The organism is Collinsella sp. AM41-2BH (assembly GCF_003468085.1).
Lineage (GTDB): Bacteria > Actinomycetota > Coriobacteriia > Coriobacteriales > Coriobacteriaceae > Collinsella.
Window position 1 is genome coordinate 57,401 of sequence record NZ_QSGH01000003.1, and the last position, 57,671, is coordinate 115,071.

Below are 57,671 nucleotides of genomic sequence, written 5' to 3' on the forward strand. Positions count from 1 at the left end.
GCATCCTGTTTGCGATTGACGAGGCACAATCTGCGTCTATCGAGGAACTGGCGGCTCTTGCCGTTCTCTATCAGCAGGTGCTCGGAGATCAGGATGCCACGGGCTTGTCCGATAGCGACCAGCGCGGTCTTGCGCTGGTGTTCGCCGGCTTACCCAGTATGGTAGACGATTTGCTCGAAGAGCCGAGCGTGACGTTTTTGCGGCGTGCCCAGCAGCGTACGCTGGGGGCGATATCTTTGCCCAAGGTGCGCGATTCATATATCCAGACGGTTAAAGACGCTGGCCTTTGCGTTGACGCGGAGACGGCGGACCTTGCGGCACACAAGAGCATGGGGCATCCCTATATGGTTCAGCTGGTGGGATATTACATGTGGCGCTCTGCTGTCCGGCGCAACTCGCGAGTCATTGAAAGACGCGATGTCGAGGATGGCCATGCGGATGCCGTCTCCGAGTTCTACGAAGCGGTCGATGCGCCCCTGTATTACGGGCTGCGCAGTCCACAGCGCCTTTTTATCGAGGCCATGGCTACTGACGAGGGTAAGCCGACGCGCATGGCGGATATCATTGAGCGCTGCGATCGCACTCAGAGCTGGGCGAGTAAATATCGCGCAAGCCTGATTCGCGAGCGCGTCATCGAGGCCGCCGGATACGGCCTTGTGCGGTTTACCGTGCCCATGCTGGGCGAGTATATCCGCGACCGCGTTTTATGGCATGAGTAGGGTGATAAAGGTGACGGAACAGAAGATGAGCCCGCAGGCTATCGAGGTGCGCGGTGCGCGCGTCCATAACCTTAAGGACATCGATATCGATATTCCGCTGGGAAGGCTCGTGGGTATTGCTGGCGTGTCGGGGTCGGGCAAGAGCTCGCTGGCGCTGGGAGTTCTTTATGCCGAGGGCTCGCGCCGTTACCTGGAGGCGCTCAGCACCTATACTCGACGTCGCCTGACGCAGGCCGAGCACGCCCAGGTGGACGAGGTATTGCACGTACCGGCGGCACTCGCGTTGCATCAGCGTCCTAGTGTGCCAGGCGTGCGCTCGACCTTTGGTACCATGACCGAGCTCAACAATAGCCTGCGTCTGCTCTTTAGCCGTTGCGCCCATCACGTGTGCCCACATTGCGGTGCGCGCGTGGAGCCGAGCCTCAACGTGGCCGCAGGCCTGTCGCTCACGTGCCCCGCATGCAGCCGCGAGTTCTACGCGCCGAGTGCCGAGGATTTGGCTTTCAATAGCGGCGGTGCATGCCCCACCTGTGGCGGTACCGGTGTCATGCGCGAGGTGGACGAAGCGAGTCTGGTGCCCGACGAGTCCAAGACCATCAACGAAGGCGCGGTGTTTCCCTGGGGCACGCTCATGTGGGACTTGATGAAGCAGGTGGCAGGTGAGATGGGCGTACGTACCGACGTGCCGTTTAACCAGCTCACGCCTCAAGAGCGCGACATCGTGTTCCATGGTCCGGCGGTTAAGAAGCACATTCTTTACGTTCCCAAAAACGGCGAGGGCGCCACGCCGCTCGACTTTACCTATTACAACGCCGTCTATACCGTTGAGAATGCGCTCGCCAAGGTTAAGGACGACAAGGGCCTCAAACGCGTTGCACGCTTTTTGCGCGAGGGGCCATGCCGTGGCTGCGGCGGCACGCGTCTTTCCGAGGCTGCGCGTCAGCCCCAGGTGCGCGGTATCAATCTAGCGCAGGCGGCTGCCATGACGCTGGGCGAGGCGATTGAGTGGGTGCGCGGCGTGCCCGCATCCTTGCCGACCGAGATGCGGCCCATGGCGACGGATATCTGCGATTCGTTTTTGGGCGCGGCCCGTCGCCTGGTTGACCTGGGTCTCGATTACCTCTCGCTCGACCGCGCCGGTGCCACGCTCTCCACGGGTGAGCGCCAGCGCGTGCAGCTTGCCCGCGTGGTACGCAACCGCTCGACGGGCGTGCTCTATGTGCTCGATGAGCCTTCGATCGGCCTGCATCCTGCTAACGTTGACGGCCTGGTAGGCGTGATGCGCGATCTGGTGGATGACGGCAACACCGTGGTTGTCGTCGATCACGACACGCGCGTGCTGGCGGAAGCCGACTATCTGGTCGAGATGGGCCCCGTTGCCGGAGCGGGCGGCGGTAATGTGATCGCTGCTGGCACGGTGGGCGAGGTCGAACAATCGCAGGGCAGCCGCATCGCGCCGTTTTTGCGCTCGGACCCCGGGCGCTTGCGCCCGCAGGTGGTTGACGACGAAATGTTCGACCAGGGTCATATCCGCATGGCGACCGATGCCATCCATACCGTCAAGCCGCTCGAAGCCGATATCCCGCGCGGTCGCCTTGTTGCGGTGACGGGCGTCTCGGGTTCGGGCAAGACGACGCTGGTGCTCGAGACGCTCATTCCGGCACTCAAGGCGCAGGCGGCCGGCGAGCGCCTGCCAAGGCACGTGCGCTGGGTTGATGCCGAGGGCATCGCGCGCGCCAACCTGATTGACGCTACGCCCATCGGCGCCAACGTGCGCTCGACGGTGGCGACTTATGCCGACATCCATGACGAGCTGCGTCGCGCCTTCGCCCGCACGCCCGAGGCCAAGGCAGCCGGCTACAAGGCGGGCGCATTTAGCTACAACACTGGCGCCTTGCGCTGCCCTACGTGCGATGGCACGGGTTCGATATCGCTCGACGTGCAGTTTTTGCCCGATGTCGAGATCGTCTGCCCGTCATGTCGCGGCTCACGTTATGCAGACGCGGCTTCGCATATCCATCGCGAGGGCAAGGACGGGAGCTTACTGACGTTGCCGCAGCTCATGGACATGAGTGTGGACGAGGCCCTCGACGCCACGCTGGGACTCAAAAAGGTACAGGCGCGCTTGCAGACCTTGCACGACCTGGGATTGGGTTATCTCACGCTCGGTGAGCCGACGCCGGCGCTTTCGGGCGGCGAGGCGCAGCGTCTTAAGCTTGCGAGCGAGATGGGCCGCGTGCAGGACGATGCCGTATTCGTATTTGACGAGCCCACGATCGGCCTGCATCCGCTCGATGTTCAGGTGTTGCTGAGTGTGTTTGACGGCCTCGTCGCCAAGGGCGCCACAGTTGTCGTGATCGAACACGACCTCGACCTTATCCGCAACGCCGACTATGTGATCGACATGGGCCCGGGCGGCGGTGACGCGGGCGGGCAAATCGTCTGCGCCGGCACGCCGGGCGACATCGTGGCCTGCCCCGCAAGCATCACCGGCCGCTACCTATAACCGAATGTGACAAAGGGACAGTTCCTTTGTCACATTCCCGGAAAGCCTGTTTGGCGCAGGGCCTCGTAGAGGACGATGGCGGCGCTGTTGGAGAGGTTGAGGGCGCTGATGCGGTAGTCGTCCGGGTCGACGAAGTTGCCGCAGATATCCTGCTGAAGGATGGCTTCGTGGCTGTCCTCGGTATGCCCGAGCGATTCCTCGTGGGCTTCCCAGGCCTCGGCGTTATCGAGCGAGTCACAATCGCGCAGCATGGGGATGCGCTCGCAGCGCGCGGGCGCCGCGGCAAGCAGTGGCTCGGGAATCCCCGAGCTCTCACTGCCAAAGACCAAAAAGTCGCCGTCGCGGTAGGTGCTTTGCGCATAGGTGCGGCGCGCCTTTTTGGTCAGCAGGTGCAGGCGCTCGTCGGCGGGAGAGAGACCGTTGCGCGCAAGGAAGTCCTCCCAGCCGGCATAGGTCGTCACGTCCAAGTTTTGCCAGTAGCCCAGGCCGGCGCGACGCACTGTCTTGTCGTCGAGCGAAAACCCCAGCGGCTCCACCAGATGCAGGCGTGCGCCGGTGACCACGCAGGTGCGGCCGATATTGCCCGTATTGGCCGGAATCTCGGGCGCGTACAGCACGATGTTGAACATGAATCTCCTTGGCTCAGAACGAAAAACCACCACGAAGGGCACCTTCGTGGTGGTTTGGCGGTTACGTAGGCGGAAAAATGCCCGCTTGGATAAATCTAGGCGCGGTGCCAGTCGGTCAGGCAGGCATCGAGGGAGGCGATGAGCGCATCCTTGTCCATGTGACGGCCGATGATGCACAGGCTCGTCATGCGGTCGCCCGTCTCGTCGTCCCAAATCTGCATGATCTCGGGGTTCTCGTCGATGATCTTCTGCTTCTCGCCCTCGGGCGCGGAGTCAACGAACAGACCGTTCTCCATCAGGCGCATTTGGTGGCCGGCCTGCTCGAACATGTAGCACATGTCCGGATCGCCGGTCTGCCACAGCGGACCCTTGACGCGGATGACCTCGTCGGGCCACTCCTGCTCAACAAAATCGGTGAACTTCTGCAGGTCAAACGGCTTGCGGCGCGAGTACACAAAGGTCTCGATGTCGTACTCGAGCACCTCGGGGTCGTCGTGCTCCTCGGGATGCTCCATGGCCTCGATCCAGGCGGCGGAGTTGTAGGCGCGCATAAAGTCGAAGCGGTCGGTGTCGAGCAGCTCCTCCATGGGGACCTCGCCGTTTTGGGCCTCGATAATCACGGCGTCCTTCTGCAGGCTGCGCACAATGGCCTTAAGCTCTGCGATTTGCTCGGGGGTGACGGTGTCAGTCTTATTAAGAATCAGCGTGGAGCAAAACTCGATCTGCTGGATGAGCAGGCTCTCGATGTCGTCCTCGTCGATATCCTCGGCCAGCAGGTCGCGGCCGCCGTTGAACTCGTCGTACATGCGGGCGCAGTCGACCACGGCCACGATGTTGTCGAGCGCGAGCTTGGGCTCGCCGCCCACCTTGGCCTCGTCGCAGAAGCTCGAGATGGTGTAGGCGATGGGGATAGGCTCGCAAATACCCGAGGCCTCGATGATGATGTAGTCGAACTTGCCCGAATCGGCGATGCCCTGCAGCTGGTTGGCCAGGTCGTCCGAAAGCGTGCAGCAGATGCAGCCGTTGGTGAGCGGGATGAGGTCGTCGGTCTCGGAAAGGCCGCCGTCGGCGATAAGGCTGGCGTCGACGTTGATCTCGCCGATATCGTTGACGATCACGGCGGCGCGGATGCCGCCGTCGTTGGCGAGGATGTGGTTGAGCAGCGTGGTCTTGCCGGCACCGAGGTAGCCGGTAAGCATGATGATCTTCACGGGTTTGTTGGGCATGTGCCCTCCTTTGTTAGACATGGCTTACAGTTGAATCTTATGCCAAACGCCAGCTCTTATACCCACGCGCCGACAAATAACACAGGCTACTCCCAGGCTCCCCACACATCGGGACAATAGCCGACGGTGGCCTTTTTGCCGTTGCGCACGATGGGCTCGGCCAGAACCTGCTGGTTCTCGAGCAGCTTGTCGAAGCGCTGGCTGGGGGTAAGGTGCTGGATGAGCGCGAGTGTCTCCTCGTCCTTGGCTTTGGGGTTGAGCAGCTTGTCGATGCCGCCGACCGCCTGCATCACGCTCGTGAGCTCGCCCTTGCTCATCTCTTTTTCCTTAAGGTCAATAAACTGCACCTTAATGCGGCGCTCCTTAAAATAACGCTGGGCCTTCTTGGTATCGAAGGACTTCTTAGTCCCGAAAATTTGCACGTTCATATTTATGTTCCGCCGTTCTACCGAATAAAGTTGGTTCGCTCGCGATCGGCCTCGGGGGCTTCGATGCCGGCAGCCTTGCCCGCCTCGATGCAACGCAGGAGCCAGACCATGTTTTTGCCGATGTTTCGCATGGTGGCCAGACCCTCGGCATCTCCATCGGCCTCGCCGGGCACGCAGCCAAACACGTTGTTCCAGTACGTGGACGCTACCACAGGCATCTGGTTGATGGTGAAGTACTTATTGAGCACGTCGAAGGTCGTCGACGTACCGCCGCGACGGGCGACGGCGACGGCAGCGCCCGGCTTGTGTGCAAAAGCTTTGCTACCGGCATAGAATACGCGATCGAGTGCCGAGAGAATGCGGCCGCTGGGGTGCGCGTAGTAGACAGGCGAGCCAAAGACAAAGCCGTCGGCCTGTTCGGCGGCAGCGATCAGCTCGTTGACCACGTCGTCGTCAAAGGTGCAGCGACCGCCCAGCTTGCCACACTGGCCGCAACCGATGCAATCGCGAATAGGCTTGGCGCCCAGCTGAAACATCTCGGTATCGATGCCCTCGACGTTGAGCTGCTCGGCGACCTCGGCGAGTGCGCGGGCCGTGTTGCCGTTTGCCTTGGGGCTGCCATTGACCAAAAGAACCTTCATCACAAACTCCCTCTGCTGTCGGTGACTTCTGCAGAGGATTATCGCACGAGCGGGCAGATGGCGTGGGGCACGATGCCGGCCCCGAGGGCCCACGGCAGGCACGCTCACCAGGTACGAGCGGGATACGGTCCAGAGGATGTTGGAGTGCGGGGCCTCGTGCGAGCAGATTGTAAGGGGTCTGGGCGGGTCGCCCTCGATGGCGAGCTTTGAGGCCTTGGAAGGCGGGCTGCTGCGGCGGCTATGGTTTATACTAAGGCGGTTGCTATCGAGTAATTCATACTTGGTTTGATTCGATTGTGAATGCGTAACTAGGATGGAAAGCAAAGGAAACTCTATGGAAACAGAGGATGCTGTTTGCTTGATGACTTCGATTGCCTTGATTGTCCTTTCAATCCAATACCGAAGAGGAAGATGGCTCTGCTCAATTGCTGGATATGATGTCACAAAAAGGGAGAGCGAGATTGATATACGCCCTTACGCAAAGCTGATTTCTTCTGTGACGTTATGGATGGGGCTGCTGTTTTTCTTGTGGGCGGTAGAGGACTGGGTACGCGATTGGAATACCAGCGTTTTTGAAGTTTTGGTTCTACTTCTGTTCAGCTTGGCCTCTTTGTCGTTCGTGCGGCTCGTTAGGTTTGTGTTTATGAGGCGATAGCCAGCGGAAGTGGCTGGACGACAAAATGGACCAATGCAGCCAATTGTCAATAGAATTTGATAGGCTTGGCTTAACAGATTTACTCGAGGGCATATCCGTGGCGAGGGATAGGTTCTATCTTGTTGAGCACTTATTTGCATCAGGCAAAGTAAACCAAGAGTATCGAAACGGTGCCCCCGGGCCCCGGGAGGGACTGCGGGGACGTTCGGCTAACTGCGGGTACGACCTATTTGCCCAATGTGTTCGGTTGAGATCGGAAATTAACCATCATGCGCCCCATAACGCTAGTCCAGCTTGGTGCCCGGTACTTGTGGTGCCTCTTCAAGTAGCGCTTTGAGCTCGTTCAAAATGGAAACGGGCTGTCGGTCGACGGCATCTAGATGAAGTGTGGCCACACGAATGGGCGGCTGATATTCAAATGAGCCAAAGAGTACGGGCGACCCCAAGAACCGCTCGATTTCTTCTGCGACCGCGTCGGTCTCTTCGGGATCGAGCTCGTCAAAGAGCGCCACGAACATCGGTCCGGTCGAGCGGAACAGACGGCCCTTGCCGCGCGAACAGTCCATGAGGCAGGCGGCACTTTCTGCCAAAACGCGGTCGCCCGCATCAAAGCCAAAGCGGGCATTGACCTTGGCGATGTCGTCGATTTTGATGGCGACCAGGCCTGCCTTGCGCGCCACGCGACGCATTTCGCCAATGGCGTTGACCAGGGCGTGGATATCGCCCAGGCCGGTCACGGAATCGGTCGTATCCGCCAAGCTTCGGTTGATGATAATGCCCACATACATGTTGGGCTCGGTTTCGGTGCTATCCAAGCGGTAGCCCGTACACTCGCACAGCGCATATTTACCAGCGGTATTCATGACGCGATACTGCATGTAATGGAAGTGCCACGCGCCGTTTACCACCATATCGAGCTCGCTGCGCACGTTGTCGCGGTCCTCGGGGTGAACGCGGGCGAGCCACATATCGAGCGAGTTATAGGGATGCTGGGAGGGCAGGTCAAAATCGCGCACGGCATTAATCGACCATTGCGATTCGCCGGTATCGAGGTTAAGGATAAACGGATAGCGCGTCTCGGAGCTCATGGAGATCGCTTGGAACACCCGGTCGTTGCAGGGAGGCTGATCGGCGATCGGGCGCATGGATGCGTCGTTTTCCTTCGGCTGCTGCACACGGTACATGAGCTTGTAGCGATACATTTTGCGGTCGGCGTCCTTTGTCATCTGGCGACGCGTATCGCCTGCAAGCGGGTCGACGCGCGAGCAGCCAAAACTAAAGCTGGCGATCATGGGCGCCTTGCCGTCCGATGTTGCCTCGATAAGATTGGCACGCGTCCGCTCCAGGCGCTGCTCGAGCTCGGCTTCGTCTGTCGTGGGGGATATAAGTACAAATTCGTCTCCACCGATACGGAACAGCAACTCATCGGGCTCCATTGTCTCGGTGAGTGCACGGCAGATGTTCAGGATGTAGCGATTACCCTCGGTGTGGCCAAACTTATCGTTGCAATGCTTAAGGCGGTCGATATCGATATAGGCGCAGGTGAAGGGGGTGCCTTTGCGCCAGAGCTGATCGACGTGGCGGTCGAGTCCGCCACGGTTGCCAAGATTGGTGAGCGAGTCGATATAGGCGCCGCGCTCAAGCAGCTCGCGTTCTTGCTGCAGGATGGCAAATGTCTTCTGTAGCTGCTCGCCGATGGCGCACAGCTCCGGGGGCAGCGCGGCAACATCGAGCTCGGTGGTTGAGGCCCCGTTCGCAAGCCGCTGAAGATGAGCGATGATTGATTGCTCGCCCAGGCGATACGACTCGTTCATGATGGATGACCTCCTTGAATGGAACAATGGTTTGTATCTTACTCCCAATTCGGTTTAGATTGGGGTATTAGTTAGCTCATGGGAACAAACGCTCCCTCGACGGTGGCGTTTGCGCACGAGCGTATTAGTTGTTGTCGCCACCATCGAGTAACGCCTCAAAATCCTTTGCCGGCATGGGGCGGTAGTAGAGAAAGCCCTGAGCGTAGCGGGCGCCCATTTGGCGCAGCACGTTCGCCTGCTCATCGGTCTCGACGCCTTCGATCACAACGGGCAGATGGAGCGACTGCGCCATCTCGAGCATTGATGAAACGATTTGCGCGCTACGGCCTTGATCGCCGTCGGCGGGTACAAACGTGCGATCGAGCTTGATGACGTCGACGTTGACGTTCTTGAGCATCGCGAGCGTGGACTGGCCGGTGCCAAAATCGTCCATATAGGTCGAGAAGCCGCGGGTGTGCAGGTCGGCCGTTAGTTTATTCACGGCCTCGGACTCTCCCGTATAAGCTGTCTCGGTAATCTCGATGCGCATGAGCTCGGGCGGCAGGTTGTATTGGGCGGCGAGCGCCCCCATATGCTCGGCAACGTCGCAGGCAAGGATATCCACGCGCGACACATTAAGCGAGATCGGAACTACGCGCAGCCCTCGATCGATGCACTCACGCAGCCACAAGGCAACGCCCTGCCAAACGTATTTGTCGAGCGTCACCACAAAACCGCTTTCCTCGAGAGTGGGGATAAAGGTGGCGGGCGAAATGAGGGAGCCATCCTTGTCGATCCAGCGCGTGAGCGCTTCGGCGCCAATGATCTCGCCGGTTTCCATGTCGACCTGGGGCTGCAGGTAGTAGGTAATACGGCCGTTGGAGAGCGCATATTGGAATTCGGTCAGCATGCGGTGGAACGCGATTTCGCGCTCGTACTCCTCGGGGCGGAAAATGGCAATACGCTCCTTAAAGTCGTTTTTTGCGCGCCGATTGGTAAACATGGCCTTGGCCTGCGCATCGATGGTGATTTTCTCGTTGGAGTCGATGGGGTAGACGCCCATGGACGGCCAGAATCCCACGCCGTCATCATACTTGGCCACGGCCTGGCGAACGCGGCTATAGATCTGATGGACGGTGTCGTGTTCAAAGGGGATGAGTATGCAAAAGTCGTCTTGGCCCCAGTACCCTGCGACGCCCATGTCGGCATTCTCGATGTCTTTGAGGACCGTGCCCACATCGGCGAGCATGCGGTCGCCCTCGGCCTGTCCGTGCCATTCGTTGAACAGTCGCATGTGTCCCATATCGACGGTGGCGATACACCAGGCGCTGTTGCGCCTTGTCTCGAGAAATTCGTTGGCGCGGCGCATAAACTCGCTGGGTCGATAGAGACCCGTGAGCGGATCGATGCGTTCGGCGATGGCGCTTTTGCGCTCCACCTCGGGTATGGGGAGGCTGTCGTTGGGAACAAGCCCGCCGGCCGTGCGAATGCGACGGTCGAGTTCGCCTAAAACGGCGGCCGTTTGATTGGTCAGGTGCTCGTAAAAGGCCGGAACGACAAGACAGACGGGGGTAATGGTGTCGTCCGCGATTCGAACGGGAGCGAAAACGGCCTCTTTGAGATGTTGGATCAGTTGCTCGAATGCTTCGTGATCCAAATTGTTGCTAAGCACGACGAACTGGGCGTTGCGTGAGCGGAAGACGCGACTCCTGCCGCGAGTAATCGACAGCATGCGGCCTGCGTATTCGGCGAGCATGTTGTCGACGGCCTCGGCCCCGTAGAGCTCGTTGAGCTTGGCCGTGCCGCGAACGCGCACTGCTATAAGCCCCGTCTCGCAACGGTCGCGACGGCAGGCATCGATAGCGTTGATCAGCGTGCGCTGCGTTCCGAGACCCGTGGCGGCGTCGACGGTCTCGGCAAGCGAGTGGTTGACGAGCTCGCCGACATAGAGCGAGGGGACATTTCCGTCGCCGTCGATACGAAACCCGCGAGCACGGCCGAGGATGTAGTCGCCGGCGGCATTGCGCACGCGGTACTGCATGACGTGGCGATGTTTGGAGCCGTCATAGATTTGGTCGATGTCGTTGGTATAGGCCTCAAGGTCATCGGGATGGACACGCGTTTTCCAGTAATCGTGGCAGTTGTCTATATGCTCCGAAGGAAGGCCAAGATCGCGCAAGGCGCCTTGTGACCAAAGGGTTCGATGTTTGTCCAAGTTCTCGATAAAGAAATATCGGCCTTCGTTGAGCATCGAAAGGGCGTCGAAAATGCGATCGCTTATTTCGAAGTCGTCGGTGTGGGCTTGTGCGATATTGCGTCGATCAAGGTGCACGGCATGACGTAGCTTGTAGTCGTACATGCGATGGTCGGCATCGTTCGTCAAGCGATTGGGGGCTTCGCCCAGGGCGGGGTCGGCGTGTGCCACTCCGTAGCTAAACGAGTGAGGCATCTTGGAAGCGTTGTTTTCGAGCAGTACCGTTCGGCAGTGTTCCAGACGTTCGGCAAGGTCGTCCTCGGTCGCAATCGTAGATAGGATGGCGAACTCGTCGCCCCCCAGACGAAATGCCGCCTCGTCCACCTTCATATACAGTTTGAGATAGAGGCTCACCTGCAAGATATAGCGGTTACCCTCGTCATGTCCAAAGATGTCGTTGCAGTGCTTAAGGTTATCGATGTCGATAAACGCCATGGTCACGGGCAGTTCCTGCTCCCAGAGTTCCTCTAAGGAACGGGTAAAGCCGCCGCGGTTGCCAAGTCCGGTGAGCTCGTCGGTAAAGGCGGTCCTGATCAGATCGTCCTGACGCTCCAGAAGGCCACGGATGGTCTTTTCGAGCGTTTCGGTATTATTGCTGGCGTTATCCATACTGTAAGCGGCTTTCTGAGGTCGGGGCGGATTGCGTCGGGCGAGCTCGTTGTGCACATGCGTTGCTGCTCAACGCCTTGCGTGTTTCCAAGCCCCCGCCTTGCTGCGTCGTTGGGTTTATTTGTCGGTTCGTGCTCTCGGCTGATAACTACTGAGTAGTATAAACAAGTGTATGGAATTATGTAGGGGTGCCCATGTTGCGGGCGGCCATTATTCGCCAAACGGTAACGCGACGATGTTCGATGAAAATGCGACTGAGACGATATTTGTTGATGGGTATACTTGTTCCGTTTTAAAACGCAGGAACGGAGATGGTCGCATGGCACAGCCAGATACGACGCGCACGGTGGGGCTCGCGCTCGAGGGAGGCGGCTACCGCGGTATGTATACGGCGGGCGTGCTCGACGTATGGATGGAGCACGGCTTGACCTGCGACCATATGGTGGGCGTCTCGGCGGGCGCGGCGTTTGGCTACAACTTTAAATCGCGCCAAATCGGCCGTGCCATTCGCTACAACAAGGCCTATTGCGCTGACAAGCGCTATGCGAGCGTGACGAGCTGGCTGCGAACCGGTGACATGTTCAATGCCGAGTTTGCCTATCACGAGGTGCCCATCGAGCGCGATCCCATCGACCTGGAGGCTTATCGTGCCTGCCCCATGCGGTTTACCTGCGTGTGCACCGATCTTAAGACGGGGCGGGCCGTCTACCATGACCTGCCTTACGGTGATGAGCATGATATCGAGTGGATCCGGGCGTCGTCGGCGATTCCCGTGGCAACACGACCCGTTGCCATTGAGGGGCACAAGTACCTGGATGGCGGCGTTGCCGATTCCATTCCCAGCGCATGGCTGTTTGCGCAGGGCTATGACCGCAACGTGGTGGTGCTGACGCAGCCGGCGGGCTTTGTAAAGCAGCCCAATAGCGTGATGCCTATGCTGCGTCGCGTGTATCGTCACTATCCGGAGTTTGTTGCGGCGCTTGAGCACCGGCACGAGGTATATAACGCCACGCTCGACGACCTGGCGCGTCGCGAGGCCGCTGGCGAGATCTTTGTGGTGCGGCCGAGCGAATCGGTGAAGGTGCCGTCGCTGTGCCGCGAGCCCGAGGAACTCGAACGCATCTATCAGATCGGCCGTCGCGATGCGGAGGCGACGCTGCCCGCGCTGGAAGCGTATCTGGCGGGGTAGGGCAAGCTGCCGTGGACTCGGCGGAAAGCGCGTCCCAGAATGAGCGCTCAGAACGGGTTACAGTTTCCCAAACGGTGGGGTTTCGGAAAGTACGTCCCGGAATATGCGTTCAGACTGGGATGCGGTTTCCCGTTGAGCCTCTATATGGAAAGCGCATCCCAGAATGGAGGTCCAAACTGGGATGCGCTTTCCATTGCTGAAGATATGAGGCTGCGGAGCGGGTGCTCAGCCTATGCCTATGCCTGCTGCCAGGTGTCGACGAGCTCCTTGGCGGCGGCGTAGGGGTCGTCGGCGCTGCAGACGGCGCTCACCACAAAGAAGCCGTCGACGCCGGTGGACTTGAGTTGCGGCAGATCGGCCGTCTTGACGCCGCCGCCCACCACAATGGGGACGGGGCTTGCCGCATGGAGGGCGGCCAGGTCCTCAAAGCTCTTGGTGATGATGGAGCCGTCGGCCGCACGTCCGCAGTCGCGCTTGGTTTCGGTCTCGTGGAGCGGGCCTACGCCCAGGTAATCGACCAGGCTCATGTCGGCGGTCTTGACGTACTCGAGCATCTCCTCGCAGCGGGCCGAAAGACCCACGATGGCATCGGGGCCCAAAAGTTTGCGGCAGACCTCGACGGGGATGTCGCTCTGGCCAACATGCACGCCGTCGACGGCAATACCCTGCTCGCGTGCGGCAAGTACGCAGTCAAGGCGGTCGTCGATCAGCAGCGCGACCTGCCCGGTTTTGCCGGCCTGAGCGATGGCCTGCGCGGCATCGCCCGTCAGTGCGATGATCTCGCGGGCGCTTGCCACCTTGGAACGCACCTGAATGCAGGTAAAGCCGGCGTCGAGCGCCTGGGCCACCACATCGCCCACGGGGCGTCCGAGGGTGTTTTCGGGGCCGAGTACCAGATAGGCCGAGATATCAAGGTTGTCGCGGATGCTCACTGTGCTTCCTCCTGCTTTTTGATCTGCGCTTCCATGCGCTCGAGCTTGCCAGTCATGGTGTCGGTAAATCCGGGTCGAATATCGGCCTTGAGCACGACTTCGGTGCGGATGTCCTTGCTCGCCAACACAAAGGTTGCGTCGCGCACGACCTGCATGACTTCGTCCCAGTCACCCTCGATCTCGGTGAACATCGAGGTGGTGCGGTTGGGAAGGCCGCTCTCGCGAATGACGCGTACGACCTCGGCGACCTCGGCGGACAGCTCGTCGCCGGTGCCGCACGGGGCGATGGCTACGGCGACGAGTGTGTTCATGCCGGCATCGGTTGCGGGCTCGGACATGGCTTATGCCTCCTCGAGCTCGAGTCGGTTATCGGCAATGTCCTGGGCGGTCGCGCGGTAGAGCTCGTCGATAAAGGTGACCTTAAAGCTTGCCGGGGCATCGGCGACAGCGGCGGCACGCGTGCCGGCAACGTTGTAGACGGCGGCACCGCAGACGGCTGCCGTAAACGGATCGGCGGCGCAGGCATACACGGCCAGCACGCCGCCCTGCGAGCAGCCGCAACCGGTGATCTTGGACATGAGCGGGCTGCCGCCGTGGGACTTGGCCACGGTTGTGCCGTCGGTAATCAGGTCGACTTCGCCCGAGACCACAACGGCGCCGCCGGTGTAGCGGGCGAGCGCCACGGCGGCATCGCGGGCAGCGTCTACCGTGTCGGTGGTATCGACACCGCGTACGCGGCTCAGGTCGGCCGCCTCGCCCTCAAGGCCCCACAGGCCGGCGAGTGCGATGATCTCGGAGGCGTTGCCGCGCACGATGGCGGGCTTGTACTGCTTGAGTTCGCCTACCAGCTGGGTGCGCAGGCTGCCGATGCCCAGGCCCACCGGATCGAGCACCCAGGGCTTGCCGGCGTCGTGTGCCGCCTTGGCCGCGCGGGGAATCGTCTGCTCGTAGATGGGGAAGAGCGTACCCATATTGAGATAGATGGCGCCGCCGCCGGCAACGAGTGCCTCGCCCTCGTCGGGCAGATAGACCATGGCGGCCGATCCGCCCACGGCGAGCTGTGCGTTGGCGACAAAGTCAATCGTCACCGTGTTGGTGATGGAGCCTGCCATCGGATTGGTGGCGCGAATCTCCCCCACGGCCTTGACCACATTTTGCTTAAGCTGTTTCGAATCGATCACTGCACATGCCTCCTTGGCATAGAAAAGGGGCGCTGTGCATAGACAGCGCCCCTAAAAAGGCGGCATGCTCCCTACGCCAGCATTAACTGACAGGTTCAAAGGATTGGGCCCCATGCCCTCTCAGCCTTGTGGTTTGCACCGCCGGCACTCCCGCATCGAATCTGTTGACCCTATACTAGCGCACCTGCCAAAAAGGGACAGGTTTATTTTGGCAGGTAACAACTGGGGCTTTGCGTTTCCCCAGATAAAACCTGCCAAAATAAACCTGTCCCTTTTTGGCAGGTCGGTACAATAGACGGGATAAAGAATGACCGAGGGGGCCTTATGATCAAACTTGTGCTGACCGATATGGACGATACGCTGATTCCGGCCGGGCATGACGGCGCCAGCGACTATGCCATCGAGGGCATTCATGCCATGCAGGCGGCGGGTCTGCACTTTGGTCCGGTTTCGGGTCGTCAGCCGTCTGCGATGGGCTGGATGTTTAAAAATCGTTCCGAGTGCTATTCGACCGGCGCATTCTGTAACGGCCAGGTCATGTTTGTCGACGGCGAGGCGGTCGCCTCGCGTGCGACCGATAGCGACGCACTAATGCGTTTAGCCGCCTATCTGGAAGAAGAAACCGACGATACCTATCTGAAGGTCTACAGCTTAGGTGATGACTTTTGGGATAACGATGCCTATTGCGTGACACGTGATGCCGAGCGTGTGCGTCGCGCTATGGAATCGGGCGGCAATGCGTGGCTCAAGGGCGAAGAGGCCCCGTGCCGCCCTGTCGTCGATGATGCGCCGGTGTTCAAGGCGAATATCTGGAGCGCCCGTTCGCGTGAGGAGCTCGCGGAGCTACGCGAGCGCGTTGCCGCCGAGGTGCCGGAGCTCTCGCTTGTGTTTCCCAACAACCGTGTGCGCCTGTTCGACATCCTTCCGGCTGGTTGGGACAAGGGCTGCGCTGCGCTGGAGCTGGCGCGCGCTTTGGGCCTAACGCCCGACGAGGTGGCCGTATTTGGCGATTCCGATAACGACCTGCCCATGATCGATGCCGTTCCCAACTCCGTTGCGGTCGCCAATGCCAACGAGGCCGTCACGGTTGCCGCACGCTGGCATATCGGCGCTGCGGCAGACGATGCGGTTGCCGCAGCGCTGCATCAGATTGCCGCCTGCGCCGCGACGGGGGAGATGCCGTCGTTTATGCGTCAGGCAGATGCGGCGGGTTCGGGTATCGCGGACGTCTAGGGAGGCCATCATGAAGCTCCAGCAGCTCAGATATGTCGTTAAAGTTGCCGAATGCGGCAGCATCACCGAGGCCTCGCGCCGGCTCTTTGTGTCGCAGCCTTCGATTACCGCGTCGATCCGCGATCTCGAAAACGAGATGGGTGTGCACATCTTTGAGCGCACCAACAAGGGCGTCATTGTGTCCGAGGAGGGCGAGACCTTCTTGGGCTATGCGCGCCAGGTACTCGACCAGGCCGACCTGCTCGAGGGCAAGTACAAAGGCACGTCCGAGCAGGTGCCGCACTTTAGTGTGAGCTGCCAGCATTATTCCTTTGCCGTTAATGCGTTTGTCGATGTAATCCGCGAGTTCGATGCCGCGCGCTACGACTTTACCCTACGCGAGGAGCAGACCCACGAGATTATCGAGGATGTCGCGCACATGAAAAGCGAGCTGGGCATCCTATATCTGTCCGAGCACAACCGCGAGGTCATCGAGCGCATGCTGGCGGCCAACGAGCTCGTGTTCGAAGGGCTCTTCTGTGCCACGCCGCATGTCTTCGTCTGCGCCGACCATCCGTTGGCGGACCGCTCCAGCGTGACGCTCGAGGATCTGGAAGACTACCCGTTCCTGTCCTATGAGCAGGGCAGCTATAACTCGTTTTATTATTCCGAGGAGCTGACCTCGACGTTCGAGCGTCGCAAAAATATCCGCGTGCGCGACCGTGCGACGTTGTTCAATTTGGCCATGGGCCTCAACGGCTACACGGTATGCTCGGGCGTGATCAGCCATGAGCTCAACGGCCCCGGCATTATCTCGATTCCGCTCGACGTGGACGAGTACATGGAGATCGGCATCATCACGCGCAAGAACACGACACTTACGCGCTACGGGCAGGCCTATATCGAAGCGATTCGTCAGCACATCTAGACTACTGCGTTCTGCACGGGTCAAATCTCTTTATGGCAGTCCAAACTGATATAGGAAGCATCTATATCAAACTGTTATAAACATATATTTTACGATGTCCATATGAGCGCTCATACTCTGTCCCAGTAAAGCAACCAATGCAAAGGGAGATATCTATGAGCACTTCGATTCAACCGAACGCGCCGTTTCGTGCCGATATCGTCGGCAGTTTTCTTCGTCCGCAGGCTGTAAAGGACGCCCGTGCCGCCTATGTCGCGGGTAAACTCGACGCTTCCGGCCTTAAGGCCGTCGAGGACGAGGCCATCCGCGACTTAGTGGCCAAGCAGAAGGCTGCCGGCCTGCAGGTGATTACCGATGGCGAGTTCCGCCGCAGCTACTGGCACCTCGATTTTATGTGGGGCCTCAACGGCATTGAGCGCCGCGCCTCGCGCACGGGCTACATGTTCCACGATGAGGAGACTACCGCCGACACCGCCGTGGTAACCGGTCCCATTAGCGGCGAGAATCATCCGTTCGTCGAGCACTTCAAATTTATCAAGTCGCTCGAGGGAGAGGGCCAGGTCGCGCGCCAGACCATTCCGGCGCCGATCCAGACGTTCTCCGAAGTCACACTCGACCGCTGCGATGGCCAGCAGGAGAGTCTGCACGCCGTCTACAAGACCGACGAAGAGCTCGTCGATGCCATTGCCGCAGCATACCGCACCGTGATTGCTGACCTGTATGCCGCGGGCTGCCGCAACATCCAGTTTGATGACTGCACCTGGGGCATCTACTGCGATACCGATTTTGTTGCCAAAACCGGCATGAGCCCGGTCGACCTGCAAAAGGTAAGCGAGCTGGGCGTGGCGCTCAACAATGCTGCCATCGAGGGCAAGCCCGACGATCTGGTTATCAACACGCATGTATGCCGCGGCAACTACCACTCCACCTACGCTTTTGAGGGCGGCTACGACCCCATCGCGCCGTACCTGTTTGCGCATGAGGACGTTGACGCGTTCTATCTGGAGTTCGACACGCCCCGCGCCGGTGGTTTTGAGCCGCTCAAGTACGTTGCTCCCGGCAAGAAGGTCGTGCTGGGCTTGGTGACCACCAAGGCGGCAGAGCTCGAGAACGAGGATGTTATCGTCGAGCGCATCCGCGAGGCGGCAAAGTACGTGCCGCTCGAGAACCTGTATCTGTCTCCGCAGTGTGGCTTTGCCAGCTGCGAGATTGGCAATAAGCTGACCGAGGACGAGCAGTGGGCAAAGATTGCGCTGGTCAGGCGTATTGCCGAGCGCGTTTGGAAATAGCGCTAGCGTTTGCAGGTGGCGGCGCGTGCGAGGTACTGCATATCGCGTACAATGGTTCGGATCGTATCGTTCGGGCAGGTTATCCGATATGCCCGGGCGCCCTTCCATTATGAAAGGACATCCATGTCCCAATCCTCGACGCCCGCCGTCGCCGATGCCATCTACGATGCGTCGTCGCTCGGCCGCCCGCGCATGTCTGTGTTGGGTTTGCAACACATGTTTGCGATGTTCGGAGCCACGGTGCTCGTGCCCGTGCTCACCGGCCTTTCCGTTTCGGCGACGCTTCTGTTCGCCGGCATCGGCACGCTGCTGTTTCATTTTCTATCGCGCGGTAAGGTGCCCGCGTTCCTGGGCTCCTCGTTTGCCTTTATCGCGGGTTATGCCGCCATTGCGCCCAACGGCGAGGCTGAGCTTTTGCCCTACGCTTGCCTGGGCGTAGCTTGTGCCGGCCTGCTCTATCCGGTGCTTGCGGCCCTGTTCCGCGCCTTTGGCGCCAAGCGTGTCATGCGTTTCTTCCCGCCGGTGGTGACTGGCCCCATCGTCATTTCCATCGGCTTGATCCTGGCAAGCTCTGCCATTGCTAACTGCCAGACCAACTGGTTTGTTGCTGCTATTGCCGTTGCCGTGATCATCATCTGCAACATTTGGGGTCGCGGCATGGTCAAGATCGTGCCGATTCTGCTGGGCGTTGTGGTGAGCTATGCCGTTGCGGCCGCGCTGGGCGAGGTCGACTTCTCTGGCGTCGCAGCCGCCCCCTGGGTTGGCTTGCCCGTCGTGTGGGACAACACCGTGTTTGCGCTCTTTGGACCGCAGTTCGATAGCAGTCTTGCCACGACGGCCATCATCACCATCATGCCACTGGCCTTTGCGACCATGATTGAGCACATTGGAGATATTTCCGCCATTGGCTCTACCTGCGAACGCAATTACATTGCCGATCCCGGTCTGCACCGTACCCTGCTCGGCGATGGCCTGGCGACTATCTTGGCATCGCTCTTTGGCGCTCCTGCCAATACGACGTATGGTGAGAACACCGGTGTGCTTGCCCTGACGCGCGTGTTCGACCCGCGCGTGATTCGCATTGCCGCCTGCTGTGCCATTGTGCTTTCGTTCTGCCCCAAGTTTGCTGCGGTGATTGCCGCCATGCCGGCGTGCGTTATCGGCGGTGTGTCGCTCGTGCTCTACGGCATGATCAGCGCCGTTGGTGTACGTAACCTCATCGAGAACCAGGTTGATTTCCAGAACAACCGCAACGTGCTGGTGGCGGCTCTGGTGCTCGTGCTTTCGCTCGGCATTGCCTACAGTACCACCGGCGCCATCGTGCTGGAGCTGGGCGGCGTGACGATTTCGCTTTCGGGCCTTGCCGTGGGCTCGCTGGTGGGCATTGTGCTCAACGCCATCCTGCCCGGTAACGACTTTGAGTTCGATACTTCCGAGCTTGAGGAGACTGCTGAATAGCAGCTGCGTTCAGCCAAATTAAAAATGGCGTCCATGCGTATGTACGCGTGGATGCCATTTTTAATGCGTCAGTATCCAGTGGATGCCGCGTGCCATGCGCAGGTCAGTTTGGGTAAAGTGATTGCCGGGGTTGAGCTCCAGCGTTGTTGGAATGTCACGCTCGATAAACAGCTCTTCCATCGCGCGCGTATCGTCGAGTACGTGCCGCATCATGCGGTTGGGCGTCTTGGTTTCCTTTTTGCCGAGTGACAGATAGACGGCGTCGGGCGTAGCTGTCATCGTGCGCTCGCGCGCGTAGTCGATAAAGCCGGGGAACCACAGCGACCCCGATGCACTCGCCGCGCGCTCAAAGACATCTGTTTGCCAAAGTGCCCACAGTGCAAAAAGACCCGCCAACGAGTAGCCGGCAACGCCGCGCCAGGTGGGCGGTTGCGGGAGCGATGATTCGGCCTCTGGGATTATCTGCTTCAACAACTCGTCAAGAAAACCAGCGGCCTGTCCACCAAAGGGCTCGGCATCGCGCACGGTACCGTCGCATACCCAGGGGCTCAGCTCGCGATTCCAGTTGAGGCTGCCAATGCCGACAAGCGTGAAGGGCGGGCAGTTGAGCTCTCGGCAGCGTTCATAAACCTCCGTGCCGTCGCCCATGACCACGGGAAGATAGATGACTGGTGCGCTTTCGGCATGCTGTGCATGAACGGTTATCTGCTTTTGATGCGCTTCCATGACGGGCTTCTCTCGGCGTTGTGATATCGACGGCCCCCATTGTCGCACGCCGGCTCATGCAGGTTGGGCTAGACCAAAGACAATCTCGTGCATACCCTGCGGACGCATATGGAAAACGCCACCGCCGGAGGGGAGCTCGGCGGTGGCGTTGTTAAACGGTGCTGGGACTCGGGGCCTTCGCGGGAGCTGCCATGTGCGCAGAGGCGTCTAAGAGCGCTTGCGGCTCGCCATGGTGCCTGCGGCGATAGCGGCTGTTCCCGCAAGGACGGTTGCCACGATGGCCGCACCCGAGGTGTCGCCGGTTGCCGCGAGCACGCCGGTAGTCTTGGCTTTCGTGATTGAAGCCGCAACGGCCTTGGTCGGCTTTGAGCCCTCAGGCTTGGGGTTCTGCTTGGACTCCGCGGGCTTGCTTTCTGCGGGCTTGGTCTCGTCGGGCTTGGGGTCTTCCGGCTTGGCTACCTCGGGAGGTGCGATGACCATGCTCTTGGCGACAGCTTCGTTATAGGGGGAGTCGATCACAGCGTCGCCCGTGCCGATGGCTTGGCCTGCCTCGTAGATGCCGTCACGGAGCTTGCGATAGTCAATGACCTTGCCGCCTTCGGGCGTCTGGATGGCGGCGTTCTCAATCTTGATGGTGCCGATTGTCTTGCCGTCAGCGCTCATGGCACGGGCAAAGATTGCCGCTGTATCTCCTTCGGCCGTTACTTTGCTGCGGATGATCGAGATGACTGCGGGTGTGACGCCCTCGCTGGTCTGGGCGATGATGCCGATGTTCTCGCCTTGGGGCTCGGGGCTCGTCTCACCATCTTGGTTTTCGCTGTAGGGGATGGGGCCGTCGCCGTTCTCGACATAGCGGGCTATGGCCTTGACAACGGAGTCGCTGATGTAGATGTGGCCACCCTCCTCGTTGGGTCGATCGTTTCTGGTGGAGAATGCAGCCGAAACCTCGCCTTCCGCAAACGCGTCCACGGTGGAGCCGTTCTTGACGACGATATCGTCTTGGTAGGTGAAGAGGGCAATGGCGCCACCGTATCTGCCTTTACTTGTGCGGACTGTCACGTTTGCATGATCGAGTGTGATGCCCTTGTGGGCATAGACGCCATACTCAACACCGTTTGCGTTGAGGGAGGCGTTTGTGGTTGCGAGGCTGCCCTTGGCCTCGACGGCGGCGTCTTTCTCGGAGCTCGCCTTGACCTGGCTGCCGTCCGAGATATTGATGTTGCCGCCGCTCCAAATGGCCTCACCATCGGCTGAGCTTGCCTCGACTGTGCCGCCACCCTTGATGGTGAGGTTCTTGTCGGTTCCGATACCCTTGTCCTTGGTAGCCCTGGCGGTGACGGCCCCGCTGTCGTCAATCGTGATATTGCCGTTTGCCCTGATGCCATCCGATACGCCCGTGGCGTTGACGTTGCCCGAACCTTTGATAGCGAGATCGCCCTCGGCGTCGATGGCATCAAACCCAGCGCTCGTGGCGTTGACGGATCCGGCTCCGTCGATGTTGATATTACCCGTGGAGAGGATAGCGTCCTCAGTAGATGTCACGCTGAGCGTGCTGCCCGCGTCGCCTTGGATATTGAGCTCGGCGTTCTCATTATTGCCATGAGAAGCCTTGATGCCTTCGATCCAGTCGGCAGTGACGATGTTGTTTCCCGAGTAATTCACGTTGAGCTTGCCTGCGGCCTGGATCTCGCCGCCGTTATAGTTGTTGAGCTTCAAGTCGTCGGCGCCGTCCCACGACCAGGTGCCGGTCTCGTCGCCCGCCGCAGTGCCGGCGTTGTATTTGGTTTCGCCGACCTTGACCCATTCCGCCGCGAGCGAGACGCTCGGCATGAGCAGCGAGCTCACCGTGAGCGCGCACACGGCGCCTACGACGATGCGGCGCGTCACGCGGCGCCAGCTGCCGTGCGCGAGTCCTATGCGACGGCGAACGTCGGGTTCGGCAACATGGGTTCCGGCGGTAGTGTCATTGCGTTTGGGGGTCGTGAACAAGGCTGCCATGGTTGCTCCCGTTCTCATAGGGCCTATACGGCTAGATTCAGCGTATCTGCTGGATGTTGCCGGCGGTAGTGCCGTTTGGAGGGCAAAATGGCCAAAATGGGGGAGAAATAGGCCGCACGCCGGCGCAGGGACCGACGCTAAAAGAAAAGCGCGGGGCCGCATGGCGACTCCGCGCTTTATTGTTCAGCTTTTGCAGCCTTGCCCTTACGCTACGAAGAAGTAGACGGGGAAGGCAAGAGCCGCGATCCACCCGTCCTGTGCGAAAAAGTGTTTACGAGCGTTTGCGACTCGCCAGGGCGCCTGCGGCGATGGCGGCTGTTCCCGCAAGGGCGGCTGCCACGATGGCTGCGTTCGAGGTGTCGCCGGTTGCCGCGAGCTTGCCGACGGTCTTGGTTCCCTTGGCTGCAACTGCAACGGTCTTGGTTGTCTTCGTGCCCTCGGACTTGGAACCCTCTGGCTTGGTCTTGCCGTGCTTTTCCTCGGGCTTGGTCTCCTCGGGAGGCACGATGACCGTGCTCTTGGCGACTGCTTCGTTGTAGGGGGAGTCGATCACGGCGTCGCCCGTGCCGATGGTTTGACCCGCCTCGTAGACGATGCCGTCGCTGAGTTCTTCCTTGTTGCGATAGTCAATGACCTTGCCGCCTTCAGGCGTCTGGATGGTGGCTCCTTCGATTTCGATGGTGCCGATCGCCTTGCCGTCCGCGCTCATGGCAAGGGCGAAGATTGCCGCCGTGTCTCCCTCGGCCGTGACCCTGCTGCGGACGATCGAGATGGTCGCGGGCGTGATGCCCTCGCTGGTCTGCGCGAAGATGCCGATGTTCAGGCCCTCGGACTCAGGGATGATTTCGTCGTTTTGGTCTCCACTGTAGTGGTCGGGGCCGTCGCCGCTGGTCTCGGCATAGCGGACTATGGCCTTGACAACGGAGTCGCTGATGTAGATATGGCCACCCGCTTCGTCGGAGTAGAAATTACTGGTGGAGATTGCAACCGAGAACCTGCCTTCTGCGAGCGCATCCACAGTCGAGCCGTTCTTGATGACGATGTCGTCCTCATCGGTGAAGAGTGCGCTGACTTCCCCGCCATCTGAGCTTGCGCGGATCGTCACGGTCGCGCCATCGAGCGTGATGCCCTTGTAGACATAGATGCCATACCCAACGCCACTTGCGTTGAGGGAAGCGTTCGTGACCGTGAGGCTGTTTTTACCGTCGATGGCGGCGTCTTCCTCGGAGCTTGCCTTGACCTGGCTGCCACCCGAGATCTCGATACTGCCGTCGGCCCAAATCGCATTGTCCTCGATAGAGCTTGCCTCTACCTTGCCGCCGCCCTTTATGATGAGGTTCTCGTTAGCATCGATACCCTGATCCTCGGTGGCCTTGGCGGTGACGGTTCCGCTGTTGTCGATCGTGATGTTGCCGTCGGCCCTGATGCCATCCGAATCGCCCGTGGCGTTAACGTTTCCCGAGCCCTTGATGGTGACATCGCCCCCGGCATCGATGGCATCGTGCTCGGTGCTCGTGGCGTTGACAGTGCCAGCGCCGTCGATGTTGATGTTGCCGACGGAAGTGATGGCGTCACGAGAAGATGTCACGTTGAGCGTGCTGGACGCGTCGCCCTGAATATTAAGCTCGGCGTTCTCGTTCGCGCCATCCTTAACCTTGATGCCGCGGCCGTTGTCGTTAGTGACGGTGTTGTTGCCCTCGTAGCTCACGTTGAGCTTGCCCGCTGCCTCGATCGCGCCGCCGTTATAGCCGTTGAGCTTCATGTCGTCGGCGCCGTCCCAGCTCCAGGTGCCGGCGGCGTCGCCCGCCGCGGTGCCGGCGTTGTATTGGGTGCCGCCGACGTCCACCCACTCGGCCGCGAGCGAGACGCTCGGCATGAGCAGCGAACTTACCGTGAGCGCGCATACGGCGCCTACAACGATGCGGCGTGTCACGCGGCGCCAGCTGCCGTGTGCGAGCAGCGTGCGACGGCGCACGTCGGGCTCGACAAAATGGGCTCCAGAGGTTTTGTCATTGCGCTTGGGGGTCGTGAACAAGGCGGCCATGGTTACTCCCATCCTCATAGGGCCTATGCGATTACGCCCAGCATATCTGCAGGATGTAGCCGGCGGTAGTGCCGTTTGGAGAGCAAAACGTCCAAAACTTGCGAAGCAATACATCGCGCGTCCGTGTGGCGCCTGGCTTTAAAAGCAAAGCGCGGAGCCGCTCGATGCGACTCCGCGCTTTGCTGTTTGGTATTGCGAATCTTGCGCCTACGCTACAAAGAAGTAGACGAGGAAGGCAAGGGCTGCGATCCACATGAGCGGCTTGATCTTGGATGCCTCGCCCTTAAAGAGCGCGACGACCACGTAGGCGATAAAGCCCAGACCAATGCCGGCAGAGATGGAGTAGGTGAAGGGCACGCCGGCGACAATCATGAACGCCGGGAAGCCCTGCGACACGTCGGACCAGTCGATCTCGGAGGCCTCGCTCATCATGAGGTAGCCGACGTAGACCAGAGCACCGCAGGTGGCGGCGCTGGAAACGATGGTGACGATGGGGGAGAAGAACGCGGCGAGAATGAACAGCACGCCGGTGGTGACGGAGGTGAGGCCCGTGCGGCCACCGTCGGCAGCGCCAGAGGTGGACTCGATGAAGGTGGTGATGGAGGAGACGCCCATAAAGCCACCGGCAGCAGCGGCCACGGAGTCGACGACCAGGATGGGACGGATGTCCTCGACATTGCCGTCCTCGGTCAAGAACTCGCCCTGCTTGGCGACGGCCATCGCGGTGCCCATGGTGTCGAAGAAGTCGCTCATGAGCAGCGAGAAGGCAACGACGAGCAGCATCGGGTCGGTCAGGACCTTCACGATGGCAAGGTTGCCGTCGGCAGTGCTGGCAAACGGGGCGCCGAAGGTCGAGAAGTCGAGCGGTGCGATGAGGCCCTCGGGCGCATGGGTGACGCCCAGCGGGATTCCGGCGATAACGGCGACGATGATGCCGATGAGCAGCGAGCCCGGCACGTTGCGGGAAGCCAGGGCAACCGTCACGACGATGGAGATGATGCCGACGATAAAGGTGGGGGAGGCGATGTCGCCCAGGCCGACGAGCGTACCGGCGCCAGCGGTGATGATGCCGGCGTCGCACAGGCCGATCATGGCGATAAACAGGCCCAGACCCACCGAGATGGCGTGGCGCAGGACCACGGGGATGGCGTCCATGATGGCCTCGCGCAGGCCGCAAAGGACGAGCAGCAAGATGACGATACCCTCGAGGAAGATAACGCTCATGGCGACGTGCCAGTCACCGCCGCACATGGTGGTGGTGATGCCCGCGATCATGGCGTTGATGCCCAGGCCTGAAGCGCAGGCGAGCGGGCGGTTTGCGAAGATGCCCATGCAGATGGTCATGATGCCGGCGCCCAGGCAGGTGGCGCAGGCGAGCGCTCCCGCATCAATGCCAGCGCCCGAGAGCACTGCGGGGTTGACGGCGATGATGTAGGCCATCGCCAGGAATGTTGTCAGTCCAGCGCGAAGTTCGGTCCCGATTGTGGACTTGCGCTCACTGACGTGAAAAAGTTCGTCCATGCATACCCTTTCCTTGTTCGGCCCCGAGTTTAGGCCGATTGACACGAACTCATTTACTATATCGCCTTTACAACCTTGCTGTTCCTCGCATGTTGATGTTCGGCGCTTTGTAACAGACGGACGGTATTTATCGCATGAAAATGTGTGGGTACCGTATACTTAAGCGGTTACAACGACCCCTATGGAGGAACGTATGATTAAAGAGCTTTGCCACGACGAGGCTATCCTGTCCCAGCGTTGCGAGGTTGCGACCGTCGAGGACGAGTCGGTTGCTCAGGACCTGATCGATACCATCAAGTCGCTCGATGATGCCGGCTGCTTGGCCGCCAACCAGATCGGCGTTACCAAGAAGGTCTGCGTCTACCTGGACGACGCCGGCGAGCCCCACGTGCTCTACAACCCCCGTCTGGTGTTTGGCCTGGGCGCCAGCAAGATGGAGGAGAGCTGCCTGACGCACGAGGAGGTCACCAAGTCCACGCGCTATATCAAGTGCAAGGTTGCCTTTGACCAGATCGTCGATGGCAAGATGCGCGAGCGCAAGCAGGACTTTGTGGGCTTCGAGGCGCAGATGGTCCAGCATATGATCGACCACTGTCTTGGAAAGTTGGTCTAAGGGGACCAAAGCACCGCACTTCGTCTCTTTTGGTCCGGGCGTGACATTGTTGTCATGTCCGGGCTTTTGTGTTTAGCGCCTTTTTGTTTGGTGACAATAACCTTAGCAGGACCGTAAAGCTAGGAGGCGCTATGTGCACGAGCATTCGATTTACCGATAATTCTGGCCACATGTATCTGGGCCGCAACCTCGACTGGAGCTTTGACTACGGCCAACAGGTTCGCGTGATGCCGCGCGGGTTCCACATTCCGTATTCGTTTATCGACGATGCGTCGGCGGCACACGCGGTAATCGGCATGTGCATCGATTACAAGAACTATCCCATGTTTTTCGACTGTGGTAACGATGCGGGTCTGGCTGTGGCGGGGCTCAACTTTCCCGGCTATGCCGAGTATGCCGAGGGGCCGGTTGATGGCAAGACCAATATCGCGGCCTACGAGTTTCCCCTGTGGGTGGCGGCGACGTTCTCGACGGTCGACGAGGCCGAGGCTGCGCTGCGCGATACGGTGATTGTCGCCAAATCTGCCGGCGAGGGCCTGGGCGTGTCGCTGCTCCATTGGATTATCGGCGACAGCCAGCGCAGTATCGTGGTCGAGATGATGGCCGACGGCCTGCATGTATACGACGACCCGGTCGATACCCTTGCCAACCAGCCGACTTTCCCGTGGCATATGGAAAACCTGCGCACCTATATCACCGCCACCAGCGATTTTCCGCAGACGGCGACATGGCGCGCCGCCGAGCTCAAGCCTTATGGCGCTGGTGCCGGCATGCGCGGTATTCCGGGCGATTGCTATTCGCCGAGCCGTTTTGTAAAGGCTGCCTACCTCAATGCCAATTACCCGCAAAAGGGCAGCGAGGCCGAAAACGTCGTCCGCATGTTCCGTTCGCTCGAGGGCGTGGCGATGATCGAGGGAGCGTCCAAGATGGGCGACGGCAAGTTCGAGAAGACCATCTACACCGGATGCTTTAGCGCGCGTACGGGCAATTATTACTACGCGACCTACGATGACCCATCGATTCGCTACGTGAGCCTGATGGATGCCGAGGGCGCGAGCCCCGATAGGCTCGTGGTTCCCGAGCCGCGTCGTTCGTAGCCCATAGCTTTACTGCAATGCAAAATGGCCCTGCACCTCACGGGAGATGCAGGGCCACTGCGACCTGGGCTTTATCCCGCATGCGCCCCGAGAAAATGTCCCTTAAGCGCGCGCTGCCTGGGCGATACCAGCCTTGGTGCTTGCGCGTTTGCCGGCGAGTTCGCAAAAGACCGCGCCGCCGATGATGAGCGCGGCGCCCATCAGGCGGACCGGCGTTATGCCTTCGCTCAAAAGGATGGCGGAGAACACAACGGCCGAAAGCGGCTCGAGGTAGCCGACAACCGCGACGGTCTGCACGGGCAGCCTGGCGACGGCGCTAAAGTAAAGCAGGCAGCCGACGCCGGTGTTGACGACGCCGAGCATAGCGACGGCACGCCAATCGATGCTTGCGGCGATACCGGGGGAAAAGAACGAGGGGGCGCCTTGGGTGACGAGCGTGAGGACCAGCGCGGTCACAAAGGCGGCGCTCACCTGGAGTGCAGAGTTCTCGAGGCCTTCGATGTGTGGCGCGCCTTTGCTGGCGATGACCATCAACGCGTAGCAGAAGGCCGAGGCAATGCCACAGACGATGCCCGCAATGGGCATGTTGCCGCCGAGACCCTGCGCTGCAACGAGAAAAGCGCCGCAGGCGACGGCGATAAAGCCGGCGATTTTGCCCCCGGTCAGTTTTTCGCCAAAGATAAACGGCGAGAGGGCCATGACGATGATGGGGCCGCAGTAGTACAGCAGCGAGGATACGCCGACGCCGATCGTCTGATAGGCGCGGAACAGAAAAATCCAGCTGGCGCCCAACGCAGCTCCCGAGAGGATCAAGGCCACAGCTTCGCGAGGGCGGGATGGCGCCTGCAGTTTATGGCGTTGGGTGATGGCGAGGATGGTGACAAGCGAGAAGGCTCCCAGAAAGGTGCGCAGCAGCACGATATCGGAGCTCGGCAGCGCGATGGCCGCGGCAATGATGCCGTTGGAGCCAAACAACAACAATGCTGCTAAATACGTAATCAGTCCGTTGTTCATGCGCAGCCGCCCCTTTCATATCCCTGCATGTTCACTATGGGTGAGGTTGCCTTAGAAGAAAAGCGAATATAATGCATGGATAACATGACAAAACATCATGCAAAGGCGGAGGCGTGTCGTGGAAACGAATATTCAAAAGATGCAGGTGCTGCTCGAGACAGTGCGCGCCGGAAGCTTTACGCGCGCCGCCGAGCGCCTGAGCTATTCGCAATCGGGCGTGAGCCGCATGGTGGCCGACCTCGAGGCCGACTGGGGCTTTAAGGTGCTCGACCGCAGCCGCGAGGGCGTGACGCTTTCTGCCGACGGGCGGCAGGTCATGCCGGCTGTCGAGGCGCTCTGCGAGGAATTCATTCGCTTGCAGCGGCGTGTGGATGAGATGCGTGGGCTCATGCGTGGCAAAATCTGCATCGGTACGTTTTCGAGCGTGGCGACCCACGTACTGCCGCCGGTGATTGCGCGTTTTCGCGCCGATTATCCAGACGTCGATTACGAGTTGCTGATGGGCGACTATTCAGAGATTGAACAATGGGTGGCGCAGGGCCGCTGCGATCTGGGCTTTATCCCGCATGAGCCCCGAGAAAATGGCATGACATCGCGATCTTTGGTGCGCGACGAGTTGATGGCGGTGGTGCCGACAGACTCTCTGCTTGCTAGTGAGGGGGCCGTCTCGCTTGCCGACTTGGCCAACGAGCAGTTTATTCTGCTGGAACGCGGCACCGATGACGAGATTACGCCGCTGTTCCGTCGGGCGGGGCTGACAGTGCGCTCAAAACTGTCGACCTGGGATGACTATGCGATTATGGCCATGGTCGAGGACGGCTTGGGCGTGAGCATCCTTCCGGCGCTCATCTTGCGGCGCTGCCAGTTCAATGTCGCCATTCGTCCGCTCGAGGGACGTCCCCATCGGCAGATTAACGCCATATATCGAACGGCCGACGTTTCGCTTGCTGCTGCTCGATTCCTTGAATACCTCTAAACGCGTGCACGTTATTGTCCGCTTTGGGCAAATCTCGGAGTTCGGTACGTTTTCTTATGAAATTGAACTTTCGAATGAGGTACGGCGCTATACTGCTTGCTAAATTGAACCTTGGTTCAATTCGTGTCCTATAAATTGAACTTTGCCAGCAAGGAGGTTCCTGTGGCCCAAGAGACGTTTAGCGATCGCCTGCGACAGACTATGTCCGATCGCGACGTTCGCCAGTCGGACGTGATCCGCGCATCGGAGATGCTCGGCAAAAAACTCGGCAAGAGTCAGATGAGCCAATATGTGAGCGGCAAGACGATCCCGCGGCGTGATGTGGCAGAGCTGCTCGCCCGTATTTTGGAGGTCGATGTTACCTGGCTGCTCGCCGGTGACGCCGATCAAGGCGAGACGTCCTCGTCCCATAACGTTGCCAAATCCGAACCTAGTCCTTCAGCTCAAATTCCAAGGAGCACCACCATGCGTACTTTTTCTAAATCCACCAAGCTCGAGAACGTCCTGTATGACGTGCGCGGTCCCGTCGTCGACGAGGCTGCCCGTATGGAGGACGAGGGCGAGCGCATCCTCAAGCTCAATATCGGTAATCCGGCGCCCTTTGGTTTCCGCACGCCCGATGAGGTCATTAAGGATATGCGCCAGCAGCTGCCCGACTGCGAAGGCTATTCCAACTCGCGCGGACTGTTCTCCGCGCGCAAGGCGATCATGCAGTACTCGCAGATCAAGGGCCTGCCCAATGTTCAGATGGAGCACATCTACACGGGCAACGGCGTGTCCGAACTCATTCAGCTTTCGATGAACGCGCTGCTCGATAACGGTGACGAGATTCTGATTCCCAGCCCCGATTATCCGCTGTGGACGGCGTGCGCAACCCTTGCCGGTGGACATCCCGTGCACTATCTGTGCGACGAGCAGGCCGATTGGTATCCCGACCTGGCCGATATGGAGTCCAAGATCACGAGCGCGACCAAGGCCCTCGTCATCATCAACCCCAACAACCCCACGGGTTCCGTCTATCCGCGCGAGGCGCTCGAGGGTATCGTCGAGGTTGCACGCAGGCATCAGCTGATGATCTTTGCTGATGAGATCTACGACCGCCTGTGCATGGACGGCTACGAGCACGTCTCGATTGCCTCGCTCGCTCCCGACCTGCCCTGCGTCACCTTTAGCGGCCTTTCCAAGTCGCACATGATTGCGGGCTATCGTATTGGCTGGATGGTGCTTTCGGGCAACCAGCGCTGCATGAGCGACTTTATTATGGGCATCAACATGCTCTCGAACATGCGCCTGTGCTCCAACGTGCCGGCTCAGTCAATCGTCCAGACGGCGCTCGGCGGACACCAGTCCGTCAACGACTACATCCGTCCCGGCGGTCGTGTGTATGAGCAGCGCAACTTTGTGTACGAGGCACTCAGCAAGATCGATGGCATCTCGGTGGTCAAGCCGCGTGCGGCGTTCTATATCTTCCCCAAGATGGATGTGAAGAAGTTTAACATCACAGATGACGAGCAGTTCGCCCTCGACCTGCTGCACGAGAAGAAGATTCTCATTACGCGCGGCGGCGGCTTTAACTGGGGCGAGCCCGACCATTTCCGCATCGTGTACCTGCCGCGTATGGAAGTGCTCAAAGAGTCGCTCGAGGACCTCGCCGACTTCTTCGATCATTACCGCCAGAGCTAATTAGTTCCGCCGTTCTACCGAACGGCGGACCACTTGACGCTGCGCGAGCCGCATTCACGCCAATCTGACGTTCAATTTCGAGGGCGCGACCAGAAGGTCAGCGCCCTCTCATTTCACGTCACCTTGGCGCAAATGCGGCTCGCTCGCTGTCGTGTGCTCAACCTGCATCGTTACCCTGGCTGTCTAAATAACAATCCCGTTGCAGTGGTCGATTTCGTGCTGGATAATCTCGGCGGTGTAGCCCGAGAAGTTTTTGATGCGGTGGACGAAGTTCTCGTCCAAATACTCCACCTTAATGCGGCGGTAGCGGGTACAGGGGCGCTCACCGATCAACGAGAGGCATCCTTCGCTCGTCTGATAGGCATTGACCTGTTCAAGAATTTGAGGGTTGTACATCAGCAGCGTCCTGTTGCCGTCCTTTACGCAGATGATGCGCTTGCGCACGCCGATCATGTTGGCGGCGAGGCCCACGCACTCGTGCTCATGCTCAAGGAGCGTATCCAGGAGGTCCTGCCCGGTCGCGGCATCGTCGGGTCCCGCGTCTTCGGAAGGCAGACGCAAAAAGAACTCGGATTTCATGATGGGCTTAATCATGGCGGGCTCCTCATGTCTCATGCTTTCGTGGACTTTCAATAATAGCGCGGAAGGAAAGCAGCGCGTCCGCGTTACAATCTTTCGACGTTGGACCATGTTGCCAGATTCGTCGTGTTGCGGCATTTGGCGTAAGTCTAGGGCTCATTCTCGCCCTGGACGGTTCCTCCGGGGCGATGCGACGGTCGTTCCAAGAGGAAGGAAATGCATGGGGAACAAATCTCAGCAACAAGTTAGGGCAACGCCATCGGGCACTTCGGCGTTTCTCGTCGTCATGTATATCGCAGCCTTTGTTGCCGCGTTTAACGAGAACATCATTAACGTGGCGCTGCACGACATTATGGCGGCCTTTTCGGTGAGTGCCACCACGGCGCAGTGGCTTGTTTCGGGCTACATGATCGTGACGTCGATCTTTACGGCCATCATGGCCTTTCTGTCTGGTCGTTTTTCGACGCGTAAGCTGCTGTTTTTCGCATGTGGATGCCTGGTCGCCGGAGAAGTCCTGTGCTTGGTCGCCCCAACGTTTACCGTCTTGCTGCCAAGTCGCATTTTGCAGGCTGCGGGATCGGGCATCTTGTTTCCGCTCATGATGAACGTGGTGCTGTCTTGTGCTCCGCGCGAGAAGCTTGGCCTGTATCTGAGCCTGGGCGGTGCCTGCATCACGTTGGGACCGGCGTTTGGCCCCGTAATCAGCGGTCTTATGTGCACGTTGTTTGGCTGGAGGGCTGTGTTCGTAGTGCCGCTGGTGGCCGGTGTTGTGGTCGCTGCGGCGGCAGCAAAGCTCGTTCGAAATGTCGGAGAGCGCCTGGATGTTTCGCTCGATATCCTGTCGGTTATTTTGCTCGCCGCCGGCATTACGGCGTTCGTGTATTCCGTAGGAGAGTTCTCGACCAATGTGATGGCCGGTATCGTGGCGCTTTTCGCCGCTGTTGTGGTGCTCGGCCTGTTTGCGGTTCGTCAGCTCAAGCTCGAGCATCCGGTGCTTAACGTGCGTCCCATGGCGAGCGTTCGTTTTTGGCCTGCATGCCTGCTTGTGGTGGTGTCGATGATGACGACGTTCTCGATGAGCGTTTTGTTGCCGCTCTATTTTGAGGGCGCATACGGCATGACGGCTCATGTTGCTGGCTTGCTCATTTTGCCGGCGATTGCCTGCAACGCTGTGACCTCGATTGTGGGCGGACGCGTGATGGATGCCCGTGGCGCGTGGCCGCTGCTGCCGGTCGGCTTTGCCCTGATTGCTGTGGGACAGGCTGCAATTTCGATGACCGCGGCAAGCATGAACATTGGTATTGTCGTGGCGCTGACTGTTGTGGTGTATGCCGGTGTCGGTTTGGTGCTGAGCCCCTCGCAGACGGCCGGCCTGGAGACGTTGCCCGCCGCTGAGCATCCTCACGGAACGGCATTGCTCAACACGTGGAACATGATTGCCGCGTCGTTTGGCCCGTCCCTGTTTATCGGCCTGCTCTCGAGTTCTGCGGCGGTTGCCGGCGCCGCTGGCGTTGCGGCGGACGTTGCCCAGGCGATCGGATTTGCGGCTGCCGTGCGCGTAGCGGCCGTGATTGCCGTGGCCGGGTTCGCGGTGTCGCTGGTGTACGCCCGCCGCGAGTCGCACATGTCGCATTAATGTGTGCACATAGATTCTGCAGCTAGATTGGATGGCGACACCATAAACTAATGGACGTTTTGCCGAGAGGCATGAATGTTTAAAGCGCAAAGAGTGCGCGACGGGCCCCGCGAATGGGGCGATGATGCCCGAGAGGGCCAAGAAGGAGTCTCATGTCTGAGAACGAAGAGATCATGAACGAGACCGAGAACGAGACCATGGCTGCCGAGGTCGAGGCAGTCGAGACCGTGGAGACCGAAGCTGCCGAGGTTGAGGCTGCTGACGAGGTTTCCGCCGAGGAGGAGGCCGAGGTTGTCGAGGCCGCCGCTGATTACGATGACGAAGAGCTGATGGACAAGATGCAGAAGGCCGCCCGCCTGCTGCGCAGCCGTCGCTTTGCTATTTCCAAGGAGGAGGAGGCCAAGGCTGAGCGCATGGCGAACATCGAGCGCGCCATCAAGCTTCTTGACCTCAAGCCCAAGATGGAGCAGAAGGAGATGTCCGACCTGCTGGGCATGCGCCTTCGTGAGCTCGATGGCCTGATGGCCGAGGCCGAGGCTGCCGATCTGGTCGGCCGCATCGACGACGCCGAGGGCGATATGCGCAAGATCGTCGTCTTCGCTGCCGAGGATGCCGCTGAGGGCCTGGTCGAGCTTGCCAACAAGAAGGAGAAGCTCCTGCCTGAGCTTTCTTACGAGGAGGCCACCGAGCTGATGGCCGCTCTCGATAAGGTTATCGCTCCGCTCGTCGCCATGGGCCTGGACGAGGACCGCGGTCCTCGCGGCGGCCGTGACGAGCGCGGTGGCCGTGGCGGCGACCGTGGCGGTCGCGGCGGCTTTGGCGATCGCGGTGGCCGTGGTGGTGACCGCGGCGGTCGCGGTGGCGATCGCGGTGGCCGTGGCGGCTTTGGCGACCGTGGCGGCGACCGTGGCGGTCGCGGCGGCTTTGGTGGCAACCGTGGTGGCTATGGCGATCGCGGTGGCAACCGTGGCGGCTTCGGCGGCAACCGTGGTAACGACCGCGGCGGTCGCGGTGGCGATCGCGGCGGCCGCAACGGTGGCGGCTTCCGCGGCAACCGCTTTTAGGGGTTACGCGGTTCTACGAACCGCGTAACTAGTTGACGCTGCGCGCCACCCAGGGCGACAATTTGTCATTCAAAAGGCAAGGCATGACCAGAAGGTCTATGCCTTGCCTTTTTCATGCCAACTTGTTCGCCCTGGGCGGCGCTCGCTGGCGTTGCCAAAACATCGGCGTTGCCATGATCCAAGGTAGTCATTGGGGACGTTCTTAAACGACTACATAGCATGAGAGTGGATAATCTCCCGGTTTGAGCCTGCATTCAAGCTCAAAGTGGGAGATTATCCACTCTCATTTGTTATGTGTCCGAAAATCCACGCTCGTTTCTACTCTGTCTACATTTGTAGGAACAATTCGTGGAGGCGGGTGTCTTCATCGAGTTCGGGGTGGAAGGTTACGCCGAGCTGGTTGCCCTGGCGGGCAGCGACGATGCAGCCATCGACTTCGGCCAGGGCCTTGGCGTCGCCGTGGACCTCGACGATGCGGGGTGCGCGGATAAACGTCAGCGGCGCTTCACCGTCGATGCCGGCTACTTGCCCTTTGGTTCGAAAGCTGCCGAGCTGCCTGCCGTAGGCATTGCGCTCGACAAGTACATCCATGGTTGCCAAACGCGGCGTGCCCTTATCGTCATGGGCGGCAAGGTCGCGCGCCAGCAGAATCAGGCCGGCGCAGGTGCCCAGGACGGGCATGCCTTCAGCGATACGGGCGCGAAGCTCCTCGAGCATGCCCAGCTCATCAAGCAGCTTCCCTTGAACGGTGGACTCGCCGCCGGGAAGTACCAGACGGTCAAAGTCCTGCATCAAATCAGCCGCCTGCCTCAGCTCAATACAACGTGCGCCCAGCTCGGATAGTCTTGTCTCGTGCTCGGCAAAAGCGCCTTGGACCGCCAGCACGGCGACCGTCTGGCCTGCATAATCGCTCATGTGAGATCCTTTCTGCTGGACTAGCGTCCGCGCTCCTCCATGATGATCTCGATCTCGTCAGCGTTGATACCGACCATGGCCTCGCCCAGGTCCTCAGAAAGCTCGGCAATGAGCTTGGCGTCGGTGAAGTTTGCCACAGCCTTAACGATGGCGGCGGCGCGTTTGGCGGGGTCGCCGCTCTTAAAGATGCCCGAGCCGACAAAGACGCCCTCGGCACCCAGCTGCATCATCAGCGCGGCGTCCGCGGGGGTTGCTACACCGCCGGCGGCAAAGTTCACCACGGGAAGCTTGCCCGTGGCATGGACCTCGCGCACAAGCTCGACTGGAACTTGCAGTTGCTTAGCTGCCTCAAAGAGCTCGTCATCGCGCAGAGCAGCAACGTCGCGGATTTGCTTTTGAATCTTGCGCATGTGGCGCACGGCTTGGACGACGTCGCCCGTGCCCGGCTCGCCCTTGGTGCGAATCATTGTGGCGCCCTCGGCAACACGGCGCAACGCTTCGCCCAGATCGCGGGCACCGCAGACAAACGGGACGTCAAACTGGGTCTTATCGATGTGGTAGACATCGTCGGCGGGGGAGAGAACCTCGGACTCATCGATGTAGTCGGTCTCGATGGCCTGAAGGACCTGCGCCTCGACGATGTGACCGATGCGGCACTTGGCCATGACGGGGATGGAGACGGCCTCTTGAATGCCCTTGATCATCTTGGGGTCACTCATGCGCGACACGCCGCCGGCGGCGCGGATGTCGGCCGGGATGCGCTCGAGAGCCATGACGGCGCAGGCGCCTGCCTCCTCGGCGATACGTGCCTGCTCGGGCGTGGTGACGTCCATGATGACGCCGCCCTTGAGCATCTGCGCGAGTTCGCGATTGAGTTTGACGCGATCTGCCTTGCTGGTCTGTTCTGCCATGGTTGCTCCCTTGGTTGGCATGTGCATTGCTTGACGGAAAATCCTATCGGGGAGCTGCGCATGGCAAAATACTCAGTTTTCGAGATAATAATAAGGTCAGCTTAATACCAGATTGAACAGCTCGATAAGGTCAGGTGACAAACTCATGCTTGACTACAATTTGGAAAAACGCGGCGAAGCATCGCTCTATGAGTATGTTTACCAGCAAATCCGAGATGATATCGTAGCTGGACGCATTACGGCGGGGGAGCATCTGCCGTCCAAGCGCGCCTTTGCCAGTCATCTGGGAATCAGTGTTATTACCATTGAGAATGCATATAGCCAGTTACTCGCTGAGGGCTATATTTGCTCAATGCCACGTCGTGGCTACTACGCTTGCGAGCTTCCGGATGCACCGGTTTTGGCTTCGGCTGCGGAGGGCATCGACCGAGATGCCGTCTCTGTGGGCCCCAGCGTGCATGATGTCAACGGACAGGTCGAGCGATTCGATGCGCTTTCTCCTTCTGCTTTGGAGGCGGCGCGGCTTTGGCAAAGCGCGCTACGGGCGACGCTGGCATCCGAGGACGAGCGCGAAATCTTTTCGCCCGCGCCGGCGCAGGGCACCGCTCGGCTGCGACGTGCGATTGCGCACCATCTACGCGGGACGAGGGGTATGAATGTCGACCCCAACAACATTGTTATCGGTGCGGGCGCCCAGCTGCTCGATACCATGTTGGTTCAGTTGCTTGGAGCCGACAAGGTGTATGCCGTTGAGGATCCGGGCTATCTGCGCCTGACGCGCATCTATCAGGCTATGGGTTGCGAAGTGCGTCATATCCCGTTGGACGGTGAAGGCGTGGACTTGAGTGCTCTGCAGAAAACCGGGGCGGATGTCCTTCACCTGATGCCGTCTCACCAATATCCGACCGGCCTTGTGACGAGCATTGCGCGTCGCTATGCCCTGCTGAGCTGGGCCGCCGAGCAGCCGGACCGGTATCTCATCGAAGATGACTTTGATTGTGAGTTTCGCCTTGCCGGCAAGCCGATTCCCGCGCTCGCGTCGATCGATGCCGCCCAATCGGTCATCTACACCAACACGTTTTCGAAGAGCCTTTCATCGGCGTTACGTTTGGCGTACATGGTGCTGCCCGATGAACTAATGGAGAGGTTTAAACGCAACCTTGGTTTCTACGCCTCGTCGGTAAGTTCTGTTGACCAGGTCGCTTTAGCGCGCTTGCTGGAATCGGGTGATTACGAGCGGCATGTGAACCGCGTGCGCGTGCGTGCTCGCGAGGCACGCGATGGCCTGGCAGCGCTTGTACGGAAAGCGTTTCCGGCAGGGGAGGTCTCGATCGAGCATGCAGACGCGGGCCTTTACTGTATCGTGGTTGCGGAGCGTGGAATGGGCGGAAGCACTTTTGCACGGGCCCTCACGCGCTCGAGCATCCCTTTTATCGATATCGGTGACTGTTTTTGGTGTGCCGATGGCGCATCTGTCCCTGAAAACTCAACTCAAATTCTTGTTCAGTATGACGATCTGAGTCCAAAAGTACTAACTACCTTGGAATTGCAGCTAATGGGGGGCACTCTGCAACCTAAGTGAGTAGACTTTTAGCACTTTGGCGACCAGGCAGTTTTGTAACAAGCTATCTACCTGCGGTTTTGAAAAGTAGGATGACCGGCCTGCTCGGGATGTTCAAAAAAAGTCTACTCACTTGCCGCGCAAAGCTCCTGCATGAGAAAAAAATGGGGTTTTCAACAGGGCTTCGTCCAGCTCTTGGCAAGCTTTTGGCCAGTTGGGGAGGGCTGTTGAAAACTTGGCAGTCCGTTCGGCGCCATTTTTGGTGCGTTCGCGCCAATGCGTGACTGACTGGGTTGAAATTCGTGATTTCCTGTGCCTATGAAAGATCTACTTTGTGACATATCGGCTTTTAGGTACTGGCGTTTGCCTCCTCAAGTCCGCGCTTTGTGTCCGCCTCTTCCACGACCGGAAGAAGACCGGCAGCGATATGATCTCGCCCGCAACCCGACGGCTGCGGTCGCGCTCGGTTTTCCGTTGTATACATTGGTTCGGACGAGAAACAAACGGACTTGTCCTGCCAGCATTAGGCAGCGGCTGTTTCTTGGTGAGCTTCCCAGGGAATCCGTGCTGGAAACGGAGCATGGGTTTTTGATTACGTCTCCTCTACTGACGGCATTCATCATGTTGCGGCATCTGACGGATCTTCAGCTTCTTTTGGTATTGGCGGAGGTGTGTGGCTTGTTTGCGGTGTGCGCCCTGCCGGCGGCACTTGAGGCGGAGCTTTCGCGTGCAATTGATTCGGGCGCGATTTCGACAACGTTCGGTTGGGTGCGCTGCCCGTCCGAGGACGGCACCGCCTCAAATTTATGGCGTCGAGACGCTTTGGTTTTGGGCGGAGACCTTGACCGTTTTTGTTCAGATGTTTGCGGGATGCGTTACGGCAATAGATTTATAGCGGTATCGCAACTCGTTCCATTGGGCGCCGCGTCGCCTTTTGAGGTCGAGGCGTATTTGCTACTTGCACTGCCGCGATCCCTGGGAGGCGAAGGTTTCTGCGGCATAGAGCTTAATGTTGAAGTGATGCTAAGCACAAGTGCTCGAGCGATTGTGGGAAAGTCCCGTGTGTATATCGACCTACTTCTTTCTTCGCCGGACGGCAGGCGACAGGTGGCCATTGAATGTCAGGGAAAGGCCTCGCACGGATGCGCAGGGGATGGCTTGCGTGACGCTGACCGCATGACGGCCCTTCAGGCCATGGGCTACGATGTACTTCTCCTGACACACAGACAGATATCCGATGAGGGTAGATTCCACGCGATCGTTAAGGCCGTATGCAGGATGCTCGATGCTGAATATCGTGATAAAAGCTCAGATGAGCAAAGGGCTGAGACATTACTCCGGTCTGAACTATTCGTTGACTGGACAAAATTGGGAGTAATTGACGGAAAGATGCCCGTTAGACACAAAACAGCTCGATCGTGGACGGCTGCGGTTCTAAGTGAGTAGGCTTTTGGCACTTTGGCGACCAGGCCGTTTTGAAACAAGTCATTTACCTGCGACTTTATAAAGCAATACGGATGGTCTGCTCGGCAAGTTTCGAAAAGTCTACTCACTTAGTTTTTGACGAGAAACCGATGCCGAAGATAGCTCTATTTCAGGGCGTTAACGAGTCCTCGAGACACAAAAAGGCCCGAACCAATACGGTCCGGGCCTTCTTCGAGCTAGAGGTTATGTCTCAGGCAGTTGGCTTAGCCAAAGTAGCGCTTGAGCAAGCCAGCGAAAGCCTTGCCGTGGCGAGCCTCGTCGCGAGCCATCTCGTGCACGGTGTCGTGGATGGCATCGAGGCCAGCGGCCTTGGCGCGCTTGGCAAGATCGGTCTTGCCGGCGGTGGCGCCGTTCTCGGCCTCAACGCGCATCTCGAGGTTCTTCTTGGTGGAGTCGGTCACGACCTCGCCCAGAAGCTCGGCGAACTTGGCGGCGTGCTCGGCCTCCTCGTGGGCAGCCTTCTCCCAGTACAGGCCGATCTCGGGATAGCCCTCGCGATGAGCGACGCGAGCCATGGCCAGGTACATACCGACCTCAGAGCACTCGCCCTCAAAGTTGGCGCGCAGATCGGCAACGATGTCCTCGGAGACGCCCTCCATCTTGGCGACGCCCACGACGTGCTCGGCAGCCCACTCGAGCTGGCCCTCCTCCTGCTTCAGGAAGCGAGAGCCGGGAACGCCGCACTGGGGGCACTTGAAGTCCTCGGGCAGCTGGTCGCCGTCGAACTCTTCCACATAACCGCAAACGGGGCAAACAAACTTCATGATTCGATCCTTTCGATCGATGGCGATGGTGCGCTCGTCCGGTCCCGTAAGGGCCCTCTCCGGACGTGCGTCTTGACGAGTTCTATTATCCATAAATGAGACCGAATGTGAAGCCTATTAGGAATGATTTTTAATAAAACAATTTAAGCATGTGTAGATGTTGATTGATTAACGATTGCTAGACCTCGTGCGACCTCCGATGAGTACAATCGGTCGAGCAAATGTTGACCAATCAACAAATGAAGGAGCTTCCTTTATGCATCTAGCCCGCCGCGCCTGGTGCCGAACGTATCAAACGGTTTTTCGCATCGCATTGCCGGTACTGCCCTATACCGAGCCACGCATTTTAGAGCACGCTGAGGAAGTGCCCGCAGTGCTTCAAAAGCGTTCAATACAGCATGTTCTTATCGTGACAGATCCCGGCATTGCCCGTCTGGGGCTCACGGCACCGCTCGAGACAGCGCTCGCGTCCAAGGGAATTAGCGCTGCGGTCTATGCCGAGACACGTGCGAACCCCACGGTCTCAAACGTGGAGGAAGCGGCATCCCTGTATCGAGAGGGCGCCTGCCAGGCCATTATCGGTTTTGGCGGCGGCTCGGCCATGGACTGCGCCAAGGGCGTGGGAGCACGCGTCGCGCAGCCAAACAAGCCCATCAACAAGATGCGCGGCCTGCTGCGTGTCCATCGTCGCCTGCCGCTGCTCATCGCCGTTCCCACCACGGCGGGCACGGGAAGCGAGGTCACGCTTGCAGCGGTAATTACCGACGACGAGACGCACTACAAGTACCCCATCAACGACTTTGTGCTGATCCCGCGCTGTGCGGTGCACGACCCCGAGTTTACGCGCGTCCTGCCCGCCTCCATTACGGGGCAGACGGGTATGGATGCCCTGACGCATGCCGTCGAGGCCTTTATCGGCCGTAGCACCACGCCCTACACGCGCAAGATGGCGCGCCAGGCGGTGCAGCTCATCCACGACAATTTGCTCGAGGCCTATGAGCATGGCGACGACATGCGTGCGCGTCGCAATATGCTTTCGGCTGCGCATAAGGCGGGCGTTGCGTTTACCCGCTCCTATGTCGGATATGTGCATGCCATCGCGCACAGTCTGGGCGGCCGATACGGAGTTCCGCACGGTTTGGCCAACGCGATCATCCTGCCGCACATGCTTCGTGCCTATGGCGAAGCCGCTGCTCCTAAACTCGCCGACCTCGCCCGCATGGCCGGTATCGCGCCGGCTAACGCGCGGGACAGCTTGGCGGCCGAAGCCTTTATCGACTGGGTCGACCGCATGAATGCCGCCTTGGGCATACCCAAATATGTGACGGGCATTCGCCGCTCCGATATTCCACAAATGGCGGCCCATGCCGATGCCGAGGCCAATCCCCTGTACCCCGTTCCGCTTTTAATGGACCGTTTGGAGCTCGAGCATATGTACGAGGTCGTTGCGGGTGGTATGTTTGAAGACGAGAACTAGGAGGGCCCATGAACACCGAGGAAATCGCGCGTATCGTTGCCGATCAGCGCGCCTATTTTAAGACGCACGCCACGTTTGATGTCGATGCTCGACGTCGTGCGCTCGTGAGTTTACGCGATGCGGTGCGGGCCCACGAGGCCGATATTGCCCATGCGCTCAAGACCGATTTGGGAAAGTCGCATGACGAGGCGTATATGTGCGAGATCGGCACCTCGCTTTCCGAGATTCGTTATCAGATTGCGCATGTGGCTCGATGGGGTCGCTCGCGCCTGCGTCCGTGTGACCTCGCCAACGCCGTGAGTGTGTGCAAGACGCAGTCCGTGCCCTATGGCGTCACACTCATCATGGCTCCGTGGAACTACCCGTTTTTACTGACGCTCGAGCCACTCGCCGGCGCCCTTGCCGCGGGCAATACCGTGGTCATCAAGCCGAGTGCCTATGCTCCGGCATCGAGCGCGGTGCTCAAGCAAATCTGTGAAGAGGCATTTGATCCGCGCTTGGTGACGGTCGTCGAAGGCGGGCGTGCCGAAAACGAAGCGTTGCTCGATGAGTGCTGGGACAAGATCTTCTTTACCGGTAGCGTTCCGGTCGGCAAGCTCGTCATGGAGCGTGCAAGTAAAAACCTCACACCCGTGACGCTTGAGCTGGGCGGAAAGAGTCCCTGCATCGTGGATGCGACGGCTAACTTGAAGGTCGCGGCACGCCGTATCGCCTTTGGTAAATGGCTCAACGTGGGGCAGACCTGCGTGGCGCCCGACTACCTGCTGGTCGATACGCGCGTGCACGACGAGCTGCTGGGTCTCATCAAGGAGGAGGCCCGCCGTATGTTTGGAGAGCATCCGCTCGATAACGAGGATTACGGGCATATCGTCAACGCCAAGCATTTTGCGCGCGTGCGCGGGCTGATCGATCCCGATAAGGTCGTGCTGGGAGGTACCGCGCGCGAGACTTCGCTCAAGATCGAGCCGACGATTTTGGATGGCGTGTCCCCCGATGACGCCGTAATGCAGGAGGAGATTTTCGGCCCCATCTTGCCGGTGCTGACGTTTGAGAGCCTAGACGAGGCCGAGACGTTTATTACGGATCGTCCGACGCCGCTGGCCCTGTATATCTTTAGCCAGGACCGTGAGGTTCAGCAGCGCTTTGTGCGTTACGTGCCCTTTGGTGGTGGCTGTGTTAATGACACCATTATGCATTTGGCCACGAGCCATATGGGCTTTGGCGGCATGGGGGCGAGCGGTATGGGACAGTACCATGGACGCGAGAGCTTCGATACGTTTAGCCACAAGAAGAGCATCGTGAACAAGACAACGTGGCTGGACGTGCCGTTCCGCTATGCCCCTTACGCAAGCTGGAAGCACAAGTTCGTGCGCATGTTTGTGCATTAGAATCAGATGACATAGGGATAAACAAAGTGGCCGCCCCCGCGTAAGCGAAGACGGCCATTTCTCACGATGAAAACGTGTATCGGAGTTGGCAAGACCCGCTGCCACGGGTGCCATCCGTGTTCCCATCTTATCTGCAAGCGTCCCGTCGCGCAAGCGTTGCGGCAAGCGATTGAAAGACACGGACGGGGTGAATTTGTGTCCGCACGAACCCGTAGACTTCTCAACTATGTGGTGGATACTCGCTAATCGGTGATGGAGGCGGTCATGTTTGATGACGATGACCTGTTCGATCTGGTAGGCGATCCGTTTGAGTGGGATTTGCTGCTCGATGACGATGAGTTGGAGCAGGACCGCAAAAAGCAAAAGGATAAGAACGCCCGGGGTAAAGGTTCGAATAAAAAGGACAAGCGTCGCCGAGGTCTGTTCGGCGGGCTCTTTGGGTGACTGTCTCATCGTCGCGTCTGTATACTAAACAGGTCTTATACGCGTTGCGAAATGAGGACAGAGACGATGATGTGGTTTACCGCCGACCTGCACCTGGGCGATACGAATATCTTGCACGACATGGATCGACCGTTTGACTCGGTCGAGGAGATGAACCGCCGTGTCATCGATGCCATCAACGAGTGCGTGGCTGTGGACGACCGCCTTTATGTCCTGGGAGACTTTACGTATCGATTGCCCCTGGCGGAAGCGGTGCGCCTGCGCGAGCGCATCGAATGCCAGAACGTAACGCTCATCCGCGGTAACCATGACGGCGACTGGGAAGATCCAGACGCGCCGCACATTTGGGATGAGGTGCGCGATTATCTGGAGGTCGCCCCCGGTTACGCTAAGGGCCATCGCCTGGTAATGAGCCATTACCCCATGCTCAGCTGGAACGGCAAGGCGCGTGGCGCCATCATGTTGCACGGGCATATCCACAGCAGGGGAGACCGCACCAACGCGCGCAACCGCGATCGCGAGCGCCCCATCTTTCGCTATGATGTCGGCCTCGATGCCAACGAGTACAAGCCCGTAAGCCGTGACCAAATCCTAGGCTTCTTTGGACTGTAGCTGTAAGTGCAGGTAGAATGAACGCGCCGCGCGGATGGTCTGTGCGGCGCGTTTCAGTAGGAGCGATGAATCCATGAGGGCTATCCAGCGCATTAACCATAACGCTGCCATCTGCGAAGACGGCGCGGGGCGTCAGCTTATCGCGCTGGGTCGTGGTATCGGCTTTGGCGATATGCCGCGTGAGGTCGACCTGGATGTCATCACGCGTACCTTTTACGGCATTGATTCAAAGTACCTGGCGTTTATCGATGAGGTCGATCCCGAGGTGCTGGAGTTTTCTGCTCAGCTGGCTGATATCGCGACCGGACAGCTTTCGTACGAATTGAGTCCTAACCTTCCCATTACATTGGCAGACCATATTCAGTTTGCCATTAAGCGTGCCCGCGAACACATGGTGGTGTCGTTGCCGCTTGAGCGCGATCTTGAGCAGCTGCATCCCATCGAATGCCGCTTGGGCGAGCTGGCTGTTCGCGGTATCCAGAAGAGCTTTCATGTGCGCATGCCCCGAAGCGAGGCCGCGGGCATTGCCATGTCGATTGTCAACGCATCGGTTAAGCCGAGCGAGCGGCGCGTGCTTGCCGAGCAGCACGAGGAGCGACTGCTCGATATGACGGTCGCGATTATTCAAGAAGAGTTGGGTGTGACGGTCGATCGCTCGTCGTTCGCCTTTGCCCGCTTTGCCACTCATGTGCGCTATCTGCTCGACCGCGTGGCAAAGAAAGAGCCGATCGATACCGAGAACTCCGGTCTTTACGACGTGCTCGTGGAGCAGTATCCGGCGGCATCGCGTTGCGCTCACCGTGTCGACGATCTGATTCAAGAGACCTTTGGCGAGCCATTGGCCCAAGAGGAGCTCGTCTATCTGATCATGCATGTGAATCGCGTGGCTTCTGTCCACTCGGATAAATAGGCTCTCTGGTATTTCCTTTCCGTCATGGCGACCGTTCGCGGGTCGTTTGCTACCGTTCGTCGGTAATCTGAGCCGCAACGAACGCATCTGCCGCATATACTCGCCGTGTGTTGGGTGTTACTCACGGCGCAGCTCCGAGAGGCACTACCGATTCTGCCGAGACCATAATTGGGTCTCTGTCGGTTGTGCGCGGGGCTTTTTTCATGTCGATCCACCCGGGAATCACATGCAAATCAATCTCTTGCCAACTGATATCGCGCGCTGCGCAGGCGCGAGCGGAATCGTGCGTCTTGGCGCCGTGAAGTCCCACGGCCTTTAGTTGGAAGAGAAGGGATTCGACATGGCTGTCGATAACAAGAAGATTGCCGAGGACGTGCTCGCTGCCGTCGGCGGCGCCTCCAATGTGACGAACGCGACGCACTGCATGACCCGCTTGCGTCTGAACCTCAAAGATCAGTCCATTCCCAATGATAATGAAGTTAAGAAGATCAAGGGTGTGCTGGGCGCACAGTGGTCTGGCGGCCAGTATCAGGTCATCATTGGCCAGAACGTGCCGAAGGTCTATGACGCCGCCATTGCGCTGGGCGTCAAGGGCGAAGGCTCCATTGACGAGAACCTCGATGACGGCACCAAGGAGCCACTGACGGTCAAGACTGCGGGCAAGAAGGCCCTTAACTACCTGTCCAAGACAATGTGCATGACGATCCCCATTATCATGGGCGCCGCTATGTTCCGCACACTTGCCGTACTTTGCGGCGACGGCATGCTCGGTGTCTGGTCTGCCGATTCTGACATCTACAACTTCTTCTACAACTGGATTTACAACGCCGGCTATTATTTCCTTCCTGTCTATCTGGGTTGGGCTGCCGCAAAGCAGCTCGGCTGCAGCCAGCCGCTCGGCATGATGCTCGGCGGCGTGCTCATTGCCCCCGAGTTCATGACGTTGGTCAACGCCGCTGCGGATTCTGGTGCTACGACCACGATGGTTTACGGCGTGCTCCCGGCTCAGCTGAACAACTATTCTGCGACCGTGCTCCCCATGCTGCTGTCTATGCCGGTGCTGATGGTCGTCGAGAAGTTCATGAAGAAGATCATCCCCGACATGCTCTCCACGGTGTTTGTGCCCGTGTGCACCATGGCTGTGATGACCCCCGTTTCCCTGTGCGCCCTAGCTCCGATTGGTTCCATTCTGGGCGACCTGGTCGGCAACTTTATGTTCGGCCTCGGAAACGCTGGCGGCATCGTCACGATCCTCTCCCTCGTCGCCATTGCTGCGCTTTGGGAGTTCCTGGTTATGACCGGTATGCACCAGGTTCTGATTGCCCTCGGCATTGTGCAGGTGCTCACCTCAGGGTCTGACTCCTGCGTTATGGTCGCGGGTGCTATCGCTCAGTTCGCCACGTGGGGCATGGCCTTCGGTGCCTTCCTGCGCCTTAAGGAGGTCGACGAAAAGGGCGCTATGCTTGGTTTCTCGCTCTCCGGCATTGTCGGTGGCGTGACGGAGCCCGCGCTGTATGGCTGCGGCTTTAAGTATACTCGCTGCCTGGGTGCCATGGTCGCGGGCGGCGCTATCGGCGGCCTGATCGCGGCTCTCACTAATGTGACCACGTATGTTTTGGGCGCAACTAATATCCTTGGTATTACAGGTTATGTTGCAGGCGGAACTGCTAATCTCGTATGGGGCTGCGTTGCATCGGGCACTGCATTTGTTGCCGCCGCTGCCATCGCCTACTTCTTTGGCTTTACCAAGGAGCAGCTCGACGAAGACGCTGCTGCCGCCAAAGCCTAAAGCATCCGTTCGGTAGGACAATTATCTGGGGCACTTGGCTGCGCTTCAAGTGTCCCTTTCCGTAGATGGGGGTCAATATGAAGCAATTGCTCATTCGTGCCGACGATATCGGTTATTCGTATGCCGTTAACCTGGGGATTGCCCGCAGTATCAATGAGGGCCTGGTGCGCTCGGCGGGACTTATGCCCAATATGCCCGAGGCCGAGCGTGGCTGGTCGCTCGTGGCGGATGTCGGCATTGCGGTGGGTCAGCATACCAACGTGTGCCTGGGCAAGCCGTGTGCCGACCCGGCGCTCATTCCGAGCATGCTCAACGAGAACGGCGAGTTCCATAGCAGCCGTACCTTCCGCGATCATTTTAAGCGCGGCGAGGAGTTGATAGACTTCGACGAGGCCTGCATCGAGATCCGCGCGCAGCATGACCGCTTTGTCGAGATCGTGGGCCGCGAGCCCGATTACTTTGAGGCCCATGCCGTCATGAGCAAAAACCTTAACCGAGCGATCTCGGCGGTTGCTCAGGAGCTGGGCCTTAAGGAGCAAAAGGCGAGCTTCGACCCCGCGGCTGTGGTGCATTGCGGAGATACTGATCTGCGCATGGTGATGCGCTCGATGGAACCGGGCTACGAGCCCAAAGAGGTAATCATGCAGACGGTTCGCGAGATGGTGGACGGCGAGACGGTCGTCTTTGTGTGCCATCCGGGCTATCTCGATCGTTTTATCTTGGAGAACAGCTCGCTCACGACCGACCGCACCAAGGAAGTCGATGCGCTGATTGACCCCGAGCTTCGCACTTGGCTTGAGTCTCAACCTGATCTTCGCCTGATCGACTACCGCGACCTGTAAGGACCCAAGTCACCACAAAGGGGGCAGTCGCCTTTGTGGTGGTTCTGGCGCCGTTGCCATTATGGCGGCGGCGTCTTTTTTGTCCGTGCGGCGCGGTAGAGTGTAGGCGGTTGAAATTTGCGTCCATCGAGGAGCTGCCATGAACGAGATCAAGTGCCCGCATTGCGGCGAAGTTTTTAAGGTCGATGCGTCCGGTTATGCGGATATCGTCAAGCAGGTGCGCGATGCCGAGTTCTCGCGCGACCTGGATGAGCGCGTGAAGGCGGTTCAGCGCGAGGGCGAGCAGGCACTGGAGCTTGAGCGCTCGCGCTCGACGGCTGCCTTGCAAAAGGCAGAGTCTCAGCGCGACGCTGAGCTCGTAGAGCAGAAGAACGCTGCGGCTCAACAGCTGGCGCAAGAAGTCGCCAAGCGCGATGCCGAGCTTGCCGAGCTGCGCGCCAAGCTCGAAGGCGCTACTGCAGAGCGCGAGAGTGCAAGCCAGCGCGCGGCGGTTGAGGCCCGCGCCGATGCTCAAAAGGAGAATGCCGAACTGCAGCGCGAGATCGACAACCTGCGTGCGCAGTTGGGGCGCAAAGATGATGAAGCCAAGCTTGCCGAGGCAGCGGCACGCAATGCTGCTCAAAACGACCTGTCCGCACGTGATGCCCAGATTGCCGAGCTGCAAGCCAGGCTCGCCGCGGCGGACAAGGCCCAGGAGATGGCGCTTGCTGCTGCTGCGGCCGAGTCGCAGCGTGAGCTCGAGGCCGCTCGCAGCGAGGCCGAACGTACGCTTGCTGACTATCGCGCGAAGGTTCAGGAGAAGTTTTCCGTCGCAAAGGCTCAGTCCGAGCAGGAGGCCGAGGGTCTGCGTGCTCAGCTGCGCGAACAGGAACTGACGGCCAAGATGAACCTATCGGAGGCGGTCGCCGCGGTGGAGCGTGAGCGTGACGAGGCCCGCGCCAAGCTCACGAGTGAGCTGGCGGTGCGCGATTCACGCGAGGAGCAGGCCAAGGCGGCACACGAGCTCGAACTTGCGCAGACCAAGCGCGCGAACGAGGAACTGATTCGCTACAAGGATGAAGAGATTGAGCGCCTTAAGGACATGAAGGTCCGCCTGTCCACCAAGATGGTGGGCGAGTCGCTCGAGCAGCACTGCGAGACCGAGTTTAACCGCCTGCGCATGACGGCGTTTCCCAACGCGTATTTCGAGAAGGATAACGATGCATCCGAGGGTACCAAGGGCGACTTTATCTTCCGCGAGTGTGACGAGAGCGGCAACGAGATCATTTCGATCATGTTCGAGATGAAAAACGAGAACGACGAGACCGCGACCAAACACAAGAACGAGGATTTCTTTAAGAAACTCGATCACGATCGCCGCCAGAAAGGCTGCGAGTATGCGGTGCTCTGCACCCTGCTGGAGCCCGAGAGTGACCTCTATAACGCGGGTATCGTCGACGTGAGCTACCGCTATGAGAAGATGTACGTGATCCGCCCGCAGTTCTTCATTCCCATGATTACGCTCCTTCGCAACGCCGCTATGGGTTCGCTTCGCTATAAGCAGGAACTGGCGGAGTACAAACAGCAGAATATCGATGTCACGAACTTCGAAGCCAAGATGGAGAAGTTCAAGGATGGCTTCTCGCGCAACTACAACCTGGCGAGCAAGCAATTCGAGTCGGCAATCAAGGAGATCGATGCCGCCATTAAGCAGCTCGAGAAGACCAAGGACGATTTGCGCCGCAGCACCGAGAACCTACGCTTGGCCCACAACAAGGCCGATGAGCTTACCATTCGCAAGCTCACATGGGGCAACAAGACCATGAAGGCAGCGTTTGACGAGGCACGCGAGGCTGCGCCAGAGACAAACGATGAGCCAGCCGAGGCTGATTCGTATGAGGTCGAGGATGTCGAGTAGGGGATAGCGTATCGCGCAAAAAGCGGGGCCGCTGGCAATGTTGCCAGCGGCCCCGCTTCGTTCCATTCCATTGTGCCCGGCTAGTCCTCGAGCAGGTCCTCGATAAAGCCGACGCGGTAGTTCTTGAAGATGACCTCGCCGCCGTCTTGCGTGGCGTCCAGATCGACATCGCCCATGATGCCAAAGTCGTGGTCGCCGTCCTCGTCGGCAAAGATCTGGTGCACGTGCCATACGTGCGCGGTCTTCTCGTCGGACTCGTCGATGGAAAACATCGCGGCGCTGCGGGCATCTCCGTCGGTGAGGATTTCCTCGTGCTGCTCATGGTAGGCATCGAGCGCCTTTTGCCAGCGAATTTCGCTCATGCCCCAGTCGTCGTCGAGTTCGCCCAGGTCGCGAACGTGCTCGCGGGCGGCAAGGGTCACGCGGCGGAAGAGCGCGTTGCGCACCAACAACGTGCAGCCGCGACGGTCCGCCACGACCTCGTCGATGCCCTGCGGCGGCGTGGCGTCGAGGGCTGCCGGGTTGCCAGCGTTCTCCCACTCGTCTACCAAGCTCGAGTCGACCGAGCGCACCACAAAGCCCAGCCACGAGATAATGTCGCGCAGGCGCTCGTCGCGCTTCTCGATGGGCACGGTGCGGTCGAGTGAACGGTAAGCCTCTGCCAGGTAGCGCAGCAAAATGCCCTCGGAGCGGGCGATGCCGAGCTTTTGAATGTAGCCCTTAAAATCGCTCGCGCTTTCCAGCATATCGCGCAGGACGCTCTTGGGAGAGAGCTGGTAGTCGTTTGCCCAGGGTACTTCCTGGCAGTACTTGTCAAAAGCGGCGTCGAGCAAATCCTCGAGCGGCTTTTCGTAGGTGACATCCTGGATGCGCTCCAGGCGTTCCTCATATTCGACGCCGTCAGCCTTCATTTCGGCCATCGCGCGGTCGCGCGCTGCGCGCTCCTGAGCGCGCAGCACCTGCTTGGGATCCTCGAGCGTTGCCTCGACCATTGAGATCAGGTCCATGGTATAGGTCTCGCTCTCGGGATCGAGCAGCTCCAACGCGGCAAGCAAAAACGGCGAGAGCGGCTGGTCGAGCGCAAAGTCCTCGGGCAGGTCGACCGTCAGCGCGTAGTCGATGTCCGGCGCGGCATCAGCCGGAGCGTCGGGTGCGGGCGGTACCTCGGTGCGCACGACGACGCCGGAGTCGATGAGCGTGGCGAAGATTTCGTCGGCGCGAACCTCGAGCTTGGCCTTTTCTTCGGGGGTCTGCAGGCTTGTCTCGATGAGGTCGTGCACGCGGGCGCGAGCGTCACCGCCCTGCTCGACCACGCTAATCACCATGGAGTGTGTGATGCGAAGGCGCGGCTTGAGCGTCTCGGGCTGCGTCTCGATCAGGCGCTCAAAGGTCTGCTTGTTCCAGGTGACAAAGCCCTCGGGGGCCTTCTTCTTTTTAATCTTGCGGAGCTTTTTGGGATCGTCGCCCGCCTTGGCCATAAGCTTGGCATTCTCGATCTCGTGCTCGGGTGCCTCGGCGATCACCATGCCCTCGGTATCGAAGCCCGAGCGACCGGCGCGACCAGCGATCTGATGAAACTCACGGGCGCGCAGGCGACGCATCTTGTAGCCGTCGAACTTGGTGAGCGCGGTGAGCACCACGGTATGGATGGGTACGTTGATGCCGACGCCGAGCGTATCGGTACCGCAGATGACGGGCAGCAGGCCCTGCTGCGCCAAGCGCTCGACCAGCAGGCGATAGCGCGGCAACATGCCAGCATGGTGCACGCCGACGCCGCAGCCGAGCAAACGCTTGAGGATCTTGCCGAAGGCCGTCGAGAAGCTCGTGCCTTTGGCGGCTTCCTTAATAGCCTCGCGCTGCTCCTTGCTGGCGATGCCAAAATTGGCGAGGGATTGCGCCGTCGCAAGTGCGGCGTCCTGGCTAAAGTGCACGATGTAGAGCGGGGCCTCGCCACGGCGCATGGCGAGCTCGACGGTGCCCTCAAGCGAGGTCGTCACGTAGTCGTAGCTCAGCGGCACGGGGCGTGGGGCATCGACGACCAAGTCGCAGGTAGCGCCGGTGTGTTCCTCGAGTGAGGTGGCGATGGCAGTGACATCGCCGAGCGTGGCACTCATGAGCATAAACTGCGTATGGGGCAGGGTGAGCAGCGGCACCTGCCAGGCCCAGCCGCGGTCGGGGTCGGCAAAGTAGTGGAACTCGTCCATGGCCACGCAGCCCACGCCGGCGTCCTCGCCCTCGCGGAGCGCATCGTTGGCAAGGATTTCGGCCGTGCAGCAGATGACGGGTGCCTTGGTGTTGATATGCGTGTCGCCGGTGATCATGCCGACGTTATCGCGGCCGAGCACCTGTACCAGATCGAAGAACTTTTCGCTGACCAGAGCCTTGATAGGAGCCGTATAGTAGCAGCGCTTGCCCTGTGCCATGCCCATAAAGAGCATGCCCAGCGCAACAAGTGACTTACCCGAGCCGGTCGGCGTGCCTAAGATGACGTGATCGCCGGCGGCCAGGTCCATGAGGGCCTCTTCTTGGTGATCCCACAGCTCGATGCCGCGGTCGCTCGTCCATTCAAAGAAGCGTTCGAAGGCTTGATCGGGCGTGAGCCATGGTTCGGGCTCGCTGCCGTCCTCGGGCTCCCACCAGGTGGGGGAGAGCGCACCGAGTGAGCCGAATTCGGCTTCGGTTCCCGTGCCGCCCGAGAATGAACTGGCGGCTCCGGCGCCGGAGACGGTGCTGGCGGCGATATCTGTCGTGGTCTGTGCCATGTGTTTGCTTTCTCTCGCGATTGTCCGCCAACTATTATGGCGTAGCGGCGGCGCGGGGTGCCAGCGCGAAAGAAAATGCAGGAAATGGGCGTCCTGCTCAGCCGTTTGGTGCAGCCGCGAGCTAAGTGAGTAGACTTTTTGCGATTTCGCCAGCACATGGCTTTTGCGTAAGGGATTTACCTGCGGTTTTACTTGTTCCTATGCGGGTTGTGCTTGGCTATTGCTAAAAAGTCTACTCACTTAGGCTTGAGGGTCGTTCGTCGGTGCCTATTTGCGCTTGCTCGCTGGCGACGTGACTGTCAAAAGCCCCTATGACTCCTGCGGAAGGCGCTTTTTGCCTTTGCGGGTGCGGTTTCTAAAGTTCTCGACGGCCTCTTCCATGCCCAGAGGTACATAGGTGAGCTCATCGAGGTTTTCGGGCAGGTAGCAGGCAAGGCTTTGCTCCTGCGCGCGGCCCGCCGCGAGCTGTTCATTGCTGGGCTGCGCGCCGGGTGTGGCGCAAATGCCATAGACGACGGCACCCATCTCGCGCGTGCGGCATTCGTACTCGGTCTCGGGATGCTCGGGATGGTCGCGGCGGACGTCGTCGCTTACCCAAAGCGTGTCGTAGCCGGCCGCGGCAAACTGCCCCAGGGCGTAGTCGCGCAATGGCTTACTGTCGGTTCGCAGTGTGACGGTGGCGCCGGCTGAAAAGAGCGGGCGGTAGAGCATCAGATGGTCGACATGGACGAGTCGTTTTTTGGCGTACTTGGCCTTGGGCTGCGGCGTGGGAAAGTTGATGGTTATGGCGTCGAGCTCGCCTGCGGCAAACAGCTGCGGCAACGTTGCGGCGCCTCGGGGCAGGACGAGTGCGTTGGATAGCTCCTGCTCGCAGATTTTCTGTGCGGCATAGGCGATGCAGATGGGCTCCTGGTCCATACCGATAAAGAGGGTGTTTGGCTCGTGCGCCGCACGCTCTACAAGGTACGTTCCCTTGCCACAGCCAAGATCCAGGTGAAGGTGTTCGAAGGGCTTGCTGCCAACTGGCGCGCAAGCCTCGCGCCAATCTCCGGCATAGGCCTCGGGGTTCGTCTCGATTGCATCGGCGTAGCGCCCCAGGCGCTCTTCGAGCACAAAGTTCTTAGGCGTGCGAACGTGGACGGCTCCCATGAGGCTCCTTGGTCATAAGTATGGAACGCATGGCTGCACGTTCCGGTGATGGGTTAGAAGGGGGGCGATTTGCCCAAAAGATGCGGTGCGGCTCAGCGACGAGTCGCTGACGCCTATAGACGCTTGAGAATCACGTAACGGTTGAGATCGCCGCTGCGACCGTCGGCATGGAAGCGCTCAAGCTCGCGCACGGGGACCTCGCCGCTCTTGTAGAACGTACGGACGCCGCGCACCAGGTCGGTGATCTGCTGATCGTCAAAGTGATGGCAATAGCGGTAGGCGTGGCGGTCGTTTTGCCAGCCAATGAGGTGGTCACCGGCTTCAAACTGCGCGGAATCGTAACCCTCAAACGGCGGGGTGAGCTCGGCGCGGGCCTCGGCACGAACGGCCTTGCGCGCCATGCGCCCGTCGTTCATAAACTCCCAAAAGCTGATGGCGATGATGCCGCCTGGGCGCGTCTGGCGCACCAGGGCGTCGAGCACGCGTACGCGGTACTCGCACGACGGCACGTGGTGCATAAATCCAAAGCAGACCGAGATGTCGGCGAGCGGGGCGTTGAAAAGCACGTCGGGTGTCTTGGCGGGGTTGAGCTTCATGAGGGCGTCGAGCACATCGAGTTCCTGGAAGTGCAGGTTGGGAATGCGCAGGGCGTGACCGTGCGCATCGATAGCCAAATCCTGACACGAGTCAACACCATAGAACTCAAACGGGCAACTGGCGTCTGCCGAGGGGTTTGTGCCGTCGACGCCCTTGGCGGCAAGTGCGCCGCCGGCGGCAAAGTTCTCGAATCGCATATTGCCGCAGGCGAGATCGAAGACGCGGACGGGATGCTCGATCGTGGCGACGTCGAGCTGCTCGAGCGCTATGTCCATGGTGCGTACCCAGCCGGGCCACGGTGCCTGGCGCGTATCGGAGAAGGAGGCGGAGTGCTCGCGATAGAACGTATTGTTGAGCTGAATGAGCGATGAGGCGAAATCGCGGTTCACGGCGCGGAACTCCCTCCGTTGGCGGTGCGGAATAAACAGTACGACCATACTACCGTTAACGCCGCAACGGGGACAACCGAGCTGCGGGTCATTGCTTTGTTTGGACACATTTCCGCAGCTCATATATGCCCGCAACCGCCGGTTGTCAAAAATCTCACTAGAATAGGTGGCATGCTTTTGGCGGTGGCGGATAGATTTTTAACTGTGCAAGGCGCCTTAAGAACAAAAACGGTCCGGCGGCACGGCTGGCATCGCATAGGAGGAACCATGAATGTAGAAACTGCGCAGCGGCTCGCCGACCTTCGTCGCAGCAAGGGTTTTAGCCAAGAAGGGCTGGCGCGAAAGCTGGGGCTGTCGCGCCAGGCGGTCAGTAAATGGGAGCGTGCGGAGAGCTCGCCCGATACCGAGAACCTGATCTCGCTCGCAAAACTCTATGGCGTGAGTTTGGACGAGCTCCTCAATCCGAGCGATGAGATCGAGGACGATATCGAGTTTGAGAACGAGGACCGCGCCCGTCAGCGCGAGGCCGAGGCGGCAGAACGTGCCCGCACCCATGAGGCGGCGGCGCGCGCCACGGAGGCAGCTACGCAGGCGAGTGATGCTGCGGCCAAGGCGGCGCAAGCGGCAAGCTGGAGTGCGCAGGCCGCCAATGCCGCTACGGCGCAGGTGACGAGTGGCGGCGCAGCTGGCTCGACTCCGTTGAAAGGTCCGTTCCAGTCGTTTCCGTATTGGGCCGTGTGCTGGCTGCTGTTCTTTTTGCTGATGTTCCTGTTTGGTGGCTCCTTTGCCGCGCTGATCTTCTTTACAATCCCCATCTATCACTGGGTGGCGCGTGCGCTCGATGGCGATTGGGCACGCGGGGATATTCAGGTTGGTCCGGCGCCGGAGGCGGCTAAGGCTCAGGATGTTTCCGCTGCGGTTGATACTGACGTGGCTTCCTCGACCGCCGCTGAGCCGAGCGCCAAAGAAGGTGATGAATGATGAAGCTCTCGCATGAGTCCAAGGTCCGCCTGGGCGTCGGTATCGGAGCGTTCGTGCTCATCATCGGGCTTATCTTTGGCACTTCGCGGATATTGTTTCATTTTGATGGCCCGTGGGATCTCGGCGATATTGCATCCGGTTTGTCCGGTATGGACGATGTGGTTGACGGGGACGATTCTTTGGATGGCGGTAACTATTCCGCTCGGCCTCAGCAGCTTTCGAGCACGACTTTTGACGAAGACGCGTTCCAATCGCTCGACTTGGATGTGACGTCGGGAACGGTCGAGGTTAAACGTGTCTCTGGCGGACCGGTGCGTGTCATCGAAAGCGGGCACGTTGCAAAGGGGGTGTCTGCTTCCGATGCCGCCACTCAGAATCTGGTCAAGATCGAGGGCTCTACACTCAAGATCAGCCAGTTCGACTGCGATGACGAGCGCGCCCATGACCGTAAGGTCACCATTGAACTGCCGCGTGAGCTTGCCGATAACATGATGGGCATTACGGCAAACGTGGGGTTGGGAGACCTGACGGTCGCGGACATTGCGTGCCACGACTTTGATTTGACGTTGGACTCGGGAGACATCGAGTTTGCTGGTACTGTAACCGACACCCTGAATGCCAAGGTAGGTTCGGGCGATGTGGCGTTCGAGCTCTACCAGGCGCCCGCGAAGTCGATGGACGTGAGCGTGGGCTCGGGCGACGTGGAGATGACGGTTCCGAACTCTACGGGCTTTAAGGCGAGCCTCGCCGTGGGCAGCGGTGACTTCGAGAGCGATTTCCTTCCGCTTGGCTACGATGGCGAGACCATATTAAATCTTGAATTCGACAACGGTGATAAGTCTGCCACGTATCGTTTTGAGGTTGGTTCGGGTGACGTGTCGTTTGATTCGGAGTGACGGGTGGTTTTCGGAGACCCGCAAACGTAGCCGCGCTGTTTGATGAAGGCGCCGAAGCCGAGATCGGCTCCGGCGCCTTTGCCTTTACAATGGGGTCATGGAACAGATTATTTTGAACATACTCGATGCCCTGCGTCGCGGTGAGACCGTGGACGACAAGGTACTCGTCAAATTGATACATGCCGAGGCGCGCCGTGAGGGTGCCGACAAGCGCGATTTGGCCAAGCGTCGCCTGCTGCCGTTTTACCAGCGGGTGAAACGCGAGGAGCCGGCTCGTTGGACGGCATGGAATGTCGACGCCGAGCTAGAGCGCCAACTGCTGCAGGTGCTGCGCATGAAGCCCCGCCGCACGGCTTCGGGCGTGGCGACCATTACCGTCATCACCAAGCCGTGGCCGTGCTCGGGAGATTGCCTGTTTTGCCCCAATGACCTGCGCATGCCCAAGAGCTATCTGCACGCCGAGCCGGCATGCGCCCGTGCGGAGCAAAACTGCTTCGACCCGTATCTGCAGGTGAGCGCTCGCCTGACCGCGCTTTCGCAGATGGGACATGCGACCGATAAGATTGAGCTCATCGTGCTCGGCGGTACCTGGAGCGACTATCCGCAAGGCTATCAGACGTGGTTTATGTCGGAGCTTTTCCGTGCGCTCAATGACGATGCCGTTGCCGGCGTGGCTGCTAACCCCATGTTGGCGCGTCCGGGCATCAGCCGTGCCGAGGCAGGGCGCCTGCTCGATGGCGCTCCCGCCGATACGCTGCCGCCGGTGGTGGCGGAGCGACGCGAACGCTATCGCGCTGCCGGTATTGCGACCGATGAGGCTGAGCTTGCGAGCGGTGTTGCCGGCGAACAGGAGCGCGTGGATGCTGCCGTGGGCGGCTATAACCGCGCGGTGCGTCGTCTGTACGGCCCCGGTACGCCGTGGGGCGAGGTCGCCGAGTGGCAGGCGGCAACGATGGAGGAGCTCGAGCTTCAGCAGCGCATCAACGAGACGGCGAAGCATCGCGTGGTGGGGCTCGTTATCGAGACGCGCCCCGATGCCGTAACGCCGCAGGCGCTCACGCTCATCCGCCGTCTGGGCTGCACCAAGATCCAGATGGGCATCCAGAGCCTCGACCAACACCTGCTCGATATCAACGAGCGTCGCATTTCGGTGGCACAGATCGAGCGGGCGTTTTCGCTCGCGCGCCTGTTTGGCTTTAAGATCCACGCGCATTTTATGCTCAACTTGCTGGGCGCTACGCCCGAGGGGGACAAGCGCGACTACGAGCGCTTTGTGACCGAGGGCGCCTTTATGCCCGACGA

Annotated in this window: 48 protein-coding genes and 1 riboswitch (2 of these 49 running past the window's edge); of the genes, 27 read left to right on the top strand and 21 right to left on the bottom strand. The window is 59.7% G+C overall.

Annotation, left to right across the window (positions count from 1 at the left end; genetic code table 11):
• A protein-coding gene (locus tag DW899_RS02485) for an AAA family ATPase (protein WP_117799895.1) crosses the window boundary here: on the top strand, nt 1-719 show its 3' portion. The gene continues 400 nt to the left of window position 1, outside the view; the window shows 719 of its 1,119 coding nt (coding positions 401-1,119); the start codon falls outside the window, past its left edge; it ends in the stop codon at nt 717-719.
• A complete protein-coding gene (locus DW899_RS02490) occupies nt 712-3,225 on the top strand; it encodes an excinuclease ABC subunit UvrA (RefSeq protein WP_199570246.1) in 2,514 nt (837 codons plus the stop codon). The genes DW899_RS02485 and DW899_RS02490 overlap by 8 nt, the downstream gene beginning before the upstream one ends.
• A gap of 29 nt (nt 3,226-3,254) precedes the next feature.
• Here DW899_RS02490 and DW899_RS02495 read toward each other — a convergent pair whose 3' ends face one another.
• From DW899_RS02495 to DW899_RS02510, 4 genes are all read right to left on the bottom strand, one after another.
• Nucleotides 3,255-3,854, bottom strand: coding sequence for a tRNA (cytidine(34)-2'-O)-methyltransferase (locus DW899_RS02495; RefSeq protein ID WP_117799897.1), 600 nt, complete (start codon nt 3,852-3,854; stop codon nt 3,255-3,257).
• Nucleotides 3,855-3,949: 95 nt separating this feature from the next.
• Entirely contained in the window at nt 3,950-5,080 is a 1,131-nt protein-coding gene (locus DW899_RS02500) for a GTP-binding protein (RefSeq protein ID WP_117799898.1), read from the bottom strand.
• Nucleotides 5,081-5,166: 86 nt separating this feature from the next.
• Nucleotides 5,167-5,508, bottom strand: a complete 342-nt coding sequence (locus DW899_RS02505) for an arsenate reductase family protein (protein ID WP_055252194.1) — start codon at nt 5,506-5,508, stop codon at nt 5,167-5,169.
• Nucleotides 5,509-5,525: 17 nt separating this feature from the next.
• Nucleotides 5,526-6,149, bottom strand: a complete 624-nt coding sequence (locus DW899_RS02510) for a flavodoxin family protein (RefSeq protein WP_055252193.1) — start codon at nt 6,147-6,149, stop codon at nt 5,526-5,528.
• A 334-nt stretch (nt 6,150-6,483) separates the two neighbouring features.
• On the opposite strand from DW899_RS02510, the gene DW899_RS02515 reads away from it, so the two are divergent.
• Nucleotides 6,484-6,804 carry a DUF3784 domain-containing protein gene (locus DW899_RS02515; protein WP_055252192.1) on the top strand — a complete coding sequence of 107 codons (321 nt, stop codon included), beginning with the start codon at nt 6,484-6,486 and terminating at the stop codon, nt 6,802-6,804.
• Between the two features lie 284 nt (nt 6,805-7,088).
• Here the strand turns inward: DW899_RS02515 and DW899_RS02520 are convergent, their stop codons facing one another.
• Together DW899_RS02520 and DW899_RS02525 are read right to left on the bottom strand one after the other, a co-directional pair.
• Nucleotides 7,089-8,618, bottom strand: coding sequence for a diguanylate cyclase domain-containing protein (locus DW899_RS02520; protein ID WP_117799899.1), 1,530 nt, complete (start codon nt 8,616-8,618; stop codon nt 7,089-7,091).
• A 124-nt stretch (nt 8,619-8,742) separates the two neighbouring features.
• Nucleotides 8,743-11,460, bottom strand: coding sequence for an EAL domain-containing protein (locus tag DW899_RS02525; protein WP_117799900.1), 2,718 nt, complete (start codon nt 11,458-11,460; stop codon nt 8,743-8,745).
• 319 nt (nt 11,461-11,779) lie between these two features.
• Between DW899_RS02525 and DW899_RS02530 the strand changes: the two genes are divergently transcribed.
• Entirely contained in the window at nt 11,780-12,649 is an 870-nt protein-coding gene (locus DW899_RS02530; protein ID WP_117736477.1) for a patatin family protein, read from the top strand.
• A 236-nt stretch (nt 12,650-12,885) separates the two neighbouring features.
• Here DW899_RS02530 and DW899_RS02535 read toward each other — a convergent pair whose 3' ends face one another.
• From DW899_RS02535 to thiM, 3 genes are read right to left on the bottom strand one after another with little or no spacing between them, the layout of a single operon-like run.
• A complete protein-coding gene (locus DW899_RS02535) occupies nt 12,886-13,581 on the bottom strand; it encodes a thiamine phosphate synthase (protein ID WP_117799901.1) in 696 nt (231 codons plus the stop codon).
• Nucleotides 13,578-13,919 (bottom strand): thiamine-binding protein, encoded by a 342-nt coding sequence (locus DW899_RS02540; RefSeq protein WP_233539874.1) that lies wholly within the window; start codon nt 13,917-13,919, stop codon nt 13,578-13,580. The genes DW899_RS02535 and DW899_RS02540 overlap by 4 nt, the downstream gene beginning before the upstream one ends.
• 3 nt (nt 13,920-13,922) lie before the next feature.
• Entirely contained in the window at nt 13,923-14,762 is an 840-nt protein-coding gene (thiM, locus tag DW899_RS02545) for a hydroxyethylthiazole kinase (RefSeq protein WP_117799902.1), read from the bottom strand.
• A 51-nt stretch (nt 14,763-14,813) separates the two neighbouring features.
• Nucleotides 14,814-14,924: riboswitch (TPP riboswitch) on the bottom strand.
• 162 nt (nt 14,925-15,086) lie between these two features.
• Between thiM and DW899_RS02550 the strand changes: the two genes are divergently transcribed.
• From DW899_RS02550 to DW899_RS02565, 4 genes are all read left to right on the top strand, one after another.
• Nucleotides 15,087-15,995, top strand: a complete 909-nt coding sequence (locus DW899_RS02550; RefSeq protein ID WP_117776043.1) for an HAD-IIB family hydrolase — start codon at nt 15,087-15,089, stop codon at nt 15,993-15,995.
• Between the two features lie 10 nt (nt 15,996-16,005).
• Nucleotides 16,006-16,902 carry a LysR family transcriptional regulator gene (locus tag DW899_RS02555; RefSeq protein ID WP_117776044.1) on the top strand — a complete coding sequence of 299 codons (897 nt, stop codon included), beginning with the start codon at nt 16,006-16,008 and terminating at the stop codon, nt 16,900-16,902.
• Nucleotides 16,903-17,057: 155 nt separating this feature from the next.
• Complete coding sequence (locus DW899_RS02560) at nt 17,058-18,191, top strand: 5-methyltetrahydropteroyltriglutamate--homocysteine S-methyltransferase (RefSeq protein ID WP_233539875.1); 1,134 nt, start codon at nt 17,058-17,060, stop codon at nt 18,189-18,191.
• A gap of 123 nt (nt 18,192-18,314) precedes the next feature.
• The gene (locus DW899_RS02565; protein ID WP_117799904.1) at nt 18,315-19,649 is read left to right on the top strand and encodes a uracil-xanthine permease family protein; all 1,335 of its coding nucleotides are present in this window, start codon (nt 18,315-18,317) and stop codon (nt 19,647-19,649) included.
• 60 nt (nt 19,650-19,709) lie between these two features.
• Here the strand turns inward: DW899_RS02565 and DW899_RS02570 are convergent, their stop codons facing one another.
• The 4 genes from DW899_RS02570 to DW899_RS02585 all read right to left on the bottom strand — a co-directional run bounded on the left by DW899_RS02570 (nt 19,710) and on the right by DW899_RS02585 (nt 25,938).
• Nucleotides 19,710-20,375, bottom strand: coding sequence for an alpha/beta hydrolase (locus DW899_RS02570; protein WP_117776047.1), 666 nt, complete (start codon nt 20,373-20,375; stop codon nt 19,710-19,712).
• A gap of 207 nt (nt 20,376-20,582) precedes the next feature.
• Nucleotides 20,583-22,373, bottom strand: coding sequence for a carbohydrate-binding domain-containing protein (locus tag DW899_RS02575; RefSeq protein ID WP_158566553.1), 1,791 nt, complete (start codon nt 22,371-22,373; stop codon nt 20,583-20,585).
• A 271-nt stretch (nt 22,374-22,644) separates the two neighbouring features.
• Nucleotides 22,645-24,417, bottom strand: a complete 1,773-nt coding sequence (locus tag DW899_RS02580; RefSeq protein WP_117799906.1) for a carbohydrate-binding domain-containing protein — start codon at nt 24,415-24,417, stop codon at nt 22,645-22,647.
• Nucleotides 24,418-24,624: 207 nt separating this feature from the next.
• Entirely contained in the window at nt 24,625-25,938 is a 1,314-nt protein-coding gene (locus DW899_RS02585; protein WP_117799907.1) for an NCS2 family permease, read from the bottom strand.
• Between the two features lie 193 nt (nt 25,939-26,131).
• Between DW899_RS02585 and DW899_RS02590 the strand changes: the two genes are divergently transcribed.
• Together DW899_RS02590 and bsh are read left to right on the top strand one after the other, a co-directional pair.
• Nucleotides 26,132-26,551: a peptide deformylase gene (locus DW899_RS02590; protein WP_117563534.1), complete on the top strand. Its 420-nt coding sequence runs from the start codon at nt 26,132-26,134 to the stop codon at nt 26,549-26,551.
• A gap of 131 nt (nt 26,552-26,682) precedes the next feature.
• A complete protein-coding gene (gene bsh, locus DW899_RS02595; RefSeq protein WP_117799908.1) occupies nt 26,683-27,648 on the top strand; it encodes a choloylglycine hydrolase in 966 nt (321 codons plus the stop codon).
• A 102-nt stretch (nt 27,649-27,750) separates the two neighbouring features.
• On the opposite strand, the gene DW899_RS02600 is transcribed toward bsh, so the two are convergent.
• Nucleotides 27,751-28,662: a DMT family transporter gene (locus DW899_RS02600; RefSeq protein WP_117799909.1), complete on the bottom strand. Its 912-nt coding sequence runs from the start codon at nt 28,660-28,662 to the stop codon at nt 27,751-27,753.
• 118 nt (nt 28,663-28,780) lie between these two features.
• Between DW899_RS02600 and DW899_RS02605 the strand changes: the two genes are divergently transcribed.
• Both DW899_RS02605 and DW899_RS02610 read left to right on the top strand, forming a co-directional pair.
• On the top strand, nt 28,781-29,638 hold the full coding sequence (locus tag DW899_RS02605) for a LysR family transcriptional regulator (RefSeq protein ID WP_233539876.1): 858 nt from the start codon (nt 28,781-28,783) through the stop codon (nt 29,636-29,638).
• Nucleotides 29,639-29,839: 201 nt separating this feature from the next.
• On the top strand, nt 29,840-31,321 hold the full coding sequence (locus tag DW899_RS02610; RefSeq protein WP_117799950.1) for an aminotransferase class I/II-fold pyridoxal phosphate-dependent enzyme: 1,482 nt from the start codon (nt 29,840-29,842) through the stop codon (nt 31,319-31,321).
• Nucleotides 31,322-31,504: 183 nt separating this feature from the next.
• Here DW899_RS02610 and DW899_RS02615 read toward each other — a convergent pair whose 3' ends face one another.
• Nucleotides 31,505-31,915, bottom strand: a complete 411-nt coding sequence (locus DW899_RS02615) for a peptide deformylase (RefSeq protein ID WP_117799911.1) — start codon at nt 31,913-31,915, stop codon at nt 31,505-31,507.
• Nucleotides 31,916-32,120: 205 nt separating this feature from the next.
• On the opposite strand from DW899_RS02615, the gene DW899_RS02620 reads away from it, so the two are divergent.
• Both DW899_RS02620 and DW899_RS02625 read left to right on the top strand, forming a co-directional pair.
• A complete protein-coding gene (locus DW899_RS02620) occupies nt 32,121-33,536 on the top strand; it encodes an MFS transporter (RefSeq protein ID WP_117799912.1) in 1,416 nt (471 codons plus the stop codon).
• Nucleotides 33,537-33,688: 152 nt separating this feature from the next.
• On the top strand, nt 33,689-34,600 hold the full coding sequence (locus tag DW899_RS02625; protein WP_117774394.1) for a hypothetical protein: 912 nt from the start codon (nt 33,689-33,691) through the stop codon (nt 34,598-34,600).
• Nucleotides 34,601-34,927: 327 nt separating this feature from the next.
• Here the strand turns inward: DW899_RS02625 and pdxT are convergent, their stop codons facing one another.
• Together pdxT and pdxS are read right to left on the bottom strand one after the other, a co-directional pair.
• A complete protein-coding gene (pdxT, locus tag DW899_RS02630; RefSeq protein ID WP_117799913.1) occupies nt 34,928-35,515 on the bottom strand; it encodes a pyridoxal 5'-phosphate synthase glutaminase subunit PdxT in 588 nt (195 codons plus the stop codon).
• A 20-nt stretch (nt 35,516-35,535) separates the two neighbouring features.
• Nucleotides 35,536-36,426: a pyridoxal 5'-phosphate synthase lyase subunit PdxS gene (pdxS, locus tag DW899_RS02635; RefSeq protein ID WP_117799914.1), complete on the bottom strand. Its 891-nt coding sequence runs from the start codon at nt 36,424-36,426 to the stop codon at nt 35,536-35,538.
• 145 nt (nt 36,427-36,571) lie between these two features.
• Between pdxS and DW899_RS02640 the strand changes: the two genes are divergently transcribed.
• Nucleotides 36,572-38,008: a PLP-dependent aminotransferase family protein gene (locus DW899_RS02640; RefSeq protein ID WP_117799915.1), complete on the top strand. Its 1,437-nt coding sequence runs from the start codon at nt 36,572-36,574 to the stop codon at nt 38,006-38,008.
• Nucleotides 38,009-38,551: 543 nt separating this feature from the next.
• Complete coding sequence (locus tag DW899_RS02645; protein ID WP_117799916.1) at nt 38,552-39,433, top strand: hypothetical protein; 882 nt, start codon at nt 38,552-38,554, stop codon at nt 39,431-39,433.
• Nucleotides 39,434-39,675: 242 nt separating this feature from the next.
• On the opposite strand, the gene DW899_RS02650 is transcribed toward DW899_RS02645, so the two are convergent.
• Nucleotides 39,676-40,239: a ferritin family protein gene (locus DW899_RS02650; protein ID WP_070097113.1), complete on the bottom strand. Its 564-nt coding sequence runs from the start codon at nt 40,237-40,239 to the stop codon at nt 39,676-39,678.
• A 253-nt stretch (nt 40,240-40,492) separates the two neighbouring features.
• Between DW899_RS02650 and DW899_RS02655 the strand changes: the two genes are divergently transcribed.
• From DW899_RS02655 to DW899_RS02690, 8 genes are all read left to right on the top strand, one after another.
• A complete protein-coding gene (locus DW899_RS02655; protein ID WP_117799917.1) occupies nt 40,493-41,713 on the top strand; it encodes an iron-containing alcohol dehydrogenase in 1,221 nt (406 codons plus the stop codon).
• A gap of 8 nt (nt 41,714-41,721) precedes the next feature.
• Complete coding sequence (locus DW899_RS02660; protein WP_117799918.1) at nt 41,722-43,101, top strand: aldehyde dehydrogenase; 1,380 nt, start codon at nt 41,722-41,724, stop codon at nt 43,099-43,101.
• Between the two features lie 264 nt (nt 43,102-43,365).
• Nucleotides 43,366-43,545, top strand: coding sequence for a hypothetical protein (locus DW899_RS02665; protein ID WP_117799919.1), 180 nt, complete (start codon nt 43,366-43,368; stop codon nt 43,543-43,545).
• Nucleotides 43,546-43,611: 66 nt separating this feature from the next.
• Nucleotides 43,612-44,157, top strand: coding sequence for a metallophosphoesterase (locus tag DW899_RS02670; protein ID WP_233539878.1), 546 nt, complete (start codon nt 43,612-43,614; stop codon nt 44,155-44,157).
• A 73-nt stretch (nt 44,158-44,230) separates the two neighbouring features.
• Entirely contained in the window at nt 44,231-45,067 is an 837-nt protein-coding gene (locus DW899_RS02675; RefSeq protein ID WP_158566554.1) for a PRD domain-containing protein, read from the top strand.
• 340 nt (nt 45,068-45,407) lie between these two features.
• Nucleotides 45,408-46,856, top strand: a complete 1,449-nt coding sequence (locus DW899_RS02680) for a PTS transporter subunit EIIC (RefSeq protein WP_117799922.1) — start codon at nt 45,408-45,410, stop codon at nt 46,854-46,856.
• 77 nt (nt 46,857-46,933) lie between these two features.
• Nucleotides 46,934-47,698, top strand: coding sequence for a ChbG/HpnK family deacetylase (locus tag DW899_RS02685; protein WP_117799923.1), 765 nt, complete (start codon nt 46,934-46,936; stop codon nt 47,696-47,698).
• A gap of 139 nt (nt 47,699-47,837) precedes the next feature.
• Nucleotides 47,838-49,595: a DUF2130 domain-containing protein gene (locus DW899_RS02690; RefSeq protein ID WP_117799924.1), complete on the top strand. Its 1,758-nt coding sequence runs from the start codon at nt 47,838-47,840 to the stop codon at nt 49,593-49,595.
• Between the two features lie 80 nt (nt 49,596-49,675).
• Here DW899_RS02690 and DW899_RS02695 read toward each other — a convergent pair whose 3' ends face one another.
• From DW899_RS02695 to DW899_RS02705, 3 genes are all read right to left on the bottom strand, one after another.
• Nucleotides 49,676-52,357: an RNA helicase gene (locus DW899_RS02695; protein ID WP_117799925.1), complete on the bottom strand. Its 2,682-nt coding sequence runs from the start codon at nt 52,355-52,357 to the stop codon at nt 49,676-49,678.
• 309 nt (nt 52,358-52,666) lie between these two features.
• Nucleotides 52,667-53,506, bottom strand: a complete 840-nt coding sequence (locus DW899_RS02700; protein ID WP_117629638.1) for a tRNA (guanosine(46)-N(7))-methyltransferase TrmB — start codon at nt 53,504-53,506, stop codon at nt 52,667-52,669.
• A gap of 113 nt (nt 53,507-53,619) precedes the next feature.
• Nucleotides 53,620-54,540 (bottom strand): hypothetical protein, encoded by a 921-nt coding sequence (locus DW899_RS02705; RefSeq protein WP_147349715.1) that lies wholly within the window; start codon nt 54,538-54,540, stop codon nt 53,620-53,622.
• 219 nt (nt 54,541-54,759) lie between these two features.
• On the opposite strand from DW899_RS02705, the gene DW899_RS02710 reads away from it, so the two are divergent.
• From DW899_RS02710 to DW899_RS02720, 3 genes are all read left to right on the top strand, one after another.
• On the top strand, nt 54,760-55,473 hold the full coding sequence (locus DW899_RS02710; RefSeq protein WP_117629640.1) for a helix-turn-helix domain-containing protein: 714 nt from the start codon (nt 54,760-54,762) through the stop codon (nt 55,471-55,473).
• Nucleotides 55,470-56,369: a DUF4097 family beta strand repeat-containing protein gene (locus DW899_RS02715; protein WP_117799926.1), complete on the top strand. Its 900-nt coding sequence runs from the start codon at nt 55,470-55,472 to the stop codon at nt 56,367-56,369. Before DW899_RS02710 ends, DW899_RS02715 begins: the two co-directional genes overlap by 4 nt.
• Nucleotides 56,370-56,466: 97 nt before the next feature.
• Nucleotides 56,467-57,671, top strand: the 5' portion of a protein-coding gene (locus tag DW899_RS02720; protein ID WP_117799927.1) for an elongator complex protein 3. It continues 700 nt past the right edge of the window; 1,205 of the gene's 1,905 nt are visible here — the first part of the coding sequence; it begins with the start codon at nt 56,467-56,469; its stop codon lies off the right edge, out of view.

Coding starts and splice junctions, on each gene's coding strand:
- DW899_RS02490 (WP_199570246.1), top strand. CDS start 712: ATGAGTAGGGTGATAAAGGTGACGGAACAGAAGATGAGCCCGCAGGCT.
- DW899_RS02495 (WP_117799897.1), bottom strand. CDS start 3,854: ATGTTCAACATCGTGCTGTACGCGCCCGAGATTCCGGCCAATACGGGC.
- DW899_RS02500 (WP_117799898.1), bottom strand. CDS start 5,080: ATGCCCAACAAACCCGTGAAGATCATCATGCTTACCGGCTACCTCGGT.
- DW899_RS02505 (WP_055252194.1), bottom strand. CDS start 5,508: ATGAACGTGCAAATTTTCGGGACTAAGAAGTCCTTCGATACCAAGAAG.
- DW899_RS02510 (WP_055252193.1), bottom strand. CDS start 6,149: ATGAAGGTTCTTTTGGTCAATGGCAGCCCCAAGGCAAACGGCAACACG.
- DW899_RS02515 (WP_055252192.1), top strand. CDS start 6,484: ATGGAAACAGAGGATGCTGTTTGCTTGATGACTTCGATTGCCTTGATT.
- DW899_RS02520 (WP_117799899.1), bottom strand. CDS start 8,618: ATGAACGAGTCGTATCGCCTGGGCGAGCAATCAATCATCGCTCATCTT.
- DW899_RS02525 (WP_117799900.1), bottom strand. CDS start 11,460: ATGGATAACGCCAGCAATAATACCGAAACGCTCGAAAAGACCATCCGT.
- DW899_RS02530 (WP_117736477.1), top strand. CDS start 11,780: ATGGCACAGCCAGATACGACGCGCACGGTGGGGCTCGCGCTCGAGGGA.
- DW899_RS02540 (WP_233539874.1), bottom strand. CDS start 13,919: ATGTCCGAGCCCGCAACCGATGCCGGCATGAACACACTCGTCGCCGTA.
- DW899_RS02550 (WP_117776043.1), top strand. CDS start 15,087: ATGATCAAACTTGTGCTGACCGATATGGACGATACGCTGATTCCGGCC.
- DW899_RS02555 (WP_117776044.1), top strand. CDS start 16,006: ATGAAGCTCCAGCAGCTCAGATATGTCGTTAAAGTTGCCGAATGCGGC.
- DW899_RS02560 (WP_233539875.1), top strand. CDS start 17,058: ATGAGCACTTCGATTCAACCGAACGCGCCGTTTCGTGCCGATATCGTC.
- DW899_RS02565 (WP_117799904.1), top strand. CDS start 18,315: ATGTCCCAATCCTCGACGCCCGCCGTCGCCGATGCCATCTACGATGCG.
- DW899_RS02570 (WP_117776047.1), bottom strand. CDS start 20,375: ATGGAAGCGCATCAAAAGCAGATAACCGTTCATGCACAGCATGCCGAA.
- DW899_RS02575 (WP_158566553.1), bottom strand. CDS start 22,373: ATGGCAGCCTTGTTCACGACCCCCAAACGCAATGACACTACCGCCGGA.
- DW899_RS02580 (WP_117799906.1), bottom strand. CDS start 24,417: ATGGCCGCCTTGTTCACGACCCCCAAGCGCAATGACAAAACCTCTGGA.
- DW899_RS02585 (WP_117799907.1), bottom strand. CDS start 25,938: ATGGACGAACTTTTTCACGTCAGTGAGCGCAAGTCCACAATCGGGACC.
- DW899_RS02590 (WP_117563534.1), top strand. CDS start 26,132: ATGATTAAAGAGCTTTGCCACGACGAGGCTATCCTGTCCCAGCGTTGC.
- bsh (WP_117799908.1), top strand. CDS start 26,683: ATGTGCACGAGCATTCGATTTACCGATAATTCTGGCCACATGTATCTG.
- DW899_RS02600 (WP_117799909.1), bottom strand. CDS start 28,662: ATGAACAACGGACTGATTACGTATTTAGCAGCATTGTTGTTGTTTGGC.
- DW899_RS02610 (WP_117799950.1), top strand. CDS start 29,840: ATGTCCGATCGCGACGTTCGCCAGTCGGACGTGATCCGCGCATCGGAG.
- DW899_RS02615 (WP_117799911.1), bottom strand. CDS start 31,915: ATGATTAAGCCCATCATGAAATCCGAGTTCTTTTTGCGTCTGCCTTCC.
- DW899_RS02620 (WP_117799912.1), top strand. CDS start 32,121: ATGGGGAACAAATCTCAGCAACAAGTTAGGGCAACGCCATCGGGCACT.
- DW899_RS02625 (WP_117774394.1), top strand. CDS start 33,689: ATGTCTGAGAACGAAGAGATCATGAACGAGACCGAGAACGAGACCATG.
- pdxT (WP_117799913.1), bottom strand. CDS start 35,515: ATGAGCGATTATGCAGGCCAGACGGTCGCCGTGCTGGCGGTCCAAGGC.
- pdxS (WP_117799914.1), bottom strand. CDS start 36,426: ATGGCAGAACAGACCAGCAAGGCAGATCGCGTCAAACTCAATCGCGAA.
- DW899_RS02640 (WP_117799915.1), top strand. CDS start 36,572: ATGCTTGACTACAATTTGGAAAAACGCGGCGAAGCATCGCTCTATGAG.
- DW899_RS02655 (WP_117799917.1), top strand. CDS start 40,493: ATGCATCTAGCCCGCCGCGCCTGGTGCCGAACGTATCAAACGGTTTTT.
- DW899_RS02660 (WP_117799918.1), top strand. CDS start 41,722: ATGAACACCGAGGAAATCGCGCGTATCGTTGCCGATCAGCGCGCCTAT.
- DW899_RS02665 (WP_117799919.1), top strand. CDS start 43,366: ATGTTTGATGACGATGACCTGTTCGATCTGGTAGGCGATCCGTTTGAG.
- DW899_RS02670 (WP_233539878.1), top strand. CDS start 43,612: ATGATGTGGTTTACCGCCGACCTGCACCTGGGCGATACGAATATCTTG.
- DW899_RS02675 (WP_158566554.1), top strand. CDS start 44,231: ATGAGGGCTATCCAGCGCATTAACCATAACGCTGCCATCTGCGAAGAC.
- DW899_RS02680 (WP_117799922.1), top strand. CDS start 45,408: ATGGCTGTCGATAACAAGAAGATTGCCGAGGACGTGCTCGCTGCCGTC.
- DW899_RS02685 (WP_117799923.1), top strand. CDS start 46,934: ATGAAGCAATTGCTCATTCGTGCCGACGATATCGGTTATTCGTATGCC.
- DW899_RS02690 (WP_117799924.1), top strand. CDS start 47,838: ATGAACGAGATCAAGTGCCCGCATTGCGGCGAAGTTTTTAAGGTCGAT.
- DW899_RS02695 (WP_117799925.1), bottom strand. CDS start 52,357: ATGGCACAGACCACGACAGATATCGCCGCCAGCACCGTCTCCGGCGCC.
- DW899_RS02700 (WP_117629638.1), bottom strand. CDS start 53,506: ATGGGAGCCGTCCACGTTCGCACGCCTAAGAACTTTGTGCTCGAAGAG.
- DW899_RS02705 (WP_147349715.1), bottom strand. CDS start 54,540: ATGGTCGTACTGTTTATTCCGCACCGCCAACGGAGGGAGTTCCGCGCC.
- DW899_RS02710 (WP_117629640.1), top strand. CDS start 54,760: ATGAATGTAGAAACTGCGCAGCGGCTCGCCGACCTTCGTCGCAGCAAG.
- DW899_RS02715 (WP_117799926.1), top strand. CDS start 55,470: ATGATGAAGCTCTCGCATGAGTCCAAGGTCCGCCTGGGCGTCGGTATC.